This is a genomic window from Noviherbaspirillum sp. (genome assembly GCF_035254865.1).
GTDB lineage: Bacteria > Pseudomonadota > Gammaproteobacteria > Burkholderiales > Burkholderiaceae_D > Noviherbaspirillum.
Genome location: NZ_DATFAF010000042.1, coordinates 1 through 57671, shown reverse-complemented (window position 1 = coordinate 57671; position 57671 = coordinate 1). Strand labels below are relative to the sequence as shown.

52 protein-coding genes and 2 tRNA genes (1 of these 54 running past the window's edge) are annotated in these 57671 nt (G+C 53.7%); 43 read left to right on the top strand and 11 right to left on the bottom strand.

All coding sequences use genetic code 11. The features are described from left to right. The 10 genes from der to VJ651_RS11040 all read left to right on the top strand — a co-directional run. A protein-coding gene (der, locus tag VJ651_RS11085) for a ribosome biogenesis GTPase Der (RefSeq protein ID WP_324107512.1) crosses the window boundary here: on the top strand, positions 1 to 152 show its end. It extends 1192 nt beyond the left edge of the window; the window shows 152 of its 1344 coding nt (coding positions 1193-1344); its start codon lies beyond the left edge, outside the window; its stop codon occupies positions 150 to 152. A gap of 118 nt (positions 153 to 270) precedes the next feature. Next, complete coding sequence (gene hfq / locus VJ651_RS11080; RefSeq protein WP_324107511.1) at positions 271 to 507, top strand: RNA chaperone Hfq; 237 nt, start codon at positions 271 to 273, stop codon at positions 505 to 507. A gap of 27 nt (positions 508 to 534) precedes the next feature. Continuing rightward, complete coding sequence (gene hflX / locus VJ651_RS11075; protein ID WP_324107510.1) at positions 535 to 1656, top strand: GTPase HflX; 1122 nt, start codon at positions 535 to 537, stop codon at positions 1654 to 1656. A gap of 68 nt (positions 1657 to 1724) precedes the next feature. Then, on the top strand, positions 1725 to 3017 hold the full coding sequence (hflK, locus tag VJ651_RS11070; protein WP_324107509.1) for an FtsH protease activity modulator HflK: 1293 nt from the start codon (positions 1725 to 1727) through the stop codon (positions 3015 to 3017). Beyond that, the gene (gene hflC / locus VJ651_RS11065; protein ID WP_324107508.1) at positions 3017 to 3910 is read left to right on the top strand and encodes a protease modulator HflC; all 894 of its coding nucleotides are present in this window, start codon (positions 3017 to 3019) and stop codon (positions 3908 to 3910) included. Before hflK ends, hflC begins: the two co-directional genes overlap by 1 nt. Before the next feature lie 12 nt (positions 3911 to 3922). Continuing rightward, a complete protein-coding gene (locus VJ651_RS11060) occupies positions 3923 to 4129 on the top strand; it encodes a DUF2065 domain-containing protein (RefSeq protein ID WP_324107507.1) in 207 nt (68 codons plus the stop codon). A 17-nt stretch (positions 4130 to 4146) separates the two neighbouring features. Continuing rightward, positions 4147 to 5298 carry an ATP phosphoribosyltransferase regulatory subunit gene (locus VJ651_RS11055; RefSeq protein WP_324107506.1) on the top strand — a complete coding sequence of 384 codons (1152 nt, stop codon included), beginning with the start codon at positions 4147 to 4149 and terminating at the stop codon, positions 5296 to 5298. Between the two features lie 4 nt (positions 5299 to 5302). Then, complete coding sequence (locus tag VJ651_RS11050) at positions 5303 to 6601, top strand: adenylosuccinate synthase (protein ID WP_324107505.1); 1299 nt, start codon at positions 5303 to 5305, stop codon at positions 6599 to 6601. 17 nt (positions 6602 to 6618) lie between these two features. Next, positions 6619 to 7152: a phosphoribosyltransferase gene (locus VJ651_RS11045; RefSeq protein WP_324107504.1), complete on the top strand. Its 534-nt coding sequence runs from the start codon at positions 6619 to 6621 to the stop codon at positions 7150 to 7152. A gap of 7 nt (positions 7153 to 7159) precedes the next feature. Next, a complete protein-coding gene (locus VJ651_RS11040) occupies positions 7160 to 7315 on the top strand; it encodes a hypothetical protein (RefSeq protein ID WP_324107503.1) in 156 nt (51 codons plus the stop codon). A gap of 70 nt (positions 7316 to 7385) precedes the next feature. Here the strand turns inward: VJ651_RS11040 and VJ651_RS11035 are convergent. Further along, positions 7386 to 7472 (bottom strand) — tRNA-Leu (locus VJ651_RS11035). Positions 7473 to 7635: 163 nt separating this feature from the next. Here VJ651_RS11035 and rnr point away from each other — a divergent pair. From rnr to VJ651_RS11015, 4 genes are all read left to right on the top strand, one after another. After that, positions 7636 to 10065, top strand: coding sequence for a ribonuclease R (gene rnr / locus VJ651_RS11030; RefSeq protein WP_324107502.1), 2430 nt, complete (start codon positions 7636 to 7638; stop codon positions 10063 to 10065). 2 nt (positions 10066 to 10067) lie between these two features. Further along, positions 10068 to 10805, top strand: a complete 738-nt coding sequence (gene rlmB, locus VJ651_RS11025) for a 23S rRNA (guanosine(2251)-2'-O)-methyltransferase RlmB (protein WP_324107501.1) — start codon at positions 10068 to 10070, stop codon at positions 10803 to 10805. 99 nt (positions 10806 to 10904) lie between these two features. Beyond that, on the top strand, positions 10905 to 11657 hold the full coding sequence (gene cysE / locus VJ651_RS11020; RefSeq protein ID WP_324107500.1) for a serine O-acetyltransferase: 753 nt from the start codon (positions 10905 to 10907) through the stop codon (positions 11655 to 11657). 27 nt (positions 11658 to 11684) lie between these two features. Continuing rightward, the gene (locus VJ651_RS11015; RefSeq protein ID WP_324107529.1) at positions 11685 to 12359 is read left to right on the top strand and encodes a YceH family protein; all 675 of its coding nucleotides are present in this window, start codon (positions 11685 to 11687) and stop codon (positions 12357 to 12359) included. Here the strand turns inward: VJ651_RS11015 and VJ651_RS11010 are convergent. Genes VJ651_RS11010 through VJ651_RS11000 form a run of 3 tightly spaced genes read right to left on the bottom strand, consistent with a single transcriptional unit; the run spans position 12356 to position 14293 of the window. Continuing rightward, on the bottom strand, positions 12356 to 13177 hold the full coding sequence (locus VJ651_RS11010) for a UDP-2,3-diacylglucosamine diphosphatase (RefSeq protein ID WP_324107499.1): 822 nt from the start codon (positions 13175 to 13177) through the stop codon (positions 12356 to 12358). The genes VJ651_RS11015 and VJ651_RS11010 overlap by 4 nt on opposite strands. 24 nt (positions 13178 to 13201) lie before the next feature. Beyond that, complete coding sequence (locus VJ651_RS11005; RefSeq protein WP_136418247.1) at positions 13202 to 13690, bottom strand: peptidylprolyl isomerase; 489 nt, start codon at positions 13688 to 13690, stop codon at positions 13202 to 13204. Between the two features lie 24 nt (positions 13691 to 13714). After that, positions 13715 to 14293 (bottom strand): peptidylprolyl isomerase, encoded by a 579-nt coding sequence (locus VJ651_RS11000; protein WP_324107498.1) that lies wholly within the window; start codon positions 14291 to 14293, stop codon positions 13715 to 13717. 261 nt (positions 14294 to 14554) lie between these two features. Between VJ651_RS11000 and cysS the strand changes: the two genes are divergently transcribed. From cysS to VJ651_RS10950, 10 genes are all read left to right on the top strand, one after another. Next, the gene (gene cysS, locus VJ651_RS10995) at positions 14555 to 15949 is read left to right on the top strand and encodes a cysteine--tRNA ligase (RefSeq protein WP_324107497.1); all 1395 of its coding nucleotides are present in this window, start codon (positions 14555 to 14557) and stop codon (positions 15947 to 15949) included. 5 nt (positions 15950 to 15954) lie between these two features. Further along, positions 15955 to 16608: a DNA-3-methyladenine glycosylase gene (locus tag VJ651_RS10990; protein WP_324107496.1), complete on the top strand. Its 654-nt coding sequence runs from the start codon at positions 15955 to 15957 to the stop codon at positions 16606 to 16608. A gap of 24 nt (positions 16609 to 16632) precedes the next feature. Further along, complete coding sequence (locus VJ651_RS10985; RefSeq protein WP_136418250.1) at positions 16633 to 17607, top strand: acetyl-CoA carboxylase carboxyltransferase subunit alpha; 975 nt, start codon at positions 16633 to 16635, stop codon at positions 17605 to 17607. Positions 17608 to 17610: 3 nt separating this feature from the next. Then, positions 17611 to 19023, top strand: coding sequence for a tRNA lysidine(34) synthetase TilS (tilS, locus tag VJ651_RS10980; protein ID WP_324107495.1), 1413 nt, complete (start codon positions 17611 to 17613; stop codon positions 19021 to 19023). 135 nt (positions 19024 to 19158) lie between these two features. Next, positions 19159 to 20409: an aspartate kinase gene (locus VJ651_RS10975; protein WP_324107494.1), complete on the top strand. Its 1251-nt coding sequence runs from the start codon at positions 19159 to 19161 to the stop codon at positions 20407 to 20409. Positions 20410 to 20510: 101 nt separating this feature from the next. Next, positions 20511 to 20604: transfer RNA gene (locus VJ651_RS10970), tRNA-Ser, on the top strand. Positions 20605 to 20766: 162 nt separating this feature from the next. Then, positions 20767 to 21987 (top strand): tyrosine-type recombinase/integrase, encoded by a 1221-nt coding sequence (locus VJ651_RS10965; protein WP_324107493.1) that lies wholly within the window; start codon positions 20767 to 20769, stop codon positions 21985 to 21987. A 30-nt stretch (positions 21988 to 22017) separates the two neighbouring features. Further along, positions 22018 to 23079 carry a transcriptional regulator domain-containing protein gene (locus VJ651_RS10960; protein ID WP_324107492.1) on the top strand — a complete coding sequence of 354 codons (1062 nt, stop codon included), beginning with the start codon at positions 22018 to 22020 and terminating at the stop codon, positions 23077 to 23079. Positions 23080 to 23226: 147 nt separating this feature from the next. Beyond that, positions 23227 to 23472: a helix-turn-helix transcriptional regulator gene (locus VJ651_RS10955; RefSeq protein WP_324107491.1), complete on the top strand. Its 246-nt coding sequence runs from the start codon at positions 23227 to 23229 to the stop codon at positions 23470 to 23472. A gap of 250 nt (positions 23473 to 23722) precedes the next feature. After that, positions 23723 to 25948: a phage/plasmid primase, P4 family gene (locus tag VJ651_RS10950; protein WP_324107490.1), complete on the top strand. Its 2226-nt coding sequence runs from the start codon at positions 23723 to 23725 to the stop codon at positions 25946 to 25948. A 232-nt stretch (positions 25949 to 26180) separates the two neighbouring features. On the opposite strand, the gene VJ651_RS10945 is transcribed toward VJ651_RS10950, so the two are convergent. The 4 genes from VJ651_RS10945 to VJ651_RS10930 all read right to left on the bottom strand — a co-directional run bounded on the left by VJ651_RS10945 (position 26181) and on the right by VJ651_RS10930 (position 30320). After that, on the bottom strand, positions 26181 to 26651 hold the full coding sequence (locus tag VJ651_RS10945) for a hypothetical protein (RefSeq protein ID WP_324107489.1): 471 nt from the start codon (positions 26649 to 26651) through the stop codon (positions 26181 to 26183). A 23-nt stretch (positions 26652 to 26674) separates the two neighbouring features. After that, positions 26675 to 28000: a competence protein CoiA family protein gene (locus VJ651_RS10940; RefSeq protein ID WP_324107488.1), complete on the bottom strand. Its 1326-nt coding sequence runs from the start codon at positions 27998 to 28000 to the stop codon at positions 26675 to 26677. Positions 28001 to 28108: 108 nt separating this feature from the next. Then, complete coding sequence (locus VJ651_RS10935; protein ID WP_324107487.1) at positions 28109 to 29110, bottom strand: dienelactone hydrolase family protein; 1002 nt, start codon at positions 29108 to 29110, stop codon at positions 28109 to 28111. A gap of 115 nt (positions 29111 to 29225) precedes the next feature. Then, positions 29226 to 30320 carry a dienelactone hydrolase family protein gene (locus tag VJ651_RS10930; RefSeq protein WP_324107486.1) on the bottom strand — a complete coding sequence of 365 codons (1095 nt, stop codon included), beginning with the start codon at positions 30318 to 30320 and terminating at the stop codon, positions 29226 to 29228. Positions 30321 to 30465: 145 nt separating this feature from the next. On the opposite strand from VJ651_RS10930, the gene VJ651_RS10925 reads away from it, so the two are divergent. Further along, positions 30466 to 30816 (top strand): helix-turn-helix transcriptional regulator, encoded by a 351-nt coding sequence (locus tag VJ651_RS10925; RefSeq protein WP_324107528.1) that lies wholly within the window; start codon positions 30466 to 30468, stop codon positions 30814 to 30816. Between the two features lie 306 nt (positions 30817 to 31122). On the opposite strand, the gene VJ651_RS10920 is transcribed toward VJ651_RS10925, so the two are convergent. The 3 genes from VJ651_RS10920 to VJ651_RS10910 all read right to left on the bottom strand — a co-directional run bounded on the left by VJ651_RS10920 (position 31123) and on the right by VJ651_RS10910 (position 34527). After that, positions 31123 to 31782: a hypothetical protein gene (locus VJ651_RS10920; protein ID WP_324107485.1), complete on the bottom strand. Its 660-nt coding sequence runs from the start codon at positions 31780 to 31782 to the stop codon at positions 31123 to 31125. Between the two features lie 2 nt (positions 31783 to 31784). Further along, on the bottom strand, positions 31785 to 32198 hold the full coding sequence (locus VJ651_RS10915) for a hypothetical protein (RefSeq protein ID WP_324107484.1): 414 nt from the start codon (positions 32196 to 32198) through the stop codon (positions 31785 to 31787). A gap of 151 nt (positions 32199 to 32349) precedes the next feature. Next, entirely contained in the window at positions 32350 to 34527 is a 2178-nt protein-coding gene (locus VJ651_RS10910) for an ATP-binding protein (RefSeq protein ID WP_324107483.1), read from the bottom strand. 601 nt (positions 34528 to 35128) lie between these two features. Here VJ651_RS10910 and VJ651_RS10905 point away from each other — a divergent pair. The 18 genes from VJ651_RS10905 to VJ651_RS10820 all read left to right on the top strand — a co-directional run. Further along, positions 35129 to 38044, top strand: a complete 2916-nt coding sequence (locus tag VJ651_RS10905) for an SNF2-related protein (RefSeq protein ID WP_324107482.1) — start codon at positions 35129 to 35131, stop codon at positions 38042 to 38044. Positions 38045 to 38056: 12 nt separating this feature from the next. Beyond that, positions 38057 to 38248, top strand: a complete 192-nt coding sequence (locus VJ651_RS10900) for a hypothetical protein (protein WP_324107481.1) — start codon at positions 38057 to 38059, stop codon at positions 38246 to 38248. Then, entirely contained in the window at positions 38238 to 40556 is a 2319-nt protein-coding gene (locus VJ651_RS10895) for an AAA family ATPase (protein WP_324107480.1), read from the top strand. The genes VJ651_RS10900 and VJ651_RS10895 overlap by 11 nt, the downstream gene beginning before the upstream one ends. Beyond that, positions 40553 to 42319, top strand: a complete 1767-nt coding sequence (locus VJ651_RS10890) for a site-specific DNA-methyltransferase (RefSeq protein ID WP_324107479.1) — start codon at positions 40553 to 40555, stop codon at positions 42317 to 42319. The genes VJ651_RS10895 and VJ651_RS10890 overlap by 4 nt, the downstream gene beginning before the upstream one ends. Continuing rightward, positions 42316 to 45036, top strand: a complete 2721-nt coding sequence (locus VJ651_RS10885; protein ID WP_324107478.1) for a DEAD/DEAH box helicase — start codon at positions 42316 to 42318, stop codon at positions 45034 to 45036. The genes VJ651_RS10890 and VJ651_RS10885 overlap by 4 nt, the downstream gene beginning before the upstream one ends. 39 nt (positions 45037 to 45075) lie before the next feature. Further along, positions 45076 to 45621 carry a hypothetical protein gene (locus tag VJ651_RS10880; RefSeq protein ID WP_324107477.1) on the top strand — a complete coding sequence of 182 codons (546 nt, stop codon included), beginning with the start codon at positions 45076 to 45078 and terminating at the stop codon, positions 45619 to 45621. Beyond that, positions 45618 to 46724 carry a hypothetical protein gene (locus VJ651_RS10875; RefSeq protein WP_324107476.1) on the top strand — a complete coding sequence of 369 codons (1107 nt, stop codon included), beginning with the start codon at positions 45618 to 45620 and terminating at the stop codon, positions 46722 to 46724. Before VJ651_RS10880 ends, VJ651_RS10875 begins: the two co-directional genes overlap by 4 nt. A gap of 233 nt (positions 46725 to 46957) precedes the next feature. After that, entirely contained in the window at positions 46958 to 47458 is a 501-nt protein-coding gene (locus tag VJ651_RS10870; protein WP_324107475.1) for a hypothetical protein, read from the top strand. Between the two features lie 1215 nt (positions 47459 to 48673). Further along, positions 48674 to 48991 carry a flagellar transcriptional regulator FlhD gene (gene flhD, locus VJ651_RS10865; protein WP_136416105.1) on the top strand — a complete coding sequence of 106 codons (318 nt, stop codon included), beginning with the start codon at positions 48674 to 48676 and terminating at the stop codon, positions 48989 to 48991. Between the two features lie 40 nt (positions 48992 to 49031). Next, entirely contained in the window at positions 49032 to 49592 is a 561-nt protein-coding gene (flhC, locus tag VJ651_RS10860; RefSeq protein ID WP_136416107.1) for a flagellar transcriptional regulator FlhC, read from the top strand. A 26-nt stretch (positions 49593 to 49618) separates the two neighbouring features. Then, positions 49619 to 50416, top strand: a complete 798-nt coding sequence (locus tag VJ651_RS10855; RefSeq protein ID WP_324107474.1) for a class I SAM-dependent methyltransferase — start codon at positions 49619 to 49621, stop codon at positions 50414 to 50416. Positions 50417 to 50617: 201 nt separating this feature from the next. After that, on the top strand, positions 50618 to 51478 hold the full coding sequence (gene motA / locus VJ651_RS10850) for a flagellar motor stator protein MotA (RefSeq protein WP_324107473.1): 861 nt from the start codon (positions 50618 to 50620) through the stop codon (positions 51476 to 51478). A 27-nt stretch (positions 51479 to 51505) separates the two neighbouring features. Continuing rightward, a complete protein-coding gene (motB, locus tag VJ651_RS10845; protein ID WP_324107472.1) occupies positions 51506 to 52456 on the top strand; it encodes a flagellar motor protein MotB in 951 nt (316 codons plus the stop codon). A gap of 52 nt (positions 52457 to 52508) precedes the next feature. Next, complete coding sequence (locus tag VJ651_RS10840) at positions 52509 to 53054, top strand: chemotaxis protein (RefSeq protein WP_324107471.1); 546 nt, start codon at positions 52509 to 52511, stop codon at positions 53052 to 53054. Positions 53055 to 53114: 60 nt separating this feature from the next. Beyond that, entirely contained in the window at positions 53115 to 53480 is a 366-nt protein-coding gene (locus tag VJ651_RS10835; protein ID WP_324102599.1) for a response regulator, read from the top strand. A 56-nt stretch (positions 53481 to 53536) separates the two neighbouring features. Further along, entirely contained in the window at positions 53537 to 55741 is a 2205-nt protein-coding gene (gene cheA, locus VJ651_RS10830; RefSeq protein WP_324107470.1) for a chemotaxis protein CheA, read from the top strand. A 14-nt stretch (positions 55742 to 55755) separates the two neighbouring features. After that, a complete protein-coding gene (locus tag VJ651_RS10825; RefSeq protein WP_136416122.1) occupies positions 55756 to 56268 on the top strand; it encodes a chemotaxis protein CheW in 513 nt (170 codons plus the stop codon). A 113-nt stretch (positions 56269 to 56381) separates the two neighbouring features. After that, positions 56382 to 57671 (top strand): methyl-accepting chemotaxis protein (locus VJ651_RS10820; RefSeq protein WP_324107469.1); only part of this gene is annotated, 1290 nt, incomplete at its 3' end.

Genomic DNA, 57671 nt, shown 5'->3' with positions numbered 1-57671 from the left:
TCGTCATTCACGGCAATGCGCTCGAGGCGATCGACGCCAACTACAAGCGCTATCTCGAAAAACACTTCCGCGAAACTTTTTCGTTGGTCGGGACTCCATTACGTATCGAACTGCGTTCGGGTAAGAATCCTTTTGCCAAGCATGAAAAATAGACTTACGCTTGGCACGAAACGCAAAAATCGATTACATTCGTAATTCACTGTATAGGAGGCACTTGAAAACCATCAGGTTGCCTCCAACTCCACATCACAACAACACAATGGAGCCGTCATGAGCAATAAAGGGCAACTGTTACAAGACCCCTTCCTCAACGCCTTACGCAAAGAGCACGTACCGGTTTCGATCTACCTTGTTAATGGCATCAAGCTCCAAGGCCACATCGAATCTTTTGATCAATATGTCGTTCTACTGCGTAATACAGTAACGCAAATGGTCTACAAGCACGCCATCTCAACCGTGGTGCCGGCTCGTGCCGTCAATCTCAATCTTGAATCCGACACGGAATAACACATCGTTGATCTGTCCTCCCATTTTATGCGCGCTGCTTTAGTCGGCGTTGATTTCGGCAAAGGCGACTTTGCTGCCAGTCTTGAGGAATTGTCCCTGTTGTCGAAATCGGCGGGGGCCCAACCCGCCGTAGTAATCACCGGAAAACGATCGAGCCCGGACGCCGCGCTATTTGTCGGCTCCGGCAAGGCAGATGAAATCGCGGGTGCCGTCACCCGCGATGGACTTGATATTGTCATCTTCAACCATGCTCTGTCTCCAGCTCAGCAGCGTAACCTGGAACGCCACCTGAAGATCCGGGTTGTCGATCGGACCAGCCTGATTCTCGATATCTTTGCACAGCGTGCCAAGAGCCACGAGGGCAAGGTGCAGGTTGAACTCGCGCAGCTTCAGCACCTCGCAACACGTCTGATCCGGGGTTGGACTCACTTGGAGCGTCAAAAGGGCGGCATCGGCCTGCGCGGTCCCGGCGAGACCCAGCTCGAGACAGACCGTCGTCTGCTTGGTGACCGTGTCAAGGCATTACGGACGCGACTGGATAAATTGCAGCGCCAGCGCGAGACACAGCGCCGGGCACGCGGCCGCAACAGCACGTTCTCGGTGTCATTGGTCGGCTATACGAACGCGGGCAAGTCAACGCTGTTCAATGCACTCACAAAGGCGCAAGCCTACGCAGCCGACCAGTTATTTGCCACGCTTGATACAACCTCGCGGCGGATATATCTGGGCGAGGCCGGGAATGTCGTCATCTCCGACACCGTCGGTTTCATTCGCGAACTTCCTCACCAGCTGGTGGCGGCGTTTCGTGCGACTCTGGAAGAGACCATTCATGCCGATCTCCTGCTGCATGTGGTCGATGCGGCAAGTCCGGTACGCATGGAACAAATCGAACAGGTCAATTCGGTTCTGAGCGAAATCGGTGCCGATCATATTCCGCAGATTCTGATCTGGAACAAGATTGACTCGGCCGGTCTGGAACCGGCTTTGGAGCGTGATGAATATGATAAAATCCGGCGTGTTTTCATAAGCGCCCAGACCGGTGCAGGTCTTGATCTGCTTCGCGAAGCTATCGCTGAATTTGCGAAAGAACATGCAGTGGCGCGTCTTGATCGTCTACCGGTTCGGGAGCAGCACGATGCGCGAACCTAGGCCCGTATGAGAGGGCTTCAAGAATAACTAGCATTGCAACCCATTAACATAAGCCGGATAGCGAGAGAATGCCTATTCCTCTAATCAAAAAAATCGGCCTGAAATTTTCGCTGAACGATCCTCGATGGGGGCGTGGTTCTCAAGACAATGGTCAGAGCCAAAATCAGGATGGTAAGCGGCCGAACGACGGTCCGCCTGATCTGGATCAATTATGGCGTGAATTCAACCAGCGCCTGAACCGCTTATTCGGCAACAAGGGTGGCCGTGGGGATGGCGACGGCGGCGGCTTCAATCCCGACGTGAAAGGGGCCGGGATTGGTTTTGGACTGATCGCGGCGATCGTTGTCTTTCTCTGGCTAGTCAGCGGCTTCTTTATCGTGCAGGAAGGCCAGACCGGCGTGGTTCTCACCTTCGGCAAATACAGCCACATGACACCAGCCGGCTTCAACTGGCGCTGGCCGTATCCCATTCAAAGCCATGAAATCGTCAACGTGTCGCAGGTGCGCACAGTCGAGGTTGGCTATCGTTCGAATGTCAGGAACAAGCAGGCGAAAGAGTCGTTGATGCTGACTGACGATGAGAACATCATCGATATTCAGTTCGCCGTTCAATACAAGCTCAAGAATGCCGCGGAGTGGTTGTTCAACAACCGCGACCAGGATGAACTGGTGCGACAGATTGCTGAAACCGCCATTCGAGAAATCGTCGGTCACAGTAAGATGGACTTCGTATTGTACGAAGGGCGCGAAAAGGTCGCGTTTGACGTTAGCCAGTTGATGCAGCAGATCACCGACCGCTACAAGGCAGGGGTCCACATCACCAACGTCACTATGCAAGCCGTACAACCACCGGAGCAGGTACAGGCGGCATTCGATGACGCGGTCAAGGCGGGTCAGGACCGCGAGCGGCAGAAAAACGAAGGCCAGGCGTATGCGAACGACGTTATTCCGAGAGCGCGCGGAGCAGCTTCGCGTTTGCAGCAGGAAGCGGAAGCGTATCGCGCACGCGTAATTGCCAATGCTCAGGGTGACGCATCGCGTTTCAAGCAGGTTCTGGTTGAATACCAGAAGGCGCCCGCCGTTACCCGAGACCGCATGTACCTGGAAACGATGCAGCAGATTTTCTCGAATACGACCAAGGTGATGATCGACAGCAAGAGCGGCAGCAATCTTCTTTATCTGCCTTTGGATAAACTCATGGCGCAGTCCGCTGCAGAAGCGCCAGCCAGACCGGCGGCGCAGGCGACGCCACCATCTTCGACGCCATCGGCAGGCGAACCCTTGCAATCAATGGAAACACAAAGGCAACGTGATTCACGCAGCCGCGATGGACGCGAATCCCGCGACCGGGAGACCAGATAATGAGCCGCCTTATCTCTTATTCCATTGCAGCGCTGATTGCCCTGTTTATATTGCTGTCCACCTTGTTTATCGTCGACCAGCGGCAGTATGCGATTGTGTTCGCACTCGGCGAAGTCAAGAAGGTGATTAGTGAACCGGGTTTGCATTTCAAATTGCCGCCGCCGTTCCAGAACGTTGTATTTCTGGATAAGCGGATTCTGACACTCGACACCCCGGAGGCAGATCGTTTTATTACGGCTGAAAAGAAGAACATCCTGGTCGATGCCTACGTCAAGTGGCGGATTGTCGATCCCCGCTTGTATTTCATCAGCTTTACCGGTGACGAGCGTCGTGCGCAGGATCGCATGTCGCAGGTCATCAAGGCCGCACTGAACGAGGAGATCACCAAGCGCACAGTTCGCGAAGTGATATCGGGTGAACGCGGCAAAGTGATGAGCGCGATTCAGAAAAAAGTCATGGACGAAGCCAAGCAGATCGGCGTGGAGATCGTCGACGTGCGTTTGAAGCGTGTCGATTACGTCGAGCAGATCAACAATTCCGTCTATGACCGGATGAAGGCCGAGCGCGTACGCGTTGCAAACGAGTTGCGTTCGACCGGCGCGGCAGAGTCCGAAAAGATTCGCGCAGACGCCGATCGGCAACGTACCGTGATTCTGGCGGAAGCATATCGCGACGCAGAAAACGTTCGGGGCGACGGTGATGCGAAAGCATCGCAGATTTATGCGCAGGCATTCGGTCAGAATCCCGAGTTTTACAGGTTCTACCGCAGTCTTGAAGCTTATCGTGCAAGCTTCAAAAATCGCAACGACATGATGGTGATTGACCCCAATTCCGAGTTCTTCAAGTATTTCAGGAATTCGGGAGCGAGTACGCCAGTCGGCGCCAAGAGATGACACGGACGTGTCGTGAAAACTTCATGGCTCGTTGCGTTTGGAATGGCGATGGGATTGATGCTGTTGTTAGAGAGTATCATTCCCTTTCTCTTTCCAAGGCGATGGCGCAACACCCTTGATCGCATAATTCAGTTGTCAGATGGCCAGATCCGCTTCCTGGGCTTGATTGCTCTGATCGGCGGACTGGCAAGCTTGGCGCTTGTCAATTTTTACTCTTAAAGCAGTCTTTCCCTGTCATGCCAAACTGGCTTCTTCCCGAAAACATCGCCGATGTCCTGCCGTCCGAAGCGCGCAAGATTGAAGAATTGCGCCGTGCGTTGCTCGACAACTTCCGACTGTATGGTTATGAGATGGTGATGCCGCCGATGCTCGAATACCTGGAGTCGTTGTTGACAGGTACGGGGCAGGACATGGATCTGCGCATCTTCAAGCTGGTTGATCAGCTATCCGGACGGACGATGGGCATCCGCGCTGACATGACGACGCAGGTGGCGCGCATCGATGCACACTTGCTGAACCGGACCTCGGTGACACGCTTGTGCTACGCCGGAAGCGTGCTGCATACACGTCCGTCGGGTTTTCATGCAACGAGAGAGCCGCTGCAAATCGGTGCCGAAATCTACGGACATGCCGGCCTGGAGGCAGATGCGGAAATTCAGGAGCTGGCGCTCGCGTCTCTGGAATTGGCCGGTATTTCGCAGGTGCGGCTGGACCTCTGTCACGTGGGCGTACTTCGCGCGATCGTTGCCAACGATGCAAAAGCGAGGAAGTGTGAAGCTGAATTGTTCGGACTCCTCGAGTCCAAGGACGTACCGGGTCTGCGGGCGATTGCACGAGATTTTGAGCCGATAACGCGAGATGCCTTGCTGGCGCTGCCCGGCTTATACGGTGATGCATCGACGATCTCTCGTGCGCGTCAGGTATTGCCGGATTTGCCGGGGATCACGCAGGCGCTCTATGAGTTGGAGCTGCTGGTCAATAAGGGGGGAGCCGCAAGCGTCACTGTCGATCTGGCGGATTTGCGCGGATATCATTACCACAGCGGCGTGATGTTCGCCGCCTATGTCCCGGGATTGCCAAATGCAGTCGCACGCGGCGGTCGCTATGACCACGTAGGCGAAGCATTCGGTCGTGCCCGACCGGCAACCGGGTTTTCAATGGACTTGCGGGAACTGGCGCGCTTGATGCCGGGCGCGGAGCGTACGCGCGCTGTACGAGCACCGTGGGGAACAGAGCCTGCGCTGAGAGAAAAGATTACAGAGTTGCGGAGGGCCGGCGAGGTGGTTATCCAAACCTTGCCGGGGCATGAAAACGATCAGGACGAATTCGACTGCGATCGCGCGGTGGTGTTCGAAAACGGAAACTGGATTCTTAAAAAATTAGGTTAATAGCATGGCAAAGAACGTCGTTGTCATCGGCACCCAATGGGGCGATGAGGGAAAAGGGAAAATTGTCGATTGGCTGACCGATCACGCGCAGGGTGTCGTCCGCTTTCAAGGCGGCCACAATGCCGGTCATACACTCGTCATTGGCGGCCAGAAGACGGCGCTGCAGCTTATCCCGTCCGGCATCATGCGTCCCGGCGTTGCCTGCTACATCGGTAATGGGGTTGTGCTGTCTGTTCCCGATTTGCTGCGCGAAATCGACAAGCTCCAGGCGAATGGCGTCGAAGTGGTTTCGCGCTTGAAGGTTTCCGAGGCTTGCCCGGTCATTCTTCCGTACCACATTGCGCTTGACGCTGCCCGCGAAGCAGCCCGTGGTTCCGCGAAGATCGGCACGACCGGCAAAGGTATTGGACCGGCTTATGAGGACAAGGTTGCGCGCAGAGCAATCCGGGTCGCCGACCTGCTGAATGAAAAGCGTTTTGCCGAAAAACTGAATGAGAACCTCGATTATCACAACTTCGTTCTCACCCAATACCTGAAGGCGCAGCCTGTTGATTTCCAGAAGACACTGGATGACGCGTTGGCGTTAGTTCCGCGCATTGCGCCAATGGTGGCCGATGTTTCGAGCGCGTTATACGCGGCCTCAAAAGGCGGGGCGCATCTCTTGTTTGAAGGCGCGCAAGGAAGCCTGCTGGATGTCGATCACGGTACTTATCCTTTTGTCACCTCAAGCAATTGCGTGGCCGGTAACGCCGCAGCGGGTTCCGGCGTCGGCCCGAACATGTTGCACTACATCCTGGGAATTACCAAGGCGTACACGACGCGTGTAGGCTCCGGCCCGTTCCCGTCCGAATTGCCGACGGATCAAGGCATTGGCAAGCATTTGGCCAGCATCGGTCACGAGTTCGGCACGGTCACAGGTCGTGCCCGACGCTGCGGTTGGTTCGACGCCGCATTGCTGCGTCGTTCAGTGCAAATCAATGGCGTGTCGGGAATGTGTCTGACGAAGCTTGACGTGCTTGACGGTCTTGAATCGCTGCAAATTTGCACCGGCTACAAACTGGGTGGCAAGGTCGCTGATATCTTCCCGGTAGGGGCCGAAGAGGCGGCAGCCTGCGAGCCGATTTACGAGCAGATGCCGGGATGGACTGAGTCGACGGTCGGTGCCAAATCGCTTGCGGCTTTGCCTGCGAATGCGCGCGCGTACATCAAACGAATCGAAGAGCTGGTCGGGGTGCCCGTCGATATGGTTTCCACCGGACCGGATCGCGAGGAAACGATTGTTTTGCGTCACCCGTTTGCATAATCCGGACGGGTAAAGCAATGAGTTCAAGCGATAAGGATTTGTGGGTTTCCTGGGACGACTACAACCATGCTGTCGTCGGGTTGGCGCATCTGATTCATGAGTCGGGCTGGAAGTTCGACCAGGTACTGTGCCTGGCGCGCGGAGGCTTGCGCCCGGGGGATATCTTTTCCCGGATCTTCGACGTACCGTTGGCGATTCTCTCGACCAGTTCATACCGAGAAGAGGCTGGGACCGTGCAAGGCAATCTTGATATCGCCAAGCACATCACGGTGACCAAGGGAACCCTGTCAGGAAAAGTATTGCTGCTGGATGATCTGGTCGATTCGGGGGTAACCCTGCAAAAGGTCCAGAACCATGTGAAAGAGAACTTCCCCGCAGTGACGGAAGTGCGCTCGGCCGTCCTCTGGTACAAGGCTTGTTCAGCTGTCAAGCCGGACTATTTCATGCACTACCTGTCCCACAATCCGTGGATTCACCAGCCATTTGAGGCCTATGACAGCTTGCGCCCGCATCAGCTTGCGGCATGGTTAAGAAAAGGCGATGCGGCCTGAACAGAACTTGACTCTCATTTCCGGTTCAAATGCCGGTAAGAGCCGGATGATGGAAGGGCTGAATGAAAACCCGTTGGGAAGCCAACGGGTTTTTGATTTGATGGTGGAAAAACGCACTGAAGCGGAGATTGTCCGCGTCTTGCATAAGGACGCCACAAGCTGATCTCAAGCGTGTGCATTGATTTCGACGCTGAAAATAAAAAAGGCCCGCATAGTGCGGACCTTTTTAAACTTGGTGCCCAGAAGAGGACTCGAACCTCCACAGTGTTGCCACCGCTAGGACCTGAACCTAGTGCGTCTACCAATTCCGCCATCTGGGCGATGCGAAAGACAGAAATTATAGCGGAAAACGCGGATATGTCAATTCATCGATGCAAGGAAAGCCGCGAAAAAGTCGAGAAAGGCCGGGCGTTAGGCAAATACAACGGTACTCCGTTACACTAGCCCCTGTATTAATCTAATAAAAATGAGTGAAGCACCCTTTTGAGCCAATATTCATACACTATCCCCAGCCGAGAGGAAATTCTCGGTATCTTACGCACTGCGGCGGAACCACAAGACGTGCACTCCATCGCGGCGGCACTCGATGTCAAACCTGAAGAATTAGACGGCCTGACGCGCCGCTTGAACGCGATGGAACGTGATGGTCAGATCAGGCCGACTCGCAACGGCCATTATCAGCTTGCTCATCAACCGAATTTTATCGAAGGACGGGTGGCAGGCCACCGCGAGGGTTATGGCTTTTTGATTCCGGATGACGGCAGTGAAGATATTTTTCTGCCGGAAAAGGAAATGCAGAAAGTGCTGAACGGCGACCGTGTGCAAGTGCGCATTATCGGTACCGATCGGCGTGGCCGGCCGGAAGGCACGATTGTCGAAGTCATCGAGCGCGCCAACACCCATGTCATCGGTCGCCTGTTGAACGAAAACGGCGTCTGGATCGTTGCGCCCGAAGATAAACGTATCGGCCAGGATATTCTGTTGTCCGGATCGCCTGGCAAGGCCAAGGCTGGGCAGGTTGTCAGCGTTGAGCTGATCGAGCAACCATCGCGTTATACGCAGCCGGTCGGCAAGATCGTCGAAGTCCTTGGCGATATCGATGATCCCGGCATGGAAATCGAAATTGCAGTGCGTAAGTATGGCGTTCCGCATGAATTCTCCGAAGCTGCAAAGAAGCAGGCGGCGAAGCTGCCGAGCGAAGTGCGTGACACCGATTTGACGGACCGCGTCGATTTGCGCGACATACCGATGGTCACCATTGATGGCGAGGATGCGCGTGACTTCGATGATGCCGTGTACTGCGAGCCGGTAAAGATCGGACGCAGCAAGGGATTTCGCCTGATCGTTGCAATCGCCGATGTGAGTCATTATGTGAAGCCAGGCGATGCGCTGGACACCGACGCGCTGGAGCGCAGTACCTCGGTATATTTCCCGCGTCGCGTGATTCCGATGTTGCCGGAAAAACTTTCCAACGGATTATGCTCGCTGAATCCGGCGGTGGACCGGCTGACGCTGGTATGCGATTCGGTAATCACTGCAAAAGGTGAAATCAAGGCGTATCAATTCTATCCGGCGGTAATTCATTCGGCGGCGCGACTGACTTATACGGAAGTCGCCGCCGTCCTGTCGAACACCAAGGGCCCGGAAGCGGCCAAGCGGCAGGCGCTGGTGCCGCATTTGCTCGATCTCTATGGCGTCTTCCAGGCATTGCTGCAGGCGCGTCAGGCGCGTGGCGCCATCGATTTTGAAACGACTGAAACCTACATCGTCTGCAATGCTGCAGGAAAGATCGAGCAGATTCTGCCGCGCACCCGCAACGATGCCCATCGCCTGATTGAAGAATGCATGCTGGCAGCCAATGTCTGCGCCGCGGATCTGCTTGCACGGCACAAGCATCCTGGCGTCTACCGTGTTCATGCGGCGCCTTCCAAGGAAAAGCTGAACCAGGTCAGGACATTTCTGAAACAGATGGGACTGCACCTCGGCGGCGGCGACACGCCGACAGCATCGGATTATGCGGAGCTGATTCCGAAGATCAAGATGCGGCCGGACGCCGTTCTGCTGCAAACCATGCTGCTGCGTTCGATGCAGCAAGCCGTGTATAGCCCGGAGAACATCGGTCACTTTGGCCTTGCTTATGAGGCTTATGCACACTTCACGAGCCCGATTCGCCGCTATCCGGACCTGCTTACGCACCGCGCGATCAAGGCCATCCTGCAAGGGAAGCGTTACGAACCGAAGGGTATCGACACCAGTACCTTGAACACGATGCTGTCGCCCGCCGCGCGCAGAATGGCCGCGCAGGACAAGGCCGAGGGCAAGAAAAAGAAAGAGGGCGATCTCGCGATCTGGGAGGCGCTTGGCATTCACTGTTCGGCCAATGAACGGCGCGCAGACGAGGCGTCGCGCGATGTGGAGGCATGGCTGAAATGCTATTTCATTCGTGACAAGCTGGGCGAAGAGTTTACCGGCACTATTTCCGGTGTTGCGCCGTTTGGCATTTTCGTGCAGCTTGATACCTTGTTTATCGAGGGCATGGTGCACGTTACCGAGCTCGGCGCGGATTATTTCCAGTACGACGAGGTACGTCACGAATTGCGCGGTGAGCGTACCGGCATCCGTTATCAGCTGACCGATCGGGTAACGGTGCAGGTAAGCAGGGTAGATCTTGACGCACGCAAGATCGATCTTCGTCTGGTGCATGAACCCGATGTCAGATCGCCCCTGAAACATGAAACGCGTCGGCCGGAATCAGAGCCGACTCGCGACAAAAAGCCCAAGGCCAAGAGCGCCCCGAAGAAAACCGCTGCCACGAAAACCGCAAAAGCCAAGCGCGTCAAAGCGACTTCGGGAAATGCAAAGGCGCCACACGCCACCAAGTCCCGCACGAAGAGCGGCAAGAAGAAAAGATAGAAATGAAAAGCAAAATGATTTTCGGCTTTCACGCCGTGACGGCGCGAATTCGCCATGAGGCGTCTTCGGTCGAGGAAATTTACGTCGACGCAACGCGCCACGATCGGCGCATGCAGGAGCTGCTGCATGCGGCCGAGGCTGCCAAGGTACGCATTATTCAAGTTGACGATCAGCGACTCAACGGCATGGTCGGCACTCGTCGCCATCAAGGTGTAGTGGCCAAGGCGGGCGAACTTTCGCTGGCGCGCAATCTGGATGAGTTGCTTGATGCGATTGATGGCCCGCCGCTGTTGCTGTTGCTCGATGGCGTCACCGACCCGCACAATCTTGGCGCCTGTCTGCGCGTGGCCGATGGGGCCGGGGCGCATGCGGTAATTGCGCCGAAGGATCGCGCGGTTGGATTGAATGCGACGGCCGCCAAGGTGGCGAGCGGCGCGGCCGACACGGTGCCATATATTACCGTCACGAATCTTGCGCGAACAATGCGCGAATTGAAGGAGCGCGACATCTGGCTCATCGGCACGACCGATGACGCAGAGAAAGGTCTCTACGAGGCGGATTTTTCGGGCCCTGTCGCCATCGTGATGGGTTCGGAAGGTGAAGGGATGCGCCGTCTGACGCGGGAGAATTGCGATATGCTCGTCAGCATTCCCATGCATGGCGCTGTCGAAAGCCTGAACGTGTCAGTCGCGTCCGGCGTTTGCCTGTACGAAGCGCGCCGCCAGAGACTCGCGAAGTAAGCGCACAGAAACCGGCTGTGCTTCGGGGAGACTGGTCGTGCAGGCAAGCATGATGCAAGACATTAACATGACGAGTCAAAGCAAACATCCACATTTCCTATGATCAGCCGCATTCGCGAAGATATTGCCAGCATCATTGAACGTGACCCGGCAGCACGCACTGCGTGGGAAGTCCTCACCTGTTATCCCGGTTTGCATGCGATCGCGATGCATCGTTGGGCGCACTGGTGCTGGATACATGGTCTGAAGTGGCTGGGGCGGTTTATTTCGCATATCGCGCGCGGCTTGACTGGAATCGAAATTCATCCGGGGGCGACGATCGGCCGGCGGGTTTTCATTGACCATGGATTCGGCGTTGTCATAGGTGAAACCGCGGAAGTGGGGGACGATTGCACGATATACCAGGGCGTGACTCTGGGTGGCACTTCGCTGAACAAGGGCACGAAACGCCACCCGACCCTGGGGCGGGGCGTGATTATCGGTGCCGGTGCGAAAGTTCTCGGCGGCTTTACGGTTGGCGAAGGTGCGAAGGTCGGCTCGAATGCAGTCGTGGTCAAGGAAGTGCCTCCCGGCGCGACTGCAGTGGGAAATCCTGCACACATCGTGCAGAAGGATGCGGGACGACAGCGTCAAGAAGCGGCGGCGCGCGTGTTTGCCGCGTATGGCGTGACGCCGAATGCGGATGAAGATCCCTTATCCACGGCGCTGCACAAGCTGATCGACCGGGCAGTGCTGCAGGAACAGCAGTTGCAAAAGATTCTGGCTGCGCTCAAGGCTGCCGGGGTCGGTTGCGAAACACTGCCGCAGATCGATCAGTTCGACGCCGAGCAATTGAATAAACTGGTGGAATGAGGTGGTGTAGTGACTGAGTTGAACACGGTGGAGACGGCAGGGCAGCGCGACGATATTCTTGACCCCTTCGAGGTGCGTGTGTTGGCGGTGCTGGCGGAAAAAGAGGCACTTATACCGGATAACTATCCGCTCTCGCTGAACGCCTTGACCAATGGATGCAACCAGCTTTCGAGCCGTGATCCGGTGATGTCGATTTCGGAAGAAACCGTGCAGGACGTGCTGGAGCGGCTGGTTCATAAGAAACTGGTTTCGGAAGTGCGGCAAGCCGGCGCCCGGGTCGCCAAATACGAGCATCGCATGCGCATGAAATGGTCGCTGGAACAGGACAAACTCGCGGTGCTGGCGATATTGATGCTTCGGGGGATCCAGACTCCCGGGGAGATTCGATCGCGAAGCGGGCGTCTGCACGATTTTTCCAGCGTCGCAGACGTTGAGACTTGCCTGCAATTCCTGATCGATAAATTCCCACCCCTTGTCGCACGGCTCGCGCGCGCTCCCGGAACCAAGGAGTCGCGTTACGCGCATTTGCTTTCGGGGGACGAGATTCTTGAGCAGCAGGAAGTGGCCGCGAGTTTTTCCGGCGGTGTTGAAATTCCGCGTCAGGATCGCGTGACGCAACTCGAGGCGGAAGTGGCGCGCCTGCGAAGTGAAGTCGACCGCCTGACCGAGCAGTTTGAAAGTTTCAAGAAGCAGTTTGATTAAGCATCGATGCAATTCTGCTTGAATGCAGAACCGTCGAAATTGATGCGCGTGAACGTGCCATCATCATGTAGTGCAAGCCAGCCGCCACGCGCTGGCTCCTGATCGCAGTCCCAATCCGGCAGCACATGGCGAACGCATTGCCTGCCATTCCATTCAAGGTGATGAACGGCCGGTCGATGCGTGTGCCCGTGAATCATCACTGTCGTTTCGGTCAACGCGAAGAGTGACGCGATGGCCGACGGATTGACGTCCATGATTTCATATGATTTGCCGCGCTGCGCCTCGCGGCTGCCGGTGCGCATGCGGTCGATAATCTCCTTGCGTTGCGTAAGCGGCATGGCGAGGAAATTACGCTGCCACTCCTTGTCGCGCACCTGCGCGCGAAACGCCATGTAATCAAGGTCGTCGGTGCATTGTGCGTCGCCATGTACGAGGACGATCCGATGACCGGCAATGTCGGTGATGAACGGTTCCGAAAGCAGGGTGATGCCCGTCGTTCTGGCGAAGCCTTCTCCGATCAAAAAATCGCGATTACCGCCAAGCCAGAATACTGACTTTCCCGCATCGCTGACTGTTTTTATCGCATCCGCTATACGCTGATTGTACGGGCTGACGATATCGTCATCGCCGGCCCAGTATTCGAACAAGTCACCGAGCAGGTATAACCGTCGCGCTTTCCTTGCGTGCCGATGCAGAAAATCGATGAAGGCCTGCGTCGTGCGAGGCATGGTCGGTTGCAGGTGTACGTCCGAAACAAAAAGCGCAATCGCTTGCGATTGCGCTTTTTCTGCATTGGTATTCACGATGGATTCGGGCATGCGTACGTAGGGCGTGGACGCCGATTAAACGATTTCGGCTTTTTCGACCACGACGTTTTCCACCGGAACGTCGGAGTGCATGCCGGTACGCGTGGTCTTCACCGATTTGATCTTGTCGACGACGTCGGTGCCTTCAACCACTTTGCCGAAAACGCAATAGCCCCAGCCGTCCTGGCCCGGGTAGTCGAGGAAGCTGTTGTTCTTGACGTTGATGAAGAATTGCGCGGAAGCGGAATGCGGCGCCGAGGTGCGTGCCATGGCGACGGTGTACGGCTCGTTCTTCAGTCCGTTTTTCGCTTCATTCTCGATCGGCTCGTTGGTCGGCTTTTGCTTCATGCCGGGCTCAAAGCCGCCGCCCTGGATCATGAAACCGTCGATGACGCGATGGAAGATCGTGCCGTCGTAGTGTCCGGATTTTACGTAGGACAGGAAGTTCTCGACGGTTTTGGGTGCTTTTTCTGCGTCGAGTTCGAGCTTGATCTTGCCGTAGTTGGTGGTGAGGATGACAGCCATGATAGTCCTTAAGGATGGATTGAATTATTTGATAACAGATGCGGATTCAATGATCACCGGCTTCACCGGAACGTCCTGAAACATTCCCTGGTTGCTGGTTTGCACTGTCTTGATCTTGTCGACAACGTCGGTTCCCTTGACGACCTTGCCGAACACGGCGTAGCCCCAGCCGTCCTGGCTCGGATAATCGAGGAAGCTGTTGTTCTTGACGTTGATGAAAAACTGCGCGGAAGCGGAATGCGGTGCCGAAGTACGTGCCATGGCGACGGTGTACGGCTCGTTCTTCAGTCCGTTTTTCGCTTCATTCTCGATCGGGGGATTGGTCGGCTTTTGCTTCATGTCCTTGTCGAAGCCGCCGCCCTGAATCATGAAGTTGTTGATCACGCGATGAAAGATGGTGCCGTTGTAGTGACCGGATTTCACGTATTGCAAGAAATTGTCAACCGACTTGGGTGCTTTTTCCGGGTAAAGCTCCAGCACGATTTCACCCATGTTGGTTTTCAGGGAAACATGCGGTGTATCCGCTGCATGTGCGCCAAAGGCAGCACCGGCCAGGGACAATGCGGCGATCAGGTGCATGAAATGTCGGCGTGAATGTTGCATTGCTGATTCCTTTGCTCTTTACAGGAAAAAGTTGTTTGTGTATCGTGCGTGTCCCCTTGCCGATGCCAGTTGTTGCAGGTCAGGCCGGACGGAAAGGGAAGGCTTCAATGTTATACTGAAGCGTAACCGTGCATTTTATCAAAATAAGCATTACAAAAGGTTTCGGCCTCGCTGTTGCGTTATGTCACATGGCGGTTTCCACGGGATGGGAAACCTTCGACAAGCGTGTCACGAGCTCCCGGCCGAAACGGAAAATCGCCCATGACTGCCATCAAGATTTACAACACGCTCGCACGTGACAAGCAGACCTTTGTCCCCATGCAGGCGGGTAAAGTCCGAATGTACGTATGCGGAATGACGGTGTATGACTACTGTCACCTCGGTCATGCGCGTGTGATGGTGGTGTTCGATATGGTGCAGCGATGGCTGCGCGCGTCGGGACTGGATGTGACCTACGTTCGAAACATCACGGACATCGACGACAAGATCATCAAGCGTGCGGTGGAGAATGGCGAATCGATTTCGCAGTTGACGCAGCGCTTTATCGCTGCGATGGATGAAGACGCCGGCGCGCTCGGTGTGCAAAAACCCGATCACGAACCGCGTGCGACGCAATACGTGCCGCAGATGCTGGGGCTGATCGAGAAGTTGGAGGCCAACGGCCTCGCATACAAGGCCGGCGATGGCGATGTGAATTATTCCGTCCGAGATTTCCCGAATTACGGCAAGCTTTCCGGCAAATCGCTCGATGACTTGCGTGCCGGTGAGCGTGTCGAGCTCAACACCGGGAAGCGCGATCCGCTCGATTTCGTTCTGTGGAAAGCGGCAAAGGAATCCGAGCCTGCCGAAGTCAAATGGGATTCGAAATGGGGCAAGGGCCGTCCGGGATGGCACATCGAATGCTCGGCGATGAGTTGCGAACTGCTCGGCGAACAGTTCGACATTCACGGCGGTGGTGAGGACTTGCAGTTTCCGCATCACGAGAACGAAATCGCGCAATCCGAAGGAGCCAATCGCCATCCCTTCGTCAATTACTGGATGCACAACGGATTCATTCGCGTCGATAACGAGAAGATGTCGAAATCGCTCGGCAACTTCTTCACCATCCGTGATGTTCTGAAAAAATACGATGCCGAAGTTGTTCGCTTTTTCATTTTGCGTGCGCATTATCGCAGTCCGCTGAATTACTCCGATGCGCATCTGGACGACGCCAGGCATGCGCTGACCCGCCTTTATACTGCCCTGAAAGAAGTGGCGCCTGATTCGCTGTCGCTGGACCGGGAAGAGCCGTATGCGATTCGATTCGCCGAGGCGATGAACGACGACTTCAACACCCCGATTGCCATCGCGGTATTGTTCGACTTGGCCAATGAAGTCAACAAGAACAAGTCGCCGGTGCTGGCGCGCCAGTTGAAAGGGCTCGCCGGCATTATCGGATTGTTGCAGCGTTCACCGCAGGAGTTCCTGCAAGCTGGCCCGTCGAGCGCTGACCAAGGGCTCGATGAAGCGGCGATTACCGTACAGATCGAGGCAAGGGCGGCCGCCAAGAAGGCAAAGAATTTCGCCGAGGCCGATCGTATTCGTGCCGATCTCCTTGCAAACGGTATTGTCCTTGAAGACAAACCGGGCGGCATCACCGAGTGGAGAAGGGCATAAACCGAATGGCAACTTCTCGACAGAGTTACGAGGCGAGCGTGGCTGTGCCCGCATATTGGCAGGATGCCAAGGACGAATTGATGAAACGCGACCGCATCATGCGTAAGCTCATTCCTCAATTCGGTGACATGCACCTGGTCGGGCGCGGAGAAGCATTCACGACCCTGGCCCGATCCATTGTGGGGCAGCAGATCTCGGTCAAGGCGGCAGACGCCGTATGGCTGCGCTTCCTTGAGGTGTGCCCGAAATGCACACCGGCACAGGTGATCAAGGCCGGTACTGAAAAACTCGCCGCCTGCGGGTTGTCAAAAAGGAAAGCGGAATACGTCATTGATCTGGCTGATCATTTCAAGGCCAAACGGGTCCACGCGGATAAATGGACGGAGATGGACGACGAAGAAGTCATCTCGGAACTGATCCAGATACGGGGAATCGGACGCTGGACAGCGGAGATGTTTTTGATATTTAATCTGCTCCGGCCCAACATTTTGCCTTTGGACGATCTTGGATTGCTCAAAGGCATCAGCATTAACTATTTTTCCGGTGAGCCGGTATCCCGCAGCGACGCACGCGAAGTTGCCGCCAATTGGGAGCCGTGGCGTACCGTGGCGACGTGGTATCTCTGGCGCAGTCTCGATTCCGCGCCGGTCCTGGATTGATATCCGTCTCAACAAGGAGGCACGATGAGCAAGACAACTTTTCTCGGTTTTGAGCAGCCCATTGCCGAACTAGAGGGAAAAATCGAAGAACTGCGATTTGTGCAGGACGACTCCGCAGTCGATATCTCCGAAGAGATTGACCGCCTTTCCAAGAAGAGCCAGCAACTCACGAAGGATATCTACGCCAAGCTGACCCCTTGGCAGGTGTCGCAAATTGCACGTCATCCGCAACGTCCATACACAATGGATTACGTGAACGAGATCTTCACGGATTTCCATGAATTGCACGGCGACCGCAGCTATGCGGACGACTTGTCGATTATCGGCGGTCTGGCACGCTTTAACGGCCAGCCTTGCATGGTGATTGGGCACCAGAAGGGACGCGATACGAAAGAGCGCGCCATGCGCAATTTCGGCATGCCCAAACCGGAAGGCTATCGCAAGGCGATGCGCCTGATGAAGGTGGCCGAGAAGTTTGGCCTGCCGATTTTTACCTTTGTCGATACGCCTGGCGCGTTCCCTGGCATTGATGCCGAAGAGCGCGGACAGTCGGAAGCGATCGGCCATAACCTGTATGTGATGGCCGAGCTGAAAGTACCGCTGATTGCCACCATCATCGGCGAAGGCGGTTCGGGCGGCGCGCTTGCCATCGCGGTCGGCGACGTGGTGCTGATGCTGCAATATGCGACTTACTCCGTGATCTCGCCTGAAGGCTGCGCATCCATTCTCTGGAAGACTTCCGAGCGCGCCTCGGACGCAGCGGATGCCCTGGGCCTGACGGCGCATCGCTTGAAGGCGATGAACCTCATCGACAAGATCATCAACGAACCGCTTGGCGGTGCGCATCGCGATCCGAAGCAGATGGCATCGATGCTCAAGCGCGCGCTGGCCGACTCGCTGCGCCAGGTCCAGGGACTCAAGACCAAGGAGTTGCTTGCTGCGCGGCTTGAAAAGCTGATGAGCTATGGCAAGTTCAAGGAAATCACCCCTTCGGAATAACTTGTGCCAATTCCGCAGTCAGCGTCCGTGAAGGACGCTTTCGAACGCGCGCTGGGAGCGATCCGGGCGCGCGTTTCTGTTTCTACGGGTGTCGGCAACACCACACTGCAAAGGCTCGCAGTCGCCTATAGCGGCGGCCTCGACTCCGCGGCATTGCTGCATCTTGCGCACGCGTATGCGAATGAGCATGGCGTCGCACTGTTTGCATTTCACATCCATCACGGGCTGAGTTCGAATGCGGATGCATGGCTCCTGCATTGTGAAGCCGAGTGCGCTCGACTCGGGATTCATTTCGGCGCACGCCGGGTTAATTTGGCTGATCGTGAGCGCGACGGCATCGAACAAGCCGCAAGGATCAGTCGCTATGCAGCCTTGGGGGAATTGTGCCGGCTCCATGAGATCCCTTTGCTCCTGACGGCTCACCATCAGGATGATCAGGCTGAGACAGTCTTGCTGCAGTTGTTGCGAGGAGCTGGCGTCGCAGGATTGTCAGGCATGGATTTGCTCAGCACTGCGCCGGGCTTGCTCGGAGACGAGCGCTTGATGATCGGACGTCCCTTGCTTGAGCTGTCGCGCGCACGGCTGGAGGAGTTCGCGGCGCGGCAAAGCATCGGACATGTCGAAGACGAATCGAACGCCGATCTTCGTTATGCACGCAATGTATTGCGGCATGAGGTGATGCCGTCGCTCGGCAAATATTTCCCGGGTTTTCAGCAACGCCTCGCCCGCGCTGCGCAGCATGCCCAGTCGGCGCAACGCATGCTCAACGAACTGGCCGCACACGATCTCGCGGATTGCGCGGAGGCGGAATGCATCGATATTGCATGTTTGCGGCAGTTGAGTTCGGATCGAATCGACAATGTATTACGCCACTGGTTTGTGTTGAACGACGTGCGCATGCCTTCGACCGCATGGCTCGGCGAGATGCGGGCGCAACTGCTCGACGCCCGCGCGGATGCGCAGGTGCTGGTCACGCATGCCGATTGCGAAATCCGTCGTCACCGCGGCAAGATCTATTTGGTTCCAAGGATGCCGGACACCGCTGCGCTTTTGGCTCCGGTCGCGTTCCGCTGGAACGGCGAAGCCGGGATCCCGTTCACTGAATATGGCGGCATACTGCATTTCGACCTAACGGAGGAGGGAATCGGTGCTGATTGGCTGCGAGGCCAGGCGTTGCACCTGCGTTGGCGCAGCGGGGGCGAGAAACTGAAGCCGGCCGCCGATCGTCCGACGAAAAGCCTGAAGCATCACTTTCAGGCGCTGGATATTCCCCCTTGGGAGCGTTCGCGGCTACCCGTCGTGACGACAGATGCGGGCGTATTGCTTTTTGCGGCGGGCGTCGGAATGAACTGGCGAAACGTACCGATGGTGGCCGGGACCGGGGTCCGTTTGCGCTGGGAAAGAAAACTCCCCTGAACCGGTATCGAAAATTCAACTGTTCATGACCTTGTTACAGCGTCTTGCACTTGCCTTCCTGCGTTGCAGCATGTAAAGTAAAAGGTTGATTTTTCTCACAATTCTTCAATTCCTCAGCGCAGCTTTTCAACCCTTATGGCTTTAATCGTCCACAAATACGGCGGCACTTCCATGGGCTCGACCGAGCGCATCAAGAACGTCGCCAAGCGCGTCGCCAAATGGCACGACGCTGGTCATCAAATCGTGGTGGTGCCGTCCGCAATGTCGGGCGAAACCAACCGCCTGATCGCCTTGGCAAAAGAGATCATGCCGCAACCCGACCCGCGCGAACTCGACATGCTGGCGTCCACCGGTGAGCAGGTATCGGTCGCGCTGCTGTCCATGGCTCTGCAAAGCATCGGCAAGCAGGCCGTCTCCTACGCAGGCTGGCAGGTGCCGATCAAGACCGATTCCGCATTCACCAAGGCGCGCATTCAATCGATCGACGACGCGCGGGTGCGCAAGGATCTGGACGCTGGAAAGGTGGTGATCATTACTGGCTTCCAGGGGATCGATGACGGGGGCAATATCACGACGCTGGGGCGCGGCGGCTCCGACACGTCTGCGGTTGCGGTGGCAGCGGCGCTGAAGGCGCAGGAATGCCTGATCTATACCGACGTCGACGGCGTGTACACGACCGACCCGCGCGTGGTTTCCGAGGCTCGTCGCCTGAAGACGGTCACCTTCGAGGAAATGCTCGAGCTTGCATCGCTCGGCTCGAAAGTGCTGCAGATCCGCTCGGTGGAATTCGCCGGCAATTACAAGGTCCCGACGCGCGTGCTGTCGTCGCTGACCGATCCGCTTATGTCGCTGGAAGAAGAAGCCGCTTCCGGCACCCTGATTTCGTTTGAGGAAGATACACACATGGAACAAGCCGTCATTTCCGGTATCGCGTTCAATCGCGATGAAGCGAAGATTACCGTGCTGGGTGTGCCCGACAGGCCAGGCATCGCGTATCAGATTCTTGGCCCGGTCGCCGATGCCAACATCGAAGTCGACATGATCATCCAGAATCAGTCGGTCGAAGGCAAAACCGATTTCACGTTTACCGTGCCGCGCGGCGAATACGCCAAGGCGATGGATGTGCTGAACAAGAGCGTCAAGGAACACATCGGTGCGGGAAGCATCGTCGGCGATACCAAGGTGTCGAAGGTTTCGGTCGTCGGTGTCGGCATGCGCAGCCACGTCGGCATCGCATCCCAGATGTTCCGTACCTTGTCGGAAGAGGGCATCAACATCCAGATGATTTCCACCTCCGAAATCAAGATTTCCGTTCTGATCGACGAGAAATACATGGAGCTGGCGGTACGTGCATTGCACAAGGCATTTGACCTGGAAAAAGCTTGATCATTGTCGGTTCAGCTGCATCGGCTCATTGACCAAGTTCGCTTGAACAGCTATCATGCGTGACTTTACTGAGACGGGAGTTGTAATACCGTCTTGAGAGTGGAGACGTGGCCGAGTGGTCGAAGGCACTTCCCTGCTAAGGAAGCATATGGGCTTAAACCTGTATCGAGGGTTCGAATCCCTCCGTCTCCGCCAGATTTTGTTTTAAGAAGTACAAAGAAGTGCAAAAAGCCGCGTAAATCCAAGAGGTTACGCGGCTTTTTTGTTCAAGGATGGTTTTTCCCGTTTATTTACATCCCAAATCTTTGTTGGTAGATTGGTTGGTACTTTTTGTGCAATCCAATTGTGATACCAACAATGCCGCTCACTGACACCGCTTGTAAGAACACCAAACCTGATGCCAAGCCGCGAAAACTCAGCGACGGCGGTGGAATGTTTCTATTGATACATCCGAACGGCTCGAAATACTGGCGATTGGCATACCGTTTTGCTGGCAAGCAGAAACTCTTAGCCCTCGGTGTATATCCAGAAATTACATTGGCAGATGCTCGTGCCAGGCGTGATCAAGCACGAAAGCTTTTGGCAGCAGGCATTGATCCCTCGGAAGCTAAGCGGAAAGAGAAGCGAATTGACGCCCTCAACCGAGAGAATACTTTTGAAGCGGTTGCCCGAGAATGGCACGACAATAAAAAGCTCAGCCTCACGCCGTCATATGCTGAAAATGTCCTTCACCGACTAGAAGCCGATATTTTCCCCTTACTTGGCACCCGACCGATTTCTGAGATCGAAGCTCCGGATTTGCTCGACGCATTGCGTCAGGTAGAAAAACGAGGAGCATTGGAGATCGCGAAAAGACTCGGCCAAACATGCGGACAAGTTTTTCGCTACGCAATTGCGACTGGGCGTGCTAAACGAAATCCGGTTCCTGATTTAAAGGATGCCCTTAAACCTTCTGTACAAGGCCACTATGCGGCTCTAGAGGCAAAAGATTTGCCGGAGTTCTTGCGCGTACTAGACCAGAATCATGCTCGCCTGTACACGCTTACTCGTCTAGCCATTCGCTTGATGATGTTGACCTTCGTCCGGACACAAGAATTGATCGGTGCGCGATGGTCTGAATTTAACCTAGAGGAATCGCTGTGGATTATCCCTGCAGCTCGAATGAAAATGCGGAAGGAGCACATCGTTCCGCTATCCAGTCAGGCTATGACGGTTTTACGGGAATTAGAAAAGGTAAGCGGTGGGCGCGAGCTAGTGTTTCCAAATCAAGCTCATCCCGATAAGCCGATGAGTAACAACACAATTCTTTTTGCACTTGGCCGGCTCGGGTACAAGGGCAAAATGACCGGGCATGGCTTTAGAGCGTTGGCAATGTCGACCATCAAAGAAAAACTCGGCTATCGACACGAAGTCATAGATCGGCAGCTCGCACACGGTCATAAGAGCAAGGTGGACAAGGCATATGATCGTGCAACATTTCTAGACGAGCGCAAGAAAATGATGCAGGAGTGGGCGGATTATTTGGACGCAATCTCTACTGGAAAAATAATTCTTGGTTCGTTCGGTAAAGCTGCATAGGGCACTATCGTTCAGGGGAATGAGGGTGAGATGGCATACGAAAAAAAATTCGGCCGAGCTGGTAGTAATGACTTAACGCCCAAAGAATGGGCTTGGGAATTTTTACGTCGGAATCCGGTGTACAAAGATGCATTTAGCAAATTACACGGCCTTTCCGCAACTAAGAGAAAAGCAATTGAGGCAGTCCGGAAAGAAGGCTTTGCAGCTGCAAATCGAGTTAAGGACTTTCCCTTTGATTGGTTCGAGTTTGACGGGGTCACAGGACCCACTCATCGTGACAAATCTATGGAGGAATGGTTGCTTCGTGTCGAACGCTATATGGCTTTGAATGAAAATCCACAAGAGCCGTTCTTGTCGTTGGGAAAACAATTTTATCCCTCTACATTCGCGTTGGCAGATTGGATTGATCCATCGCTGACGCCATTGCCGAAAGACAAAGCGAACATATTCGGTGTCATTGCGCTTGAATCAGTAGCATGGCTCAATGAAAAGGCAATAGTAGCTGATGATGCCGAGCTCAAGGATTATGAGCGCGGCGTGCATTGGCTATGGCGACGTTCCGAAAGACACCGATCAAAGAGCATTTCAGAGACCGCGCAGGGAGTTCGGGGCATGCATGGAGCGATGTTTGAACTCTTGCCGCAGCAGGCTGGTTTGAGTCTTTCCGCTTCTACAGACGTAGTGTTTCGCATCAGTTTGGATTTTCCGATACGACCGCAATTGGATGAAGTAACACGAATTATTACGGCTTATCAAGCTAAGCTTGAAAATGAAGGTTTGTGCTACTCGTTTCCAAAGAGAGTGGACAAGGCAGGTATCTACTCTGAATATATCCAAATATTGGACCTTTTGGCGGACGGCAAAGAGCCAGTCGAAATCGCAAAATGCTTAAGAGCTGTGAAAAAGACGCGCTCCACTCGATTGATCAATCAGCGAGCGACTATTCAGGAAACAGCTCTAGATTTGAATGGTGAGGAAATAACTCCTTCTACCTCTTCCACGCAGGAAATTCGTAAGAAAATTCAAAGAGCTCTTGAGTTACGTGATGTGGGCTTTCTCGGGCTTGCATTTATGGTTCCAGAAAAAAGTTAAAAAATGACTAAATCTGGTTATCCATTGTCGATTTGTGACGTATAAAACGCAGAAATTTCGACACAAGGAGCGGCGTTCTCCACGCCGATAATTTTCCTCAGCTAGTGCGCACTGGCAATTTTCCAGTAACCATTTTTGAGGAAAAAAATGACCAGCACCAAAACAACATTCTCGCCCCAAGACTCAGGAAAAGTAATCTCGGATGGTATTCCTGTCCTACCTGAAACTGGCTTCATTCGTCTTCCGACCGTCCTAAAAATTTATCCGATAAGCAAGTCTGCTTGGTGGCAGGGGATTCGCGCAGGGCATTTTCCTCAGGGCGTCAAACTCGGGCCTCGAACCACTGCTTGGCGCGTTGAGGATATTCGTCGTCTTGTCAGCTCCACGCGCTGAAATTTACAAAATCTGCTTACGAGCCACTTTCTTTGGCTGCTAGCAACACTGTAAATACGCTGTGTGATCGGAACGATCAATACATTTTTTGTCAGCGCGTTTCCCCGAAGAGTGGAAGAGGTGGAACCGGAAAAGCAATGCGAGCTCAACCGAAGCATTGTTATCTTTTTCTTAATAGAAATGAAAAGAAAACGGTTCCACCTCTTCCACCCATGGGGAAAAGCGTCGAACCAAATCAAGAGAAAACATCATGCCTCTGAAACCCCTATCCGCTGATATGCGGAAGTTCAAAACCTTCTTTCATCCTGGCCGTACCGCATGCTTTCAACTGTTCAGTAAAGACAAACAACGTGCGAAAGACTCTGAACATTTCTTCAGCAAATGGACAACTGAAGTTAGAGACCGCTTAATTCATGTCAATCATCAAAAGATGGAAATCGGCATGACCATCAACTGCATTGACGGCAAAGGACGCCGTGCCGAGAACGTCACCGACATTGTTGCTGTATTCGTTGACTGCGACGGTGGTAAACCCACTAAGAAACAGTTATTGGCACTACAAATTCCGCCCCACGTTATTGTTGAAACATCGCCGGGCAATCATCATGCGTACTGGTTGGTGGATGGTTGTCACGTCGAGCAATTCAAGCCGTTACAACAAGCATTGGCTAAACAGCTCGGCACCGACTCCAATGTCTGCGATGCCAACCGTGCGATGCGTATGCCCGGCACGATCAATTGGAAGCATGACAAACCATTTCTGGCTAGGCTCGTACGACTACAAGAGGATGCCAAGCCAATCCCCGTTGACCGTTTCATCAAAAAGATGGAATTGCAACTTGTCACCCGCGAAATCAATAAATCGGCAGCCGATTCTGTCACGGTCACATCATCTGCAACTCAGTTCACTCCGGCACTACGTAGCAAAGTCACAGTAGCGTTGGAGGGCTTGGCTGCGGACGACCGTTGGTGTTGGCTGCGTGTCGGTATGGCTCTCCATAGCGTCGATAGCGGTGAAGCGGGTTATGACATATGGACGGCATGGTCGCGCAACTCAGCAAAATTTGATGAGAAAGATCAGCGCAGAAACTGGGAGTCATTCAAATCCAGTGGCGGTATCAATATCCATACTTTGTTCTGGATCGCCAACCATGTGAAGGCGGGCGGAACTATGGCGTTCGATGAAATGTCCTTGGCACGGATGTTTGAAGAAACAACGGCGCAACGACTGCGTTACGACCGGGAAAGGAAAAAATGGTACTACTTTAACGGCGTCGTCTGGATCGAGGACGCACAAGCCCCAATGCGACTGGTGCTTGGCTTGATCGAAGAACTGAACCTGGGTGAAAAGGGTGGCGCCACGGATTCACTTAAACGTTTTCGCAGCGCCGCTGGCTTTCGAGGCATTGTACATAACGCAGAACTCCGCGAGGGACTGCATATAAGTCCTCAAGAGTTCGACAAGCACTCGAATTTGTTAGCGGTCAAAAATGGTGTAATTGACCTCGTAACGGGTACATTTCGTGTGGCGAAAGCCGACGATTATTTGCGCAGACAGGCCAATGTGGAGTTTGACGCACAAGCGTTATGTCCGCACTGGATTCGTTTCATGCGGTCTGTCACATGCGAGGACAGGACGCTATACGCATTCATTCGCCGCGCATTGGGTTACACGCTCATCGGCCAGGCCAACCTGCAACTCTTCTTCATGGCGATCGGTTCGGGCGGAAATGGCAAAGGAGTACTGATGCGTACGGTGCAAAAAGTGCTGGGCGACTACGCTCAAAGCGTTGCACCCAATCTCTTGACCAGTGCTTACAGCGGCAACGTGAACGGTCCTACGCCTGCGCTGGCGCGGCTATGCGGTGCCCGTATGGTGGTCTGTACTGAACTCCCAAGTGGTCGACGACTCGACGATGCGTTTGTCAAACAATATGCAGGCGGCGACGAGATTACGGCTCGCCCGACCTACGGCGATGTTTTTTCGTTCAAGCCTGAAGGTAAGCTCTGGCTATCCACGAACGAAATGCCGGAAATCCCGGCTACCGACGAGGCCATGTGGCGCCGGCTAAAACCGATTCCATTCAAAGCCAAGTTTAGAGGCAATGCAGTCGATGACAAGCTAGAGGAGAAATTCAAGAGCGAGTATTCTGGAATTTTGAATTGGCTGCTTAAAGGCGCAAAGGACTTCACAGCTGAAGGGCTTGGTAGTTGCGACGCTGTGGAGGAGTTGGAGGCGCAAATGAGAAAGGCATCCGATTCTGTGCATGCTTGGATGGTGGAGTGTTGCGTCAAACAAAGCGGTGAAGCAGTTCAGGCGGGCTTGGCGTATGACAGCTATACGAACTTTACACGAAGATCGCGCCGCAAGCCGTTGAGCCCATCCATATTTCGCTTTAGCCTAGAGGACAAGGGCTTCCATCACAAGAAGAAGAAAGTGGGCAATTTCTACTTGGGATTTCGCTTGCAAGCGTAAACAACACTATTGGTCGTGTATTGCTTCCATCACCTCCACTCGGGAAAATGTGGTGGAGGAGGTGGAGGCAATTTTCGCCGGTTAGACCTTGCTATCATGTATTACGTGCCGCTCGAGGGCATGCCCTTGAACAGTCCGCAAGCTGGAAAGTAGACGCGCAACGTCAGACATATGCTCTAGGCGCAAGGAGACAACGCTCGCTTGAGTCTGTCAGCTCGACGGAGGCTTAACTTCACTGCCATTCCTGCTCGCTCACGAGTTTTCCGTCGCGGCTGTATCCAACTACGATGTGAACCGCATAGGCGTAGCCCAGCTGCTCTTTGAACGCCTTGAGTTTCTCAATGTCGTACTCGTGACTGACCATCGAAGACGCCTTCTTGACTTCAACAACGAGAAGATTCTTCTCTTGCGTTCCTCGGATATGAACGATGACATCTGGGAAGACGGTTACAGCGTCGAGTGCATCGTCGGCCACAGGCACCTCTCTTTCGGCCAATTGAAGCTTCTTGACGTTGAAGCCATCGCGGTTGTACTCGCAGTCGACGTGATAGCCGGGGAAGTGCTTGGACAAATGCACCGCCAACTGATGAGTAATGCTGCGTTCACTGCAATCAACGTGCAGCAGATGATCGTCGACCTTAATCAACTCGCCGAGTGCGGCGTTTACAGCGGCGCGGACAGATTCATCTTTGGGATGAGACATGAAGGGCCCCACTTTTAATACAGCTAAATATTCCGACGCACGACACTCATGAATTGCGCCACAACACTGGCATTGTTCCGCTCCCGATGTTCTCTCATCGAATCGGTGTCATTCAATGGAAGACCTTTGAAGGGAGAATCGGGTGTCAAGAAAACAAAATTGTCGCCCTGCGGAGCATTGCAGCTCGGGCATACGTTCATCCAGTACCGGCCGCCGTACATTTTTGAGTATCGGTGCTGCACACTTGTCGGAATGGGGGCTGGCGGTCTGCTTTCCGCGAACGGGACACCCCGCCACCAGTACCAGATAATATCCTTGTGGCAGCTCCAGCATGGTGCGACGGCGGCAATGTAATCCGGATGGGTTGCCGGAAGCTTCCAGTGCATCGCAACTTCCTCTAACTTTGCCCGCTTTGCTTTGCACTTTGGGCAAGTAGTCCGTTTCAAGCGTGCTTGTGCCGGTCGCCAGTGGAACGGGTCTTCCAGCACGTCGTCAGCCTTGAGCTCGATCCATGGCAGTCCGAGTGCGCTGGCTTTATCGTCCTCCACTGAATGAGACTTAAGAATCTCAATCGCCAGCACTGCGGCCCCCGCCTTAATGGCGACCACATCGCAAATGTACTTTCCTACCGGCTCTTCTACTTTAGAGGCGGAAAAAGCGTCCGAAGGCAAAAGCTTCTCAAACGAGGTGTGACATTCGTCACAGGCGCACCGCAAGTGGATGCTCGGCCCAGTACTCGGATGTTCTCGGATCACTTTGGCAATGAGCAATTTTGCCGTGATGTGGGCAAGCGTCTCCCCATCGCATGCTGTATTTGCCTTGTGTGCGAAATGGCGAGCTTTGATTGGTCCCGCGTGTAGTACGAGCTCTGTTTCGCAGCTTGGACAGGTATAGGCGATGTTTGGTATAGCATCCCGAGCGTGGACGATATTGGCGTCTGGGTCAACGCCATATGGCACTAGGAGATCATTGCTGGCGGCCTTAGCTGGTATCGGAGACGTTGTAATGGGGGATGCCGGTGAAGCAGTCCGCAGGTCCTTGCCGCGAGCACGGAGGTACTCCGCTGCCAGATCCTCGCGTGTCTTTTCTTGCCCCGGTGGACGGCGGATACCGTAGTACGGTAGCCCTGCAGCATGTCGCACCGAAGCTAACGCGATGGCGGCCTTTGCTGGCGATATTCCTTCGCGCGCATGCCGGTCGTGGATTATGTTGTTGATGTCGCCGTCGGTCAGTCCGAGCGATCGCAGTTGTTCTTGCTGAAAACGCATCTCCTCGCCCAGCTCGTCGCCGCTGGAAACCGCCAGCTGCAGCAGCGCCTGAAACTTCCTGATTTCCCTCGCCTTGTCCATAATGTAGCTGGTTCACCTTGGATCAAGGCGGCCTTCATAGATCAATACCGTTGAGAGGTCGAAACTTAAACGTGACATAGATACTCCAGACGTTCTCGATTTAGGGCGTCAATGCTTCAATAAGGTACTCGACAAAATCCTGTCAATGATCGCTTTCGCATCTGCCGTTGCTTTCAGGTTCGGTCCTAATGTCGTACCATAGGACGTACATTCCTTTGCAATCGTAGCAATCTCTCGGTCTGGCCTCAACTCTACGGAGTCTGCGGGACTAGTTACGGTATGAGATTCTACGTTCCAAATATACGAGCACTTATTGAACGCAGCAGCGCGCCCCAAATAATAGTCTTTGGTAACGCTTAGATTATCAAATCCGTGGCGTGCTCCCTTGAATACGTTTAGCGTTGATGGCACTCCTGCTGCTTGTAGTTTTTTAAGCTGCACTTCGCATACTGAAACCGGCTGCCCGTAGTCGTCGGAGTCTCCGATGAATTGATGAATCGGCGCTCCTGTCCATTGGTCTGCAATCCAACTGCATCCACCATAAAACGGGAGATGTAACGTAAATCGAGCATCGCCAGCGACCGCAGATCGCCATTTCTCGAATGCGGTTCCAACCGAAGCCGATCCACCGCGAGAAAAACCGATGATCCCGATACGTTTAGCGTCGATCAACGGATGGGTGGTCAGAAGTCTTAAAGCCACCAACTGGTCTGCAACCGATCCGATGTACGTGAGTTGGCTTTGATCGGCCACGGTATCGACAATGCCTCGCTCTTTATAAGAATCGACGATCAATGAAGCGATTCCTTTGGCACGAAAATAGTCCGCCCAAGCATAGTCTCGCGGTGTAATTCCGCCCGACCCATGCGCGATAACCATCGCCGGAAATGGGCCTGTACCCTCTGGAAGAATCAAGTCGCCGCTAATGGTATCGGTCATTTGAAACTTGCCTGAAGCTAGTTGGACCCCAGTGGTCTTTCGGTCAACGGACTTGAAGAGGAATTTTCCGTTACGGCCATCTGCGAGGTTGGTAACCATCGGGGTATCTGCAAACGCCAGGCTTGCTGTGAACAATAACGCCGAGTAGAGGATATGGATGACGGTTTTCATAGAAACGATATTGAGTTTGATTTCGTGTCGATGCAACGGTAGCCGCACTTTCGTGAGTTCGTGTTTAGCCGTTGAGGAAATTGACTGACATGTACGGTCTACATTTCTCTTCAATTCAACTCTTTAGAAGCAGCGTGTTTGCCAAAATCTTGTCAATGATTGCTTTCGCGTCCGACGTAGCTTTGTAATTCGGTCCAAGAGTCGGGCCGTGTGAAATGCAGTCTTTTATAACGTTGCCGATTTCATTGCCCGGTTTTGGTATCGTCGAGTCCGCAGGGCTGGTTACGGTAAGCGACTCAACGTTCCAGATGTATGAGCACTTGTAGAACGCAACGGCACGTCCCAGGTAATAATCTTTAGTGACGGTGAAATTGTCGAATCCGTGGCGGGCACCCTTAAACACGTACAGTGATGTAGGCACGCCTGCAGCTTGCATTTTCTTGAACTGCGCTTCGCATACCGACACGGGCTGGTTGAGATCGTCGGAATCGCCGATAAATTGATAAAGTGGCGCCCCTGTCCACGTATCAGCCATCCAACCGCAGCCCCCGTAGAATGACAAGTGGATTGCGAACCGCGCGTCACCAGCGAGGCGCGCTCTCCACTTCTCAAACGCTGTTCCAAGCGCGGCGGAAGCTCCGCGCGAGAAGCCGATAATGCCGATCCGCTTGGCATCAATTTTTGGATGCGTAGCCAGAACTTTGAGCGCAACGAGTTGGTCGGCGGTGGACGCAACATATGTCAATTGACCTTGGTCTGTAAGTGTGTCGCCGATACCGCGTTCAAGATAGGAATCGACAATCAACGACGCGATTCCTTTGGCGCGAAAGTACTCGGCCCAGTCGTAGTCCCTTTTGTTGATGCCGCCGGAGCCATGAGCGATAACCATTGCCGGAAATGGTCCCACTCCATCCGGAAGAATCAGATCGCCGACGGCAACATCGGTGAATTGGTATTTTCCAGATGTGAGGACAAGCGGGCCGGTCTTGCGATCAACGGACTTAAATGCAAACTTTCCTACTCGTCCGTCTGCAAGGTTTTCTACAAGCTGTGAACCGGCGAAAGTCACTTTCATCCCAAATAGCAAGACAGCAATCAATGAGAGGCGAACAACGTTTAGTAGTCGTTTCAAACTTGATTGCCGATTCTGCATGTGAGATGTAGCTGTCAGCGCGAGCGCAAGCACGTCTGCGGCGGTCGCTTTTTGCATGGTTAATTCCTTATTGGTATAGAAAGTTGCCAGTGGAGAAACGATATAAGTGAACGCATTATTGTTGAGTAAACACAACAAGTAAACGACTTGTATATACCGTCGATCATCAGTCATCGCATAGGCATGATGTGCGCCTATGGATATGCCTCCCGATGACGTTGCTAAAGAAGACACACAAAAAATTCCGGACAAACGCAATCCGGTATGCACCGCATTGGGCGCGAGTTTGAAAGAACGCAGAATTGCCGCCAACAAATCGCAAGAGGTTCTGGCATTCGAGGCGGGCGTTGACCGCACCTATATCAGCGGCATTGAACGTGGCGTCGCCAATCCATCGGTGCTCGCGTTGGCAAATATATGCTTTTGCCTAAACATCACCCTGGCGGACTTGTTCGCGCCTATAACGCTGGCACTCTCACCCGACGAGGGGGCCAAGCGGCGTGCCAACCGCGCGCAACCACAGTTGAAGCAACACAAATCGCGGCTGCGCTGAACGATAACGGCGGTATACCGAACCACCAGAATCCGCAATTTGCTTGACAAATAAACAACTTAGTCAGCACATTGTTTTTATTGCAACAAATTGATGGATTCTGGCAGCGTTTTAAAGCAGTTATGCGTTCGCCGGTCACATTTAATGCTCCAGTGCTGCATCCGCAGCGGAAAAGCGGCCAAAACGCTTAAAAGACGGCTTGCCGACGATGTATCCGGTGCGGTGGATCGTGACTTCGAGCCGGTGGAGCGTCCGACGCATGGTTTTGAGTGTTTGAAGCACAAATCTGCACGTCTGGTCGATCTTTCATCGCGCTTCTCCAATAGCCACGACTGCGGTGAGCCGAACTTGAAGTGTGGAGATGCCAACGCATTCGTACGGAATATGCGACTTGCCGGAACTGGATGGTGATGGCGCAAAACGCAACCGTCCGTTGTATCCCGCCATTTGCGGCTCGCTCGCGCCCGGATCAAGTACCAGGAACGTCTGCGGCGTAAATGCGCGTCCCTCTTGCACACCCTCCGTGCCGACGACGAGCACCCAGTGATGGTCGTGACCGCTGCGACTGAGCCAACTTACGATGGCCAATCGTCCCGCGTTCAGCAGCATTTGCGTGTATCCGATGCACTTGCGATGGCTGCCGCTGTAGTGCGCGGTATAGAGGTCGGCATCGAGAGATTTGATCATCGCCACCAGCTCGGCGGCGGAAATGCCGTCGAAGTAGTGCTTGCGCGCCGCATTCCAGAGTCGAGCGGCCACGCCCTTACGCCGTTCCGATAACACGGTTACATCTGAGATTCGGCCCAGCAGTGCCAATGCCATCGCTGCACAGTAGGTTCCGCATGCGCCATCCCAGTTGCTTTGTCGGACATGCAGCGGCACGTCTTGATTGCCACGTGCAACCATCGCAGACACGCCGATTTTCAGTGTTGGGAATAGTCGTTGTTGTAAAAAGCGGGTCGCCATTCTCAATACTCCTCCGGCAATAGCAAGGTCGTCACGCTTCGGTCGCGCTCGGTGATGATCCAAATTCGCTCCAGTTGCTTTCCGAGTTCATACGCGGATAGGACTCGCTCGCCATTCATTACCGCGTGGTTGTTTTCCGAAGCATCGCTGGTACAAACCACTCCCCAGTCGCCGCGCTGATGTCGTGCCAGTAACTCACTTGCGTTGGTCCCGGTACGATCCAGCAGGTCGAGCGCGCCAGGTGTCGCCACTACTTGGCCGAGCGAAAAGAGCGGTGGTTGGATTAGTTTGTGCATCAACACCAATACAGCGGCTGCCATCGCATCGGTGCTGGCGGATTCGAGGATATCGGTCTTAGTGTTGGTGGATGAATTTTGAGATTCCATTGAATCGTGTTTATTTTTCTGGTTGCTCATGGTGGTTCCTGTGTGGTTAAAGGGCGAGCGCAGTCCTCCGAGTCATCGGATACTGAGATGCCAAGGTTGGCGTTCGCTATGGGGTTACGTGCTGGATGTGAAACGACTGGGTACGTCTGAACAGCGGTGACGCGATGCTGCGGAAGATGAATTACGCGGAGAGTGCAGCGCGAGCATGCTGGCTCGCTTTCAATAAATCAAGCAGACGACGCGGGTCAAGTGCCTCATGCGCACTTGAAGTGGGCATTCGCGGTTCCGGTAATGCAACGGACAAGCCCATCTCTTGGTGCCGATACCGTGTCAATGCGTCCACATAATCTCCGGGAACGACATGCAACATTTCAAGCGATGCATGTACCAGCGGTTGGTTGTTTAACGCTTCCGATGTACAGAGCTGTGCAAATACGATGCCATTTTGATTCTTGCTGAGGCAGCCGAGATGGATGCACGCATGGAAGCGCCGCATAAGATCGTCGTCCACCATTCGCGTGTCACGAGCGGTTGCGATACACATGCCGTCGTATTGGCTCAAACAACTCAACAGCGTTCGTTTGATGCTTTGCTCGATGTGCGGACCCTCAAACGATGACTGCTGTAACACCAGTCGGTACGCATCCACGTCTTCCAGTAGCAGGACGGACTCGGTTTGCTGCGCGTAGAGGAACAGGGCTCGTAGATGCCGTTCAGTTGCGCCGAGCTGCCAACTCAAAAGGTCCACGATAGAACGCGACACAATCGGCATATCGAAGTGCGCGGCTAGCTTGTCGGCGAACGTGCTTTTTCCTGCGCCGCTTGGCCCCGCCAGCAGCATTGCATAATCCGGTGGTGTTCGGCATTCCAATAAACGAGCTAACCAGATGCGGTTTTCTTCCGAAATGCCGACGTGCTTCCAGTCGAACGGAAACCGATAGGTGGCAAGTTCCTCCGCGGAGCCATCGACATACGGTGTGAATAGGCGAGGGCTGGCGTTAAAGAGCTCAGCGTTTTCGCGCAACCATATTCCAGCAACTTGATCCGGCGAGCCTTCCATCGGCGTGCCATCGGCATCCTGCCGCACGTGCCAGAGCACGCGATCCAACGTATCGACATGGTAGGGCAGCAGATGTGGCAGCGCCGCCAAGTCATTTTGCAGCGTCTCGGAGAGTGCATGCCGCTGCAGTTTTTCAGTAACCAGCCGTAGCCGGCTCGCAGTCGGGAGTGCGCTGAGCTTCAACACGACATCGAATCGACGGCGATAGGCCGGGTCCGCTTGATCAACGCGATTCGCGATCCAGATCGTTGGCACGGGATTCGATTCAAGCAGGTGATTCATCCATGCCTTGCTATAGTCAATCGAACTATCGTCTTGATGCAGAAACGATTCATGCACGAGAACATCTTCCGCTTCATCGAACATCACTACTGCATTGCCGTGTTTTGCCAACATCTGCTGTGTCACTTGGTATGACGCTAGGCGCTCATTGCCTGTGGCCGTTCGACCGTCCTGTTTTTCATGCGAGACAGAAAACAAGGACAGTCCAATTGATTGGACGAGAGCCTTTGCCAACTCAGTCTTGCCGGCCCCTGTCGTACCGTAAAGCAGGATGTTGATTCCTTCGGCGTTCGTTCTGACCGTTGACGAGATTGTTCGGGTCAAGATTTCCCATTCCACTGTGAGGTGGTTGAAATCCGATTTCGTGAACGTTGTTTTGGGCTCCTTCTTGGCGAAATTTTGAAACATCGCATCCGCGCATGGGTGAGGAAGGCACAGCGTCTCCGTCAGTATTTCGGTCGGTTTAATCACATCATAAAGATTAAATATCGGCGCCTCTTGCTTCTCAAGAAGAAAGCCCAGCCGCTTTAACTTGCCATTTCTGCTCAACATCGGGCGAGAACGACTTTCCGGAATATCGAGGAGATGTGCAAGCTTGCGATAACTGCCGGTCACGCTCTCGGTCGCGATTTGGCGTAGCGCATCACCAACAACGGGACACTCAAACATGCAGACGCTAAGGGTGACAAGAGATTGTTCGTCCGAGTTGAGGTCCAACCGTTCGGACAGCCATTTGATGTTTTGCCAAATATGGCCGGAAGCCGGCGGGTCTGGAATTTCAAGCTGAGTCAAATATTTCGCGACCCATCGACGCCGACCTGCAATGTCTTCCTTTGGTATTTCTCGCGGCAGGGAAGGGTGGGCAAAGTGCTCTGTCAACCAAGCTGGCACTGCATGCCAGTAATCGTCGGCCGGGCCGCAGAAGTAGTCCAAATGGAGGCCAATACGGCGGAGCCAATGCGCTGAATGCAGAGCGGAAAATGTGTCGATGGATGAATCAGGGCGGAATACGGGCATGGTGATACTCCTTTTGAAAAATGGAAACATGAGCTCGCTGTCGGGAAACATCCGCTCAGTGCAGGCATGCAAGCGCAACGCAGGCGGACGAAGACGCCGGGCGATAGCGGATCAGGCCAGGGAAAATAAGTGAAACAGAGAGGGGAAAACTACGGGGGTGGTGCTGCAGACTGTTAGCTTCTTGATTGCATCAAAAAGCCGGTTTAACGGTGAAAGAAGTCGAGCTTCTAAACGTATGCAACTGCAACTATTGCAAAAAGCAGTGAAAATGCTCAAATTTTGCCGATATTGTTGCAATTATAGCACGAATTGGACGGGCAACAAAATCGGCACTTTTTTCAACGGCAGTGACCAAAAACAGCGTTCTCGTTCATGGCTGAAACATATGGCGGCAAAATTCGAGAGCGCACTCCCATATTCATGGTAGTGCGGCGTTGAACTGGACAGTTCAGTCCGGAAAATTTGATGCTTTTCTACAAGATTTTTGGTGTCGCACGGTATGATGTACGGTTCCACGTACATCTCCAAATCCATGTACTACAGTCCACATCAGCTAACCTATTTTGCGCATCAGTTAACTCGCCGAGCAGCCGCTGATTCGATGGAACGCATGGCTGGAGCATTGCTCGATGCGCAAGTCGATCTTAACCCGCATCAGATTGACGCAGCACTTTTCGCAACCAGTAACCCACTTTCCAAAGGCGCAATCCTTGCTGACGAAGTTGGCCTGGGAAAAACAATCGAAGCCGGGCTACTTATCGCCCAACGTTGGGCGGAGCGGAAGCGCCGCATCCTCGTCATCGCGCCTGCCAATCTTCGCAAGCAATGGCATCAAGAGTTGGCCGACAAATTCGGGCTGGCAGCGACGATTCTCGAAGCTAAATCGTTTCGCCAAAGCATCAAAGACGGCGTTGCCAACCCATTCGATGCAGCATCAGCCATTGGAGTCCGCACCGACAAGATTGTCATCTGCTCTTACCAATTCGCCGCATCCAAGGCGGAGGCCGTAAAAAATGTCGCTTGGGACTTGGTGGTCGTGGACGAAGCGCACCGGCTGCGCAACGTCTATAAACCCGACAATAAGACTGCCCGTACCCTACGTGACGCACTGTCGCATGCATATAAGGTGTTCCTAACTGCGACTCCACTCCAGAATTCGTTGTTGGAACTGTATGGCCTAGTCAGTTTCATTGACGACCGGGTATTCGGCGATTTGGATAGCTTCCGCACACAGTTCGGCCAGTTGCGCGATGCCGCTAGTTTCGACGCGCTTAAACATCGCATCAGCCCTATTTGCAAACGAACGTTACGGCGCCAAGTCGAGGCCTATGTCAAGTACACAAGGCGCATTCCGCTGTTGCGCGATTTTACCCCGGGCGATGATGAAACACGGCTGTATCAGATGGTGTCCGATTACCTTCAGCGCGACAACCTTTATGCGCTACCGAACAGCCAACGTCAACTGATCACCCTAGTGCTGCGCAAGCTATTGGCATCAAGCTCGTTTGCCATTGCCGGCGCACTCGAATCGTTGATCAAGCGATTGAGGCAAACTCTCGATGAGAAGGTGCCCGATGCGCTCGTTGACGAATTGGACGAAGACTATGAATCGCTGGACGAGACGGCCGAAGAGCTCGGCACAGATGGTGCTGAAGACTCCAAGAAGAAGACCGTTCAGGAGATAGCCGCGATTCGCGCCGAGATTGCCGAGCTAGAAGAATTTCGGCAGCTGGCAGTATCCATCACAGACAACGCCAAGGGCCAAACTCTGCTGCAAGCACTGAAGGTGGCGTTTGATCGGTTAGGTGAGCTGGGGGCGGCAAAAAAGGCGATCATCTTCACCGAGTCCCGACGCACCCAGGAATACCTATTGTCGCTGCTGTCTCGTACAGAATATGCCGACGGGGTGTTGCTCTTCAATGGCAGCAATACCGATCCGATCTCTCGCCGTATTTATGCAGAGTGGGTCGAGCAGCATAAGGGGTCGGGCCGTGTGACCGGATCGCGCACAGCCGACACCCGTGCTGCCTTGGTGGACTACTTCCGCGAGCGTGGGTCTATCATGATCGCGACCGAAGCTGGCGCAGAGGGGATTAATCTTCAGTTCTGCTCTTTGGTAGTGAATTACGACTTGCCGTGGAATCCCCAGCGCATCGAACAACGGATTGGTCGTTGTCATCGTTATGGACAAAAGCACGATGTAGTGGTCGTCAATTTCTTGAACCGCGAGAATGATGCGGATCGACGAGTTTATGAGCTCCTGGAACAAAAGTTCCGCTTATTCGACGGTGTCTTTGGCGCTAGCGATGAAGTGCTTGGTGCTGTCGAATCCGGTGTGGACTTTGAGCGTCGTATCGCCGACATATATCAGAATTGCCGTCATCCTGAACAGATACACGCAGCTTTCGAGCAGCTTCAACTCGACTTGGCGGGCGAAATCAACGACGCGATGCTCAATGCGCGCAAGGCATTGCTAGAAAATTTCGATGAAGACGTTCAGGAGCGCCTAAAAATAGCCAAGGCTGATGCTGAGACGAGTCTCGACCGGCTGGAACGCCTTCTGATGAGATTTACTCGTGCAATGCTCGACGGGCATGCGAAGTTCGACGGTGACGGCTTGTCGTTCATGTTGGAATCGACGCCACCTTTCTTGGACGGGATTCCTAATGGTGGGATCGAAGACATACCGCTTGGCCGGTACGAATTGCCGCGTCGTAGTGAGGACGCGCACGTGTACAGACTTCAGCATCCGTTAGCGCAGAGTTTGTTGCGGTTTGCGCAACGGACGCCGCTCGAACCCACCACACTGCACCTCGATTACGAAGCGTATGGCGCGAAGGTGTCCGTGCTTGATGCGCTGCGTGGTAAGGCTGGTTCCACTGCGGTTCTGCTACTGCGTGTGGAGTCCTTAGGGAGTACTGAGGAATACTTGCTTGCGGCAAGCATCACTGGAACGCAGCTACTTGATGCCGAGGTTACGGAAAAGTTACTCGCACTGCCTGGGCGTGTAGAAAACGAATCATGTGTCAATGTGCCACAACAGCAGGTCATGTCAACGCCCGAGCTTGCGGAGACGGAGCAAGTTTCCCTTGAAATTGGGAATCCCAATGTAAGGTTGCCCGACCCATTGAAACAGGAACTTTCCCGTCAAAAGGCGACAGTCATCGGGAGGATTGAACAGCGCAATCTAACATTGTTTGCGGACGAAAGCGAAAAACTCGATGCTTGGGCTGACGACCTAAAGATAGGGCTTGAACGGGAAATCAAAGAGCTGGACAGGGCCATTAAGGAGTGCCGCACTAAGGGGAAAGGTGCAGCTACTCTGGCAGAGAAGCTTGACCATCAAAAGGAGCAGCGAGCATTGGAGTCAGCTCGCGATAAGAAACGACGGGAACTGTTCGAGCGACAGGATGAAATTCAACGACGTCGCGATCTTTTGATTGAAGAGCTTGAGGTGCAGTTGCAGCAACAGGTCTCTTTAACAATGGTCTTGGAAGCAAACTGGACACTGGAATAGCTAGGGGAGGCTATGTCAACACCAAATCAACAATTGACGGAATTAATCTGTGTCGCACTAAGCGCCGCTGGCGTCGCAAACGACAAGGAAATTGCGGCGCTTCAGGCTCGCATCTTGTCGGGAAAAATCAAGTCAGAAGACTGGTACTTGGCTGTTGAAAACTCGCTTCCTCAAGATAGCAAGGAGGTAAGCGATGGCGACTAAGGCACCGCTAAAATTCCTGAGAATTAAAGAGTTTCGTGGATCGACAAAGGATTTTTCAATTGATTTCGATTCCAAGAAATCCTTAACCTTAATCTACGGCGAGAATGGTTCGGGCAAGACTACCATTTGCGATGCGTTCGACTTTGTAGGGAATCAAAAGGTCGGCTCTCTTGAGAACAGAGGACTCGGGCAACTGCACCCATACTGGCCGACCTTGGGAAAAAACTCCAGCGGCATACTTGTTGAACTTGCGGTCGATGGCACGACATGGAAAGCACAAGCCAACGCGAAGAATGTTTCTATTGTGCCTGCAAATGTTCCGCCACCTAAAATTGAAGTGTTGCGGCGCTCGTCCATTCTTCGTCTGGTTCAAGACGCACCTAAAGAAAAATACGACGCACTACGTCCATTTATCGACATTTCTCTTGTCGAGTTAGCTGAGACAGCATTACGCAATCAAATCAAGGAGACCCGTTCTACTCAAACTGATGCCGCAAACCGAATAGCTGAGAACAAGGAGACTCTTGAGCGATTGTGGAAAGAGGCTGGAAGTACAAACGGCACTGCGTTGATATGGGCGGAATCGGCAATCGGAAATTCCCCGTCCGATACAACAGCAGATGTTTCGTCATTGCGAACGGTCGTCACAGCATTAGAGGCGCTGATAAATCTAAAAGGCGATTGGGACACTTCAATTGGTGAACGTGAAGAGGCTGAAACTGCGATAGGAGTCGCCAAAGAGGCGCTATATCAGGCGGAGGCCGAGGCAATGTCCAATGATGCGGCATTTGAAAGAATTCTGTCGGCGGCAAAAGAACATTTTGATCAGCATGACGTTGGATCAGTGTGCCCACTCTGCGAGAGTTCCGAACGGGTTATGGGACTTGCACAAAAGGTTGGCGATCGTCTTGCTAAATTGCAGACACTTAGCGAAGCGAGGCAAACGCTTTCAACAGTACAAACAACATTCTCGGCGAAGAATGCAGTAGTAGAAGGACATCAAAAGAAAGCAAAGACACAGGCTGCAACGGCGGTAGAAAAGATTGGCAAGGCCCCAAAGGAATGGTCGGCTGGCAATCAAGGAATTATTGATGTGCTATCTGCTGTTCAGACAACTGGCGATCTAAAAAGCATTGATGTACTGGCATTAAGGAGCGCATGTGACGCAGCCGACGAGCATTGCACGACGCTTGAAAATCAAAATACCTGGCACAAGTCTGTGAAGACCGTGTACGAGCAATATCAGGAAAATTTGGTTCGCCAAGATAATGTGTCCAAGGTGTTGCCGAAGCTCGATAAGGCCTTGGAGATATGTGAAACAAAGCGCAAGGCGTTTTTGGACACAATTCTTTCAGCTATCGCGCAGAACGTCGGCCGGCTGTATGAAATCATTCATCCCGGAGAGGGGCTGAATAAAATAACGCTGAAACTCGACCCAAAGAAAACAGGTTCGCTTGACCTCTCAACAGAGTTCTTGTCCAAGCAAGATCAACCTCCTCATGCATATTTCAGTGAATCGCATCTCGATTCGCTTGGCCTTTGCATCTTTCTCGCTCTGGCAGCACTTCAAGACCCTGACAGAACGATTATCGTAATGGATGACGTACTTGGCAGCATAGACGAACCGCACGTGGATCGACTTATTGAAATGCTTTACGCCGAGTCGAAGAATTTCAAACATACAATCATCACGACTCACTACCGCCCTTGGCGAGAGAAATTTCGCTGGGGATGGCTCAAAAATGGGCAATGCGAGTTGATTGAACTTGGAGACTGGAATTCCATTAACGGAATCCGTACGACCGACCGTACCAAATCGCCGCTGATTGAACTACGCGAGCATCTTGCACAACAGCCGCAAAGCGCACAGGCCGCATGTGCTAGCGCGGGAGTATTGTTGGAAGCGATATGTGATTACCTGACAAGCCTGTACGAATGCGACGCGCCACGGCGAAAGGGAAAACTTACGCTCGGGGATTTGTTACCGAAGATTAATGGAAAGTTGAAGGATGCATTACGGGTTGAGGTCAAGCAGCCAGATGGTTCTTATGTGTCGATTCAACTGTCCGGGATACTCGATCAACTTCAACAAATGGCGCAACTCAGAAACATATTTGGATGCCATTACAACGATTTGTCACAACATCTACCCGCCAATGATGCGGCTCAGTTCGCATCGCTGGTTCATGAGTTAGGTGCCACTTTAATCTGTGATGATGAGGGCTGGCCGGGATCGGACAAGTCGGGCTCGTACTGGGCAACCCGCGATGAAACACGACGATTGCACCCGCTAAAGAAACCGAAATGACGAAACAAAAGCTGGAATTAACTTGGATTGGTAAAAGTGTGCGGCCCAAACTGGAACCGCGCATCTTACTGGAAGACCCTACCAAGAGCTATCACGCAAAACACCGGATTAGTGAAAATGATCTGTTCGACAACCGATTGATTTTTGGCGATAACCTTTTGGCGTTGAAGGCGTTGGAGCACGATTTTGCTGGGCAAGTGAAGTGCGTCTACATTGATCCGCCGTTTAACACGCAGCAGGCATTTGAGCACTATGACGATGGAGTCGAGCACTCCGTATGGCTATCTTTGATGCGTGATCGGCTAGAAGTCATTTACCGTCTCATGTCAGTTGACGGCAGTCTGTTTGTTCACATTGACGATAACGAGTTAGGCTATTTAATAGCATTGCTGGATGAAATATTCGGAAGATCAAATCGAGTAAGTATTGTTACTTTCAAGCAGAGTTCTGCATCTGGGCCAAAGGCTATTAATCCAGGATTGGTTACCACTAACAATTTTTTGCTGTATTACGTTAAGGACAAATCTGCTTGGACACCGAATCGGGTTTTTGTTCCTACTGTTCGTGATGATCGCTATTCAAAGTGTATCGAAAACTTCGATGCTCCATACGCGGAATGGCGTTTGGTGGGATTGCGTGATGCCTTTTTACGGTCTACAAGCCTGCAGTCATGGGATGACGCGAAGAAGAAGTATATGGACAAGCTGGAAGAAAGGTTGACACAGTTCGTGCTTGCCAATGCTGAACGTGTCGTTCGTACAGCGCGTGTAGCGCCAAAAGACGTGAACGAGTCAGCAAGAGAAGCGTTGTCCGCCTCATTAGTTAACACGGGAACTGTTCATAGGAGCGTCCGTGAGGGAAAAGAAAACTACTATTTCATCAATGGTGAGCAACTGATTTTTTACAAGGCGAAGACTAAGGAAATTGACGGGCGCGTTTGTACCGCGTCCCCCCTTACGAATCTATGGGACGATTTGCTTTCTAATAATTTGCACAATGAAGGTGGGGTTGCGTTCCCAAATGGGAAAAAGCCAGAATCATTGATCAAGCGTTGCTTAGAGTTATCAACTAAACAGGGCGACCTTGTATTGGATTCATTTGCAGGATCTGGTACGACAGGAGCTGTTGCCCACAAAATGAAACGTCGCTGGATTTTGGTGGAACTTGGTGATCATTGCGATACACATGTACTGCCGAGATTGCGTCGTGTTGTAGATGGTGAGGATGTTAGTGGGATAACAAAAGCGGTGGGCTGGAAAGGCGGCGGTGGTTTTCGCTACTACCGTCTTGCGCCCAGCCTACTGCAGCAAGACCGCTGGGGTCAATGGGTCGTCAATAGGGAATACAACCCCGTGATGCTAGCAGAGGCGATCTGCAAGCTGGAAGGCTTCACCTATGATCCGAATGATGCACATTACTGGATGCATGGACATAGCAGCGAGTGCGATTTCATCTATGTCACCACGCAAAGTTTGAATGCCGATCAGTTGCAGGCGCTTTCCGACGAGGTCGGTATGGAGCGCAGTCTGTTGGTCTGTTGCAGCGCCTTCCGCGGCGATGCGAACCGCTACCCGAATCTCACGCTGAAGAAGATCCCGAAGATGGTGCTGAAGCGGTGCGAGTGGGCGCACGATGACTACAGTCTAAACGTCCGCAATCTCCCGCTTGCAAAGCTTGAAACGCCGGAACCAGAAGCTGTGCCCAAAAAGATTACCAAGGAAATCAAAAATCAAGCGAGTTTGTTTGATGGAGGTGATGAATGACCTTCGATCAATCAGTTCGCTCAATCCAAGGTCGGATGAGCCTACGCACACCGCAGACTGAAAGTTTACGGCGACTGGCGGAGGCGCTTGACGATGTACCTGCGCTACGCAATCCGGCAGCACGTTCGCCGGAAGAGTTGCTGCAGATGGTAGAAGCTTTGAAGGCCAAGTTTGGTAAGTTGTCCGATTTCGAGCGCGATTTTCCTTCCCTGTGTTTTGCGTTGGCAACTGGCGTGGGAAAAACACGCCTAATGGGAGCATTCATCACTTATCTGCATGCGATGTATGGTTACAGGCACTTCTTCGTGCTTGCGCCTAATCTGACAATCTACGAGAAGTTGATTCGTGACTTCAGCGAAACCACGGGCCCGAAGTATGTTTTCAAGGGCATTGCCGAGTTCGCGGTAACGCCACCCGAGATTGTCACCGGCGATAACTATGAACAGCGCGGCACTAAGAGTTTGCTAGGTGGGATCGAGATTAACATCTTCAACATTTCAAAACTCAATTCAGAGGTACGTGGGGGCAAATCGCCACGCATTAAGCGGCTCTCGGAATATCTTGGACAAAGTTATTTTGACTACTTGGCCGGGTTGCCCGACTTGGTACTCATCATGGACGAATCGCACCGCTATCGTGCCAGTGCAGGTGTGCGGTCGTTAAATGAATTAAAGCCATTGCTGGGCTTGGAATTGACGGCCACTCCTTTCACCGAAGGGAGCAAGGAGCCTGTGCCGTTCAAGAATGTGGTCCTGGATTATCCTTTGGCGCGTGCTATCGAAGACGGTTTCGTTAAGGAGCCGGCGGTTGTGACGCAGCAGAACTTTGATCCTAGCGCGCATAGTGCAGAACAGCTGGAGCGCATCAAACTGATGGACGGAGTGCGCGTGCATGAAGAAACCAAAGTGCATCTGCTGACATACTCGCAGCAAAACTCAGCCAAGCTGGTGAAGCCATTCATGTTGGTGATCGCACGAGATACAACCCATGCAGCGGCACTAATGGCGACCATTCAATCGGACGAATTTTTCGGTGGGCGCTACAAAGGCAAGGTCATTCAGGTGGACAGCAGCCGGTCTGGTGCCGAAGAAGAGGAGATGATTCGTCGCCTATTGGCCGTGGAGAGCTATAACGAACCGACCGAGATTGTTATTCACGTCAATATGCTAAAAGAGGGGTGGGATGTGACCAACCTCTACACGATTGTGCCATTACGTGCTGCAAATGCACGAACATTGATCGAACAGTCGATTGGTCGAGGCTTGCGGTTGCCCTTTGGGCGCAAAACGGGTGTTGAAGAGGTTGATCGACTGAACATCATCGCCCATGACAAGTTTCAGGAAGTAATCGAGGAAGCCGGTCGCAGCGATTCGCCGATTCGTCTGCGTGAACTGAAGCTGTCGCCGACTACATCTGATAATACCGGCCTCAAAAGCATTGTGGTCGAGCCGAGCGTCAATGTGTTACTTGGAGTGGCTCAGGTACATAGCCCATACTCTGCTGCTGGGGCGTCTACCGAAACGAGCGCCGTGGTAGCAGGTACGGCTGCAATATACAGTGGAGAGCAACGGAAGATTGCTGAAATTGCGATGGACGTGATCGCGGAGATAAGTCGTTCTCACACTATAGCTCCTAATAGCGCCGCCCTGACACAAGCAGAGGTTCAGCAAGAGATCACAAGGCGAGTTGAGCAGCGAATTGTGCCTACACAAGGTGAGCTTCTCGAAGATGAGCAGCGTCCATCAGTGGCGGATATTGTCAAGAAAACGGCGGAGGTCTTTGCAGAGCACGCCATTGACATCCCTCGTATTGCAGTTGTCCCAAAAGGGCGGGTCGAAACGGGTTACAAGAGTTTCCAGATTGACGTATCGAAGATCAATTTCCTGCCGCAGGATCAGCAATTGATTTCGCATGGCCTGAAAACGGGTAAGCAAATCGAGTACGGCGACTCATCAGTAGTAGAGGAATCTCGATTCGAGGACTACATCGTACGCGAGTTGATCAACTTCGACGACGTTTCCTATGATGAGCACGCTGACCTAATCTACGATCTGGCGGGGCAAGCAGTTGCACATTTTAAAACCTATCTGAAAACTGATGAAGAGTTGCACAATGTTCTTGGCAACTATAGCAAGAATATTGCGGAGAATATTCATCTACAGATGGCTCAGCACTACTACGAGGATATCGCAGAGTCAGAGGTCGTTGTAAGACAAGGTTTTGCACCGTTGAAGCCGTGTGCTTTCACTTCAGAAGGGGAGGTCCTTTCGCTGCAAGACACTCCCCCTGATAAGGGGAGAATTGCGCAGTACGTCTATGGCAACTTTTCCCGCTGCAGCTATCCATTTCAGAAATTTCACTCTGACACTGAACGGGTGTTGGCGACGATCCTTGAACGGGAATCGTTGAAGTGGTTTAGGCCCGTGGCCGGTCAGTTCAATATTTATTATCACGTTGGTGTGAACCAACCAGAATATGTGCCGGATTTTGTCGCGGCGACCATAGATGCCAACTTGCTGATTGAGACAAAAAAAGCGATGGACATCGACACAGCCGAGGTGCAAAACAAGGCAAAGGCAGCTGTGATTTGGTGCAAGCAGGCGAGCGAATATTCCACGAAGCATGGTGGAAAGCCTTGGCGCTATCTGCTGATTCCGCATGATGTGGTTGCGCCGAATGCGACGTTGTCTGCTCTTGGGGGGCGCTACACTTTGTAGGCGCATCACGCAAATAGCAGGTAAGGGGCGGTGCTAGATATGGATAAACTCAAACTACGGCTTGAGTCGCTGCATGAACGGCATATAGGCTTGACGCAGGCGTTGAGTGATACCTACTATGAGGCCGCTACTGTGTGTCTGAGTCGCCATCATGACTCTCCTGTAGAAATTGATATCGCTAACGGCAAGGCCACGAGCACGCAGGTGGTTGAATTCCAGAAGCCCGACCGTCGTACAGAAAACGCATGGGCGAACGAAATTGATACCACGGAAAGTGGAGCGTATGGCGTTTGCTTAGCAGCAGTTGAAGTGGCTGAAAAATTAGTAGCAGTGCGTCGAGCTGAGACACTTACTGGGGCTGACTGGCATGTGGCGCCGATTGGTGCTGAACCGGAAGACCTTGAGAATTGTTTTCGCCTGGAAGTATCTGGTGTTGATGGAGGTGGCAAGTCAATCGTCGATGCGCGGCTACGGCAGAAGGTAGAGCAGACAAAGAGAGGGTCGAGCAATATCCCTGCGATTGCAACGGTTGTTGGATTTAAGGAACGAATTGTTTCAATAAAGAAAGTAGAGGGCGCGGAATGACCTGGGCCGAGCTTCATGCGGAGAGTGAACGTCTTGCGATAGAAGCATCGCTGGCGCTACGTGCTCGCAATCTCAGCCTTGCAACCGACTTGTACAAGCGCGCCGCAGAATTTGAACGGCAGGCACTTGACCAACTGGATATATCGAAAGCCAGAACTCGCGGTATTACCGCAGTGAGCGCCGTTGCTCTATGGTTCAAGGCAGCTGAATTTTCGTCGGCCGAGCAGCTTGCCCATTCGATGCTGGCTGATTCTCACATTCCTGAGTTCGCACGGGAAGAATTGAGAAATTTGGTTCAAGCGATATGGACGGAAAGCTCCAAGCAAAAGGCTGGAGTATCGTTCGTACCGGGGCAGGTTATGGTCTCTGTCAAGGGCGGAGAAGTAGTGACTGGCGGCGCTCCTCTCGATCTGATCGTCGATAAGGTTCAAACCATTCAGTCGATGTTTTACAGAACGATTGAGTTCTTGAATGGCATATCGCATCGTCGCGTTGGCCGGCCAGCGAAGGAATTGCAGGAAGCGTGCCGTCCGTGGCTATTTCAATCTGCTCCCGGTAGTTATCAATTTTCCGTTGCTATTCAAAAGCCTGCTCAACCTGATTTTTTTAAAGAAGACATCGAGCCTGAGCGTTTAGCTCAGCATTTTCTAGAAATTGTCAGTGCCTCATCCAGCGACGATAAAGAGCTACTTGAAAAGCTAGTGCCAGATGAAAGCTATCGAGGTACGTTTCTAAAGTTGGCAAGAAATTTGACCCCCACTGGTAAGACGTTTGATCGGATTGAGTTTCGTGCATCGGGCGAAACACGACCGGTCGCGCTGAGTGTAGAGGCTCGACAGAATATCAACCAGCAATTACGCAAAAAACCTTCCGAAGCGAAAGCCGTAGAGGAGGAGCTTGAATTTCGCGGAACGTTGCGAGCGGTGCATCTCGACAAAGACTGGTTAGAGTTCTCAGTGGATGGGAACTCAATGCGTGTCGAAGGACTTCAAGATGCCGTGGACGACGTAATTGGCCCAATGGTGAACCGTTCTGTCATAGTGAAAGCAATTCGTGTGTCAGATAAGAAATTACGGTTTGTAGATATTGAGCTTGCTGAATGACGCAAACACTATAGTTCGTGCAAATAAATAAATTAATATCGGCGCGGCTTTGATTGGTGCAAACTTATAACATGCATCTCCACGTATTACCCCCAAATCAATTGTTTCGGTTTTATATATCGGACGGCAGTACTTCACGTGCAGTTTTGTGGTTCAAGTGTAGTGCGAATGGCGATCTGGTCACTAAGCCGTGCTCGAAGGCTCCAAAGATTCTTCGCACGAGAGGAACGTTTGTGAATGGGCGATTTACCGCCAGTCAAGCGATGGAGGATCTGGGGATATCATTGGACAACAATGATGCGCATCCACACTTTACATTTCACCCTTCAGGAAAACATCATCAGAAGCCCATTGTTAACGCGCCTGGGCAACAGTCTCATCTACCGAGATTTGACTTAAGGCATTTGACCGACCTGCAGGAGGTGGTAAAGCATATACTTGCTACACCGGATGCCTATCCTGTTGAGAATCCAAAGGACAAATTTTGTGCCACGATAACAGGGGCCTACACTACGCACCAAGTTACCGAGCTTACATTTCACGTTTCTCCTGTTGATTTAAAAAGCGGACGCATCCTCGACAAGGACATAATTCCTAACGCGACAGCGCGTGTCATGTGCACTCAGCCATCTCTTCCGCAATCCGTATTGATTCAAGTAGTGCATGCAATGGTAGATCGACCTGATACCGGCAATATGCATGTAATGGCGATCCCTGTTACAGCGGAAACTTAGTTTTAAGTTAAGCGAGCGCGGAGATAACGATTTAATGCCAATGGCATATGCTCTATGCAAATGTTGCAAAAAAGTAACGATTAGTCCTGCGAGTCACTCAGTAATAACGGCGGCTATGTCAGCGTAATTGCATGGGAACATTTTGTTGGTATATTTGATGGTACATCAAAGTTTTTTATATATAAAAGCTATATTTGGTGCGGTCTACAACGAATAATGTGAATGACTCCGTCGCCAGATAACATGAAGCCCCGATCGGGGCTTTTTGTTTTTTATCTCATGGTATGCGTGATGATGCCCATGTCGCGCCATGTTGTTCCAGAGCGCCGCAGATTGCGGCTTCCCAGACGTTAGAGCTGCTCTGATCCATGATTTGTGCGGACAACGATGTGCGGGATTATTGTTGTGCATCGCACCGATCTCCGATCGATCAAGTGCCAAGCATTACGCTACACAGATACGTCAAGTAGCTGCTTGGCGGTTGATGGGCGCGATCTGCGCACAATTCCATTTCTTCTGCTGCATCAGCTGCCATCAATACAAATGGGTGGCTTTACGTGCAATACGGCTTGCCCGTAGGCCGGCAGGTGCGGCCACAATATCCGCTTTGCGACTCACGCCGTAGCGCATGGCCAGGCCGAACAGAAGCCGGCCTCGTAGATGCCTTCTTTGCTTTCTCTTCAGTGAGATTAATAAAAAAGCAATAAAAACTGGAGGCGAGGCTGATGGTCTAAAAAATTGCTCTCCCTCCCTAAAGTTTCGGCTTCTTGCGTCCGATAAACCTCAGAGCAGGTAAGCGAGCAAAAATATTTCAAATATTTTTGTGCCAGACCCTAAAGTTCGGCGAAATGCGGCCGTTATACAACACAGTGGTATGACGAATAGTTTGAAATAAATCGGCGAAAGCCACTTATTGCAATCCTGAGCGCGTATAAGAAAAACAAATTTTTACAATTTATTTCCCGGCCGGAACGGCTGAAGCGATCCGCCCTAATCGCCTTGAAAGCCGCTCCACGAGCCGATCTCCGCACTTTTTCGAGAGTGCGGATGCAATGCTGCCTGGCGCTTGTAAGACAAACGCCTACAGGTGGCGTTCGCGTGCGCCTGACTGAAAATACGGCGCAGTGCCTATTTCCATCAAGCAAGTTCAAGGTCAGAATTCATCTCACTGGGATGCCAGTAGGAAATATTTTCCATAGGGCAAGGGAGATGAAAATGAACACGAACGACATGATGGCTGAAATTCGCGACGCTAATTTGAGCTATTTGATGCTCGCACAGCAAATGATTCGTTCCGATAAAGCAACAGCCATTTTCCGGCTGGGGATCAGCAGCGAAATCGCGGATTTGATCGAAGGTCTGAACAATGCCCAGATTCTGAAGCTCGCCGGTACCAATATGATGCTGGCGCGGTTTCGCTTCGATGACGGCGCTATTCTCGGTATGTTGACGAATTACAACAAGGACCGCGAGCTGGCACATTCGCATGCGGCAATCCTGATGGCAGGCCAGCAGGTCGAGGAAATTTCCTGATCGGTTTTATTGCGGGTGTTGGAGACGAGGCGAGGGCAACATGGCGAAGAAAAGCGTAGTCACGGAAGCGCAGGAAATTCAGCTCGCGATCGAGCTCATCAATCTGGGCGCGCGCCTTCAACTGCTTGAGTCCGAAACTTCCCTGTCGCGGGAGCGGTTGCTGAAGCTGTACAAGGAACTCAAGGGAGTTTCGCCGCCAAAAGGGATGCTGCCGTTTTCGACCGACTGGTTCATTACCTGGCAACCGAACATCCATTCTTCACTTTTCATCAATATCCACAAATACCTGGTCGAACACGCGCAGATCTCGGGGATCGAGGCTGTGATGAAGGCCTACAAACTCTACCTTGAGCAGGTGGAGCCTGATGCGAGCGGCGAGCCGGTCTTGTCGCTGACGCGCGCCTGGACGCTCGTGCGCTTCTTCGAAAGCAAAATGCTGGAGACGGCCTGCTGCAACAAGTGCGGCGGCGATTTTGTCGTGCACCGTCTCGACCTCCACGCCGACTATACGTGCGGACTGTGCCATATGCCGTCGCGTGCCGGGAAAACCAAGAAGGCAAGGGACGAGGCCGCAGGTTCTGCAGCCGTATCGTCGATTTGATTCTGCTTGATATCAAAAGATCAATAATGGATGGCGGCCGTCCGCAACAGGGTGTGCCGAACGCCAAGGCATTTCGCAGCGCTCCAGCCGTTCAGGCGCTGCTGATCCAGGCGATTTCTTTCGCCCTGGTGCTGGTCGTGGCGTACGCCATGTCCGCGCTGACAAACAATCAACTCAGCATAGGCGGTGCCGCGATCCTGCAAGGTGTGGTCGCGGCGAGCATTTCACGCTGGCGCGACATGGCGGCATGGTGGGCGCCGATTCAGCTACTGTTTCCGATGGCGGCAATCATCGTGCCGGCGATGCATTTGCCGACCTGGATATTCCTCGTCGCATTCATTCTGCTGCTCGGCTTGTTCTGGACGACCTTCCGTACGCAGGTTCCGTACTATCCATCCACGCCTGCCGTGTGGGAGGCGGTAGCTGCCTTGCTGCCGCGAGAACGCTCCGTACGCTGCATCGATATCGGCAGCGGGTTTGGCGGCTTCATTCTGCGCATGTCGGCCCTGAGACCGGAAAGCGTTTTCACCGGTATCGAAGTGGCGCCGCTGCCTTGGCTGGTCAGCGCATTGCGTGCGGCGACGGGCCGCAGCAACGCGCGATTCGTTCGCGGTAATTACGAACGGCTGGATCTGGCTGACTTCGACGTCGTGTTTGCCTATTTGTCGCCGGCCGCAATGCCTTCGCTGTGGCGCAAGGCAAGCGCGGAGATGCGTCCGGGTACGCTACTGCTCAGTTGCGAGTTCGACATTCCCGGTATCGAACCGCACATCGTCAAGCGCGCATCGAAGGATACCGCCCCCTTGTACGGATGGCGCTTTTGACGGGCGCCGGACACGCGCTCCGCATCGTCGCTGCCTGTCTCTGCTCAAGTTCCTCGCTTTCGAGTCGTAACCCCAAGTGAAAGGCGTCTTTCGGATATCTGTTCGACCTTTATAAAAATTTACTGGTTGTTATCCTGAATGCGAATTGGCAGAATGTTGAATTGAGGAAATAGCCTTTTCAAACAACCGGAGCACTTACCCTTGCTAGTCCTTGTTGGTTATCTCATTGTTCTTGGCTCCGTTTTCGGTGGCTTCGCTATCGCCGGCGGGCATCTGGCTGCCCTGTTGCAGCCGGTCGAACTTCTGATGATCGGCGGCGCCGCGGTCGGCGCTTTTTTTGTCGGTAACAACGGCAAGGCGATCCGCAGCACGCTCAAGGCACTGCCGACGGCGCTCAAGGGGTCCAAGTACACCAAAGCGCTCTACATGGAGCTGATGACCTTGTTGTTCGAAATTCTCACCAAGGTCCGCAAGGAAGGCTTGATGTCCATCGAGGGCGACATCGACAAGCCGGAAGAGAGCCCCATCTTCAGCAAGTACCCCGGCATTCTGTCGGACCATCACATCATCGAATTCATGACCGATTACCTGCGGCTCATGGTCTCCGGGAACATGGATGCGTTCCAGATCGAGAATCTGATGGATAACGAAATCGAAACGCATCATTCGGAGGGGGAGATCCCTGTGCATACGGTTGCCAGGATGGGCGACGCGATGCCGGCATTCGGTATCGTGGCCGCCGTGATGGGCGTGGTGCACACGATGGAGTCGGTCGGCCTGCCGCCGCAGGAGCTCGGCATCCTGATCGCGCATGCTCTGGTCGGCACCTTCCTCGGTATTCTGCTTGCCTATGGCTTCGTCGGCCCCTTGTCCAGCGTGCTGGAGCAGAAGCTGCACGAGTCGTCGAAGATGTTCCAATGTGTCAAAGTGACATTGTTGGCGAGTTTGAATGGTTATGCGCCGGCGCTGGCCATCGAGTTTGGCCGCAAGGTGCTGTTCTCGACAGAACGGCCGTCGTTCATGGAGCTGGAAGAACACATCAAACAATCCAAGTCCAAGTAAGAACGAACCTCAGAAACGGAAAACAACATGGCCGACGAAGGGCTTCGTCCCATCATCGTAAAGCGGGTCAACAAATCCGGCGGCGGCCATCACGGCGGCGCGTGGAAGATCGCGTATGCGGATTTCGTGACTGCGATGATGGCCTTTTTCCTGCTGATGTGGTTGATGGGCTCGACGGCGAAGGGGGATCTGCAAGGGATCGCGGAATATTTCAAGACTCCCTTGAAGGTGGCCATGTCTGGCGGCAGCGGTGCCGGCGATAGTTCCAGCATCGTGCAGGGCGGCGGCAAGGACCTGACGCGCAAGGATGGTCAGATCAGAAAAGCGGATGATCCCGAAATCAAGAAGACCTACAATTTGCAAGCAACTCATCTGCGCGATGCCGAGAAGGAGCTGGAGCGCCAGGAGATGACACGCCTGCGAAGCCTGAAGGCGCGCATCGAAGAAGCGATCGAGGCAAGACCCACGCTCAGACAGTTCAAGAAGCAGCTCTTGATTGATATTACAACAGAGGGCTTGCGTATACAGATCGTAGACGAGCAGAATCGACCTATGTTCGCTCTCGCGAGCGCGGAGCTGCAGCCTTATACCAGGGAGATTCTGGTCGAGATAGGACGTGCGTTGAACGATGTGCCCAACAGGGTGAGCCTGTCGGGCCATACTGATGCGAAGCCGTATGCTAGTGGCGAAAAGGGATACAGCAATTGGGAATTGTCTGCCGATCGGGCGAACGCGTCGCGCAGGGCGCTGATCGCGGGGGGCATGGATGAAACAAAGGTGCTGCGCGTGGTCGGTTTGTCATCAGCCGTACCTGCGGACAAGAGCGATCCGTTCAACCCGATCAACAGACGGATCAGCATCATCGTAATGAACAAGAAGACGGAAGAATCCGCATCCAAGGACGGTGGGACGGTAGATGTATCCAGTGAAGCGCAAGCCAAGAAAGAACTGGTTAACGCTGCGGCCGCCGCGCATTGAATGATGTTACCTGTAGTCTGGACGACTAGCGGTATGGGGGCAGGATAATTTCATGACAAGAGAAAAATTGTTGGGCTCGCAAGTCAGGCACTTGTTATCCAACTTGTCTGATCACGGGACGCAGCATCTGACCGAGGTCGAGACAGACCTTGTGCAGACGAGTTTCCTGCTTGGCGAAGCGATCGAGAAACTCGGCGCCAGTTTCATGGCAATCCACGAGGCGATCACGGCGCAGCAGGAAGCAATCGACTTGCTGCTTTCAGGCGCAAAGCCGACTCCCGAAATCGCCGAAAAACTCAAGGCCAAGCACAAAGAGATCGGTCAGCATGTGAACGCGGCCGTCACCGGACTGCAATTCCAGGATATGACCAGCCAGCTGATAGGACGTACCGTCCGGCGCGTGACCGGACTGCGCGACGTCCTTGGCGGCATCGGATCCGGCAGTTCCGGCATCACGGAAGGCAATGCGGAAGAAATCATCGACACGCTCAACAGTATCAACAAGGTGCTTGAAGAGCAGAGCCTGAAACTTGAGAGTGCGCTGTGGAAGGCGGTCTGCCAGACGCACATGGAGAGCGGCGACATCGAGCTGTTTTAGCACGACAAAATTTAGGAAAGCGGGTGCGTCCCGCCAACGAGAATAGCAGGAGTTACAGAGATGGCAAAAACGATACTGGCGGTGGACGACTCTGGTTCACTACGACAAATGGTTGTATTCAGCTTGAGGGCGGCGGGCTACCAGGTGACCGAAGCCGTGGATGGCCAGGACGGCCTCGACAAGGCGAAGGGGCAAATCTTCGATCTCGTGCTGACCGATCAGAACATGCCGCGCATGGACGGGCTGACCCTGATCCGATCCTTGCGTGGCCTGGCGACCTATCAGAAGGTGCCGATCCTGATGCTGACGACGGAATCCAGCGACGAAATGAAATCCAAGGGCCGCGCGGCCGGCGCCAACGGCTGGCTGGTGAAGCCGTTTGATCCGCAACGCCTGACGGAAGTCGTGAAGAAAGTCATTGGCTGATCATCGCCGGTGCGTAAGTGCAGAATCACATGAAGTGTAGATGATGGAGTCCGATAATGACCATTGACATGAGCCAGTTCTTCCAGGTGTTCTTTGATGAGACCGAAGAACTTCTCGCTGAAATGGAAAAGCTGCTCCTGGCGATCGACGTGGCATCGCCTGACGAAGAGGACTTGAACGCGATCTTTCGCGCGGCGCATTCCATCAAGGGCGGTGCCGGCACCTTCGGGCTGACGGATCTGACCGAAGTGACGCACGTGCTGGAATCCTTGCTCGACAAGATTCGCAAGGGAGAAATGGCACTTTCGGCGGAGCATGTCGATGCATTTCTCGTCGCCAAGGATGTGCTCAAGATGCAGTTGGACGGACATCGCTTTCAGACACCGGTAGACCAGGAAGCCGTGGGCGATGCGCGCATGATGCTGCAGGAATTGTCGCAGAGTGAGGTGCCGCATGCGATGCCGGCGGCGGCACTCGACGTCGAACCGTCGGATGGCGAGCAGAAATCGGCCGGGCCGCGGAATGCCGGCGCCCGCCAGTTCCGAATCGAATTGCCGCAAGTGCCGGACAAGGATATCGAAGCACTTGGCGCGGAAATGGGCTTGCTGGGCGAGATCAGCAGGGCGGCAGGTGAAGGCGGCCACACGGTGTTTACCCTCGTTACTGCGAGCAGCGTCGAGGACATCGTCGCCATCTGTTCATTCATCCTCGATCCGGACGATCTGAAGATTACCGAAGAGACCGCGCCGCGCGCGATGACGCCGGCGGAATTGAAGGCTGCCCAGGAGGAAGCGCAGGGATATGGCTTCTTCGAGCCTTTGGAACATCAGTCCGAGGACCCTGCGGCGGTTGCAGCTGCGGCCAAGGCGGCGCAGGAGGCGAAGCAGGGTTACGGGTTCTTTGAGCAGCCGTTCGAGACGCAGGCCATAAAAGATGCAAGGGAAGGCATCGTCAGAGTCGAGCAAACGACTGCTGCGGCTGCGCAGGCAGAGCCGCACGAGACGGTGGCAATGCCCGCGCCGGAAAAGAAGTCGGCGCCCAAGCGCGACGACAAGGGTGCGCATCATAGCCAGGAGACGACGTCGATCCGGGTCGGCATCGAGAAGGTCGACCAGTTGATCAATCTGGTGGGCGAGCTCGTGATTACGCAGGCGATGATCGAGCAGCGCACCGGATCGCTCGATCCGATGGTGCATGAGCGCCTGCTCAATAGCGTCAGTCAGCTCACTCGCAACACGCGCGATTTGCAGGAAGCGGTGATGTCGATTCGTATGATCCCGATGGATTATGTGTTCTCGCGTTTTCCGCGCATGGTGCGCGATCTCGCGACCAAGCTGGGCAAGCGCATCGAATTCGTGACCCATGGCGCGGCCACCGAACTGGACAAGGGCTTGATCGAACGCATCGTCGATCCGCTCACGCATCTGGTGCGCAACAGTATCGACCACGGTATCGAAATGCCGGATGTGCGCAAGGCCGCAGGCAAGAGCGAAGTCGGCAAGTTGTCCTTGTCGGCGGGGCATCAGGGCGGCAACATCGTGATCGAAGTGACCGATGATGGCGGCGGACTCAACCGTGAAAAAATTCTCGCCAAGGCCAAGTCGCAAGGGATGGCGGTGTCGGACTCAATGACGGATGCCGATGTCTGGCAACTGATTTTCGCGCCGGGTTTTTCAACCGCGGAAATCGTGACCGATGTGTCGGGACGCGGTGTCGGCATGGACGTGGTCAAGCGCAATATCACGGCCATGGGCGGGATTGTCGAAATCCGCTCGGCGAAGGGTTTCGGCACGACGATCTCCATCTCGCTGCCGCTGACACTGGCAATCCTGGACGGCATGTCGATCAAGGTTGGCGAGGAAATCTACATTCTGCCGCTCGGCTATGTGGTCGAGTCGCTGCAACCGGCGCCGATCGACGTCAAGGAAATCACAGGCCAGGGGCGCGTGGTGAAAGTGCGCGGAGAGTATCTGCCGCTCATTCCCTTGCATCAGATGTTCGGCATCGAACCACGCTTTACCGACCCGTCGCAGGGCATCGTCGTGATCCTTGAATCGGAAGGGAAGAAGGCAGCCCTGTTTGTCGATGACCTGGTTGGACAGCAGCAGGTCGTCGTGAAGAATCTTGAATCGAATTACCGCAAGGTAGCCGGCATTTCCGGCGCAACCATTCTCGGCGACGGCGGCGTCGCCCTGATCATCGATGTGGCGGCCTTGTTGCGTTCAAGTCGACAACTCGCCGACGAGTCCATCTTCTCCTGATAAGGAAATCAGCCATGACACAAACTGTTCAAAACAACGTTCAGGCAATCGGCGAAAAAACCGATCGTGATATCGCCGGCCGTGAATTCCTTGCCTTCACGCTGGGCAAGGAGGAATACGGCATCGACATTCTGAAAGTTCAGGAAATTCGCGGTTACGAAACCGTTACCCGCATTGCCAATGCACCCGACTTCATCAAAGGCGTGGTGAACCTGCGCGGCATTATCGTGCCGATCGTGGACATGCGCATCAAGTTCCATCTCGGCGAGCCGACCTACGACCAGTTCACGGTCGTAATCATCCTGAACGTTGCGGGTCGCGTCGTGGGGATGGTCGTCGACAGCGTGTCGGATGTGACCACGCTGTCGCCGGAACAGATCAAGCCCGCTCCTGAAATGGGTACGGCGCTCAATACCGACTACCTGATCGGCCTGGGCACGATTGATCAGCGCATGCTGATTCTGGTCGACATCGACAAGCTGATGTCGAGCGCGGAAATGGGGTTGATTGACAAGATCGCAGCATAAGTAAAAGCCGTTTCGGGAGAAGCCGCACAGAGCGGCTCCGGAACGTGGGAAGAGACAAATCAGGGTCATCGGCAAAGTATCGGTGAACCGATCCACAAACTGAGGGTGCGACCATGCTTAGCAACTTTACTATCAAATCACGACTGGTGTTCGTGATCAGCTTTCTTTCGCTCTTGCTGATTGGCAGCGGGGTTGTCGGAATAACGAGTTTGAGCGGTGCCAACAGCTCGTTGAAGACAATGTACGAGGAACAGCTCGTTCCGACGCAACAATTGAGTCAGGTGGCGCGCCTGATCGGCGACAACCGCGTGTCGGTCGCCGAGTCGATGAACGGCGACCCCGCGGTTGTCGTCAAGCGGATGGACGCGGTGATGGCTCGGGTGGACGAGGTGAGCAAGCTGTGGGACGCGTACTCTTCCCGCGCCTTGGATCCGGATGAAAAGAAACTCGCCGCAAAGACCAATGAGCTTCGACAGAAATTCGTCACTGACGGCTTGAAGCCCACCGTCGAGGCCTTGCGCAACGCCAATGTGCAGCAGGCGATGGAACTGGAGGCCGGCCCGATGACGCAGCAATACTCAGCATTCCAGGAAAGCCTGGACGCGCTGATCAAGCTGCAGCGCGATCAGGCGAAAACCGCATTTGAAAAAGGACAGAGCACTTATCTCACTGTCCGCAATATTTCCATTCTTGCGATCTGCGTCGGTGTAGGGCTTTCGGCACTCATCGGCATGTGGCTGATCAAGGCGATATCGGTACCCTTGAATGAGGCTGTGCGGCTTGCCAAGGCGGTATCGGAAGGCGATCTGTCGCAAAAGATTGAAATCACCTCGCGGGATGAAACCGGCCAGTTGCTTGCCGCGCTGAAGATCATGAACGACAGCCTGTCGCACACGGTCGGCCAGGTCCGCAGCGGCACCGAGACGATCGGTGTGGCTTCGCGTGAAATCGCCTCCGGCAATGCCGACTTGTCGTCACGCACCGAATCGCAGGCGAGCTCGCTGGAGGAAACCGCCTCCTCGATCGAGGAACTGACCTCGACCGTCAAGCAGAATGCGGAGAACGCGCGCCAGGCCAACCAGTTGGTCGTGTCCGCGTCGGACGTCGCCATGCGCGGCGGTCGGGTGGTCGATCAGGTGGTCGAGACGATGGGCGCGATCAAGGACAGCTCGCGCAAGATCGTGGACATCATCGGCGTGATCGACGGCATCGCCTTCCAGACCAACATCCTGGCGCTGAACGCGGCGGTGGAAGCGGCGCGTGCCGGCGAGCAGGGACGCGGCTTCGCGGTGGTGGCGGCCGAGGTGCGCAATCTGGCGCAGCGTTCGGCCGGTGCGGCCAAGGAGATCAAGGCGCTGATCAGCGACTCGGTGGAGAAGGTGGATGCAGGCAGCAAGCTGGTG

Coding starts and splice junctions, on each gene's coding strand:
- hfq (WP_324107511.1), top strand. CDS start 271: ATGAGCAATAAAGGGCAACTGTTACAAGACCCCTTCCTCAACGCCTTA.
- hflX (WP_324107510.1), top strand. CDS start 535: ATGCGCGCTGCTTTAGTCGGCGTTGATTTCGGCAAAGGCGACTTTGCT.
- hflK (WP_324107509.1), top strand. CDS start 1,725: ATGCCTATTCCTCTAATCAAAAAAATCGGCCTGAAATTTTCGCTGAAC.
- hflC (WP_324107508.1), top strand. CDS start 3,017: ATGAGCCGCCTTATCTCTTATTCCATTGCAGCGCTGATTGCCCTGTTT.
- VJ651_RS11055 (WP_324107506.1), top strand. CDS start 4,147: ATGCCAAACTGGCTTCTTCCCGAAAACATCGCCGATGTCCTGCCGTCC.
- VJ651_RS11050 (WP_324107505.1), top strand. CDS start 5,303: ATGGCAAAGAACGTCGTTGTCATCGGCACCCAATGGGGCGATGAGGGA.
- VJ651_RS11045 (WP_324107504.1), top strand. CDS start 6,619: ATGAGTTCAAGCGATAAGGATTTGTGGGTTTCCTGGGACGACTACAAC.
- rlmB (WP_324107501.1), top strand. CDS start 10,068: ATGAAAAGCAAAATGATTTTCGGCTTTCACGCCGTGACGGCGCGAATT.
- cysE (WP_324107500.1), top strand. CDS start 10,905: ATGATCAGCCGCATTCGCGAAGATATTGCCAGCATCATTGAACGTGAC.
- VJ651_RS11010 (WP_324107499.1), bottom strand. CDS start 13,177: ATGCCCGAATCCATCGTGAATACCAATGCAGAAAAAGCGCAATCGCAA.
- VJ651_RS11005 (WP_136418247.1), bottom strand. CDS start 13,690: ATGGCTGTCATCCTCACCACCAACTACGGCAAGATCAAGCTCGAACTC.
- VJ651_RS11000 (WP_324107498.1), bottom strand. CDS start 14,293: ATGCAACATTCACGCCGACATTTCATGCACCTGATCGCCGCATTGTCC.
- cysS (WP_324107497.1), top strand. CDS start 14,555: ATGACTGCCATCAAGATTTACAACACGCTCGCACGTGACAAGCAGACC.
- VJ651_RS10990 (WP_324107496.1), top strand. CDS start 15,955: ATGGCAACTTCTCGACAGAGTTACGAGGCGAGCGTGGCTGTGCCCGCA.
- VJ651_RS10985 (WP_136418250.1), top strand. CDS start 16,633: ATGAGCAAGACAACTTTTCTCGGTTTTGAGCAGCCCATTGCCGAACTA.
- VJ651_RS10975 (WP_324107494.1), top strand. CDS start 19,159: ATGGCTTTAATCGTCCACAAATACGGCGGCACTTCCATGGGCTCGACC.
- VJ651_RS10965 (WP_324107493.1), top strand. CDS start 20,767: ATGCCGCTCACTGACACCGCTTGTAAGAACACCAAACCTGATGCCAAG.
- VJ651_RS10960 (WP_324107492.1), top strand. CDS start 22,018: ATGGCATACGAAAAAAAATTCGGCCGAGCTGGTAGTAATGACTTAACG.
- VJ651_RS10955 (WP_324107491.1), top strand. CDS start 23,227: ATGACCAGCACCAAAACAACATTCTCGCCCCAAGACTCAGGAAAAGTA.
- VJ651_RS10950 (WP_324107490.1), top strand. CDS start 23,723: ATGCCTCTGAAACCCCTATCCGCTGATATGCGGAAGTTCAAAACCTTC.
- VJ651_RS10945 (WP_324107489.1), bottom strand. CDS start 26,651: ATGTCTCATCCCAAAGATGAATCTGTCCGCGCCGCTGTAAACGCCGCA.
- VJ651_RS10940 (WP_324107488.1), bottom strand. CDS start 28,000: ATGGACAAGGCGAGGGAAATCAGGAAGTTTCAGGCGCTGCTGCAGCTG.
- VJ651_RS10935 (WP_324107487.1), bottom strand. CDS start 29,110: ATGAAAACCGTCATCCATATCCTCTACTCGGCGTTATTGTTCACAGCA.
- VJ651_RS10930 (WP_324107486.1), bottom strand. CDS start 30,320: ATGCAAAAAGCGACCGCCGCAGACGTGCTTGCGCTCGCGCTGACAGCT.
- VJ651_RS10925 (WP_324107528.1), top strand. CDS start 30,466: ATGCCTCCCGATGACGTTGCTAAAGAAGACACACAAAAAATTCCGGAC.
- VJ651_RS10920 (WP_324107485.1), bottom strand. CDS start 31,782: ATGGCGACCCGCTTTTTACAACAACGACTATTCCCAACACTGAAAATC.
- VJ651_RS10915 (WP_324107484.1), bottom strand. CDS start 32,198: ATGAGCAACCAGAAAAATAAACACGATTCAATGGAATCTCAAAATTCA.
- VJ651_RS10910 (WP_324107483.1), bottom strand. CDS start 34,527: ATGCCCGTATTCCGCCCTGATTCATCCATCGACACATTTTCCGCTCTG.
- VJ651_RS10905 (WP_324107482.1), top strand. CDS start 35,129: ATGGAACGCATGGCTGGAGCATTGCTCGATGCGCAAGTCGATCTTAAC.
- VJ651_RS10900 (WP_324107481.1), top strand. CDS start 38,057: ATGTCAACACCAAATCAACAATTGACGGAATTAATCTGTGTCGCACTA.
- VJ651_RS10895 (WP_324107480.1), top strand. CDS start 38,238: ATGGCGACTAAGGCACCGCTAAAATTCCTGAGAATTAAAGAGTTTCGT.
- VJ651_RS10890 (WP_324107479.1), top strand. CDS start 40,553: ATGACGAAACAAAAGCTGGAATTAACTTGGATTGGTAAAAGTGTGCGG.
- VJ651_RS10885 (WP_324107478.1), top strand. CDS start 42,316: ATGACCTTCGATCAATCAGTTCGCTCAATCCAAGGTCGGATGAGCCTA.
- VJ651_RS10880 (WP_324107477.1), top strand. CDS start 45,076: ATGGATAAACTCAAACTACGGCTTGAGTCGCTGCATGAACGGCATATA.
- VJ651_RS10875 (WP_324107476.1), top strand. CDS start 45,618: ATGACCTGGGCCGAGCTTCATGCGGAGAGTGAACGTCTTGCGATAGAA.
- flhD (WP_136416105.1), top strand. CDS start 48,674: ATGAACACGAACGACATGATGGCTGAAATTCGCGACGCTAATTTGAGC.
- flhC (WP_136416107.1), top strand. CDS start 49,032: ATGGCGAAGAAAAGCGTAGTCACGGAAGCGCAGGAAATTCAGCTCGCG.
- VJ651_RS10855 (WP_324107474.1), top strand. CDS start 49,619: ATGGATGGCGGCCGTCCGCAACAGGGTGTGCCGAACGCCAAGGCATTT.
- motB (WP_324107472.1), top strand. CDS start 51,506: ATGGCCGACGAAGGGCTTCGTCCCATCATCGTAAAGCGGGTCAACAAA.
- VJ651_RS10840 (WP_324107471.1), top strand. CDS start 52,509: ATGACAAGAGAAAAATTGTTGGGCTCGCAAGTCAGGCACTTGTTATCC.
- VJ651_RS10835 (WP_324102599.1), top strand. CDS start 53,115: ATGGCAAAAACGATACTGGCGGTGGACGACTCTGGTTCACTACGACAA.
- cheA (WP_324107470.1), top strand. CDS start 53,537: ATGACCATTGACATGAGCCAGTTCTTCCAGGTGTTCTTTGATGAGACC.
- VJ651_RS10825 (WP_136416122.1), top strand. CDS start 55,756: ATGACACAAACTGTTCAAAACAACGTTCAGGCAATCGGCGAAAAAACC.